Genomic DNA, 42,970 nt, shown 5'->3' with positions numbered 1-42,970 from the left:
TGCGGTGTGTCAAGCGATGCAAATGTCGACTGACACACCGCATTCGCGAGCAAGCCCGCTCCGACATTTGCGGTGTGTTGCCCCCCTTCTAGACCTGTCTTTACAACCCCTTCCATCGAAACAAATGGATATAAAAGTCCGTTTGTCATTTTCAGTGCTGTATCCTGCCCAGGCTTTTTCAAAGCGCGGATCTACCAGATCTATCAACAGACTTAGCGAGGAGCGCAACCATGCACGAGATTCCTAATCTCCCCTTCCCAAGCCTGCACGTACCTGAGCAGACGACCACGCAGCAAGCCGGAGCCCAACAGCCCGAGCCGAAAGAAGCCACTGGCAGCCGCCAGGCTGACAACGAAGACTGAAACACCCGCCGTACAGACCGTGTGGAAAGCGCTACCATGCGCTTTCCACACTGCCTGAAACGCGAGCCTGCACCATGACCGATGAACTCAGCGAAACCTTTGATGAAAAGCAGGCCAGCGTCCTGATCGGCACCGCCGAGAAAATGATCGGGATCTGGAATCGCCTCTCCCCCGAGAAACAAGCCGCCTTGCTCGCCCGCTTCGGCACCCAGGAAAATGCACTGGCCGCCCTGGTCACCACGCAACTGGTCGCGCCTGCCAAGCCTGAATGACGCCGCCCGGCAAATAGTTTTACTTTTTCACAAACTGTGACCGTCCACACCGCTATCATAAGCAGCCTATCTATCCTGCTTTACCGTGGACCTTTACCCATGCCTGAAAACCAGCGCCCCCTGGCGGTCACGCTGCAAGTCGTTTCCATCGTCCTTTTCACCTTCATCGGCTACCTGAACATCGGCATCCCCCTGGCCGTATTGCCCGGTTACGTCCACAGCGACCTGGGCTTCGGCGCGGTGGTCGCGGGGCTGGTGATCAGCGTGCAATACCTGGCCACCCTGCTCAGCCGCCCCTATGCCGGGAGGATCATCGACAACAAGGGCAGCAAACTGGCCGTGATGTATGGCCTGGCCGGTTGCGGCCTGAGCGGCGTGTTCATGTTGATCTCGGCCTGGACCCAGAGCCTGCCGACTTTGAGTCTGATCAGCCTGTTGATCGGTCGCCTGGTTCTCGGCAGCGCGGAAAGCCTGGTGGGCTCGGGCTCGATTGGCTGGGGCATCGGCCGGGTCGGCGCGGCGAACACGGCCAAGGTTATCTCCTGGAACGGTATCGCCAGCTATGGCGCACTGGCCGTCGGAGCCCCCTTGGGTGTGTTGATCGTCCATCAACTGGGTTTGTGGAGCATGGGCGTGAGCATTGTTTTGCTGGCCGTTCTCGGCCTGCTGCTGGCCTGGCCGAAAACCGCCGCGCCGATCGTTGCCGGCGAGCGTCTGCCGTTCATGCATGTACTGGGGCGAGTCTTGCCCCACGGCTGTGGCCTGGCCCTGGGCTCCATCGGCTTTGGCACCATCGCCACTTTCATCACCCTGTATTACGCCACGCAACACTGGGACAACGCGGTGCTGTGCCTGAGCCTGTTCGGCGCCAGCTTCATCGGTGCGCGTTTGCTGTTCGGCAACCTGATCAACCGCCTCGGCGGCTTTCGCGTGGCCATTGCCTGCCTGTCGGTGGAAACCCTGGGCTTGCTGTTGCTGTGGCTGGCACCCGATGCCCATTGGGCTCTGGCGGGCGCGGCGCTGAGCGGCTTCGGCTTTTCACTGGTGTTTCCGGCGCTCGGCGTGGAAGCGGTCAACCTGGTGCCCGCCTCAAGTCGTGGCGCGGCGGTCGGCGCCTATTCGCTGTTCATCGATTTGTCGCTGGGGATCACCGGGCCGCTGGCCGGGGCGATTGCGGCGGGCTTTGGTTTTGCTTCGATCTTCCTGTTCGCCGCCATTGCCTCGCTGAGTGGCTTGATCCTGAGTTTGTATTTGTACCGAATTGCGCCAAAACACCACTTTCAGTAATCGCACACTATTGGCCATTCAGCCGATGCTGAACGGCCAATATACAACTTAAGCTCTTAGGCCTTAACCATGCAAACGGACGATGGCAAAGCTATCGGGCTCCCTATTTCGACTGGAAATTAAGACAATCTTTCGATCCTCCTGAACCACAAGATCATGAATTATTTTCTCTTGGGGAAATAACACTTTCCCGTCACCACCAAATGCCGAATCCCAACCCATGTCCTGTTCAATACTGGCAATGAATGCCTGGCTGCTTGTTCCCCCACGCAAATAAGCATAACCCGCCACCACAACGGTTGACGCCGAATTATAAAGGGCTGCTTTCAACACATAAATATCACTGAATGCATTACCAATATCCGCCCCCCATCCCTGCCACCCAAAATGAGGATCTTCCTCACCATTCAGCCCGCGACGTTGAAGCTTGAGAAATAGATACTGCGGAATCGTATTACTCGAAGTACCCACCATATAAAAATGAGAACGATCGTCCCGCTTTAGAATTACGTCTTTAACCGAAGGCTCTCCATCATAATAACCATCGACTCCAAAATCAGAATCAACATTACCATCAGCATCATACCTGCAAACAAACCAACTCTTATCACCAACACCCTCTGAAGCCGCGACGAGACAACTATCGCCTTGCCGAACCAAATCCTCTCCTGTGACTGCAACACTCGGACCTCGATAAACTAATCGCCACCCGCCATCACCAAACCCCTCGTCCAGCATACCGCTACTTTTGACTTTGACCACAAACGCATTATCATAAAGGCCTCTGACGTCAAGCGTAGTTAGAAGCAACACGCCGCCATCGTCCAATAACTCCATAGACCCGTGGTAGTCGCGGCCTTTGTCAGTCAGAACTTGCTCCGCCTTCTTAGCATCTGAATTGGCAGGAGCAACATATTTCACCTCTCGACTCTACAGCGTGACACCTTTGTTGCCAAAACTCTCATCAAGCTCCCCATTCAAGTTAAATCGAGCCAGTCCGGTAGCACGATTAAAGCCTTCTTTGCGAGCAAAGAACCCCACTACATACTTACGATGTTCAGTATCAAATTTTACGCTGTAGGGCTGAGCCAAACCCCAGCCTGGGAAAAACTCTGACAGCTTGAAAACAGCAGCACCTGCAACACCGAAACTTTCATCAACACCGCCCCGCTCATCCAGCATGAACAAGTAAGTTTCTTGCAGTTTTTCAGAGGTTGCGCCGCAAACAATCCTGTGCGGATCAGTGAGAACAGTTACGGCCCGCGCCTGAAGACGCTGATTTCCTGCTCCATATAGATAGACCTCACTGCGAACACCAAAAGAATTATCGGGAGTGCCACGCCCGGTTTTTTGCTCACTGGGTTTAAATGAGTTATTCATCTATTTTTGCTCGATTAATAAAACAGAGCTCAGTAAATCCCTTGCAGTAATCCAGAACAACTGTCAGAAATGACAGTCAGTTATACCGATGAGCTATAAGAAATTAAAATTTTATATCTGCAGCTTTTTTTCATCTGCACATGTATTTCGAAATCCGGGGCATTCATTTAAGTGGGGGGGGCGAGATGAATAAAATACCCACTCCTGATGAAATCTGATGAAATGGAATAAATTCCAAGACTCCAGATCTTAAAAATCCACCTTGCCACGCCCGGCCTTGATGCTGCCGCGCTTGGTCTTGGATTCGAGGCGGCGCTTCTTTGAGCCGAGGGTCGGCTTGGTCGGACGGCGCTTCTTTTCCACTTTGGTGGCGCTGAAGATTAGCTCGACCAGACGCTCCAGCGCATCAGCACGGTTGGCTTCCTGCGTCCGATATTGCTGGGCCTTGATGATCAGCACGCCATCGCTGGTGATGCGGCTGTCGCGCAACGCCAGCAGCCGCTCCTTATAGAACTCGGGCAAGGACGACGCCGGAATGTCGAAGCGCAGGTGCACGGCACTGGAGACCTTGTTGACGTTCTGCCCACCGGCGCCTTGCGCGCGAATGGCCGTCAACTCGATCTCGGCATCCGGCAGCTGCACGTTGTTGGAAATCACCAGCATGGAAAAGCGTCCGTATTCAGAGCGTGCAGGATACCGCGAATGAGTGTCAGGAACGCAGCAGAACCAATGTGGGAGCGGGCTTGCTCGCGAAAGCGGTTTAACCGTCAGCATTCAGGTCGACTGACACTCAGCATTCGCGAGCAAGCCCGCTCCCACAAAGGGATTTGTGTGAAGCCTGAAAACAACAAACCCGGCACTTGGCCGGGTTTGTTGTTTCTGCGCGGAGTTACTCCACTGCGGCCTGCAAGGCACGCTGAGCACTACGCTTGTTCTTGATGCCGTAGCAGACCCACATGAACACGAGCCACACCGGAATCGCGTAGACCGATGTCTGGATCCCTGGAATCAACAGCATCACGCCAAGGATGAACACCACGAACACCAGGCAGATGTAGTTGCCGTACGGGTACCACAGGGCCTTGAACAGCGGCGTCTGCCTGGTCTTGTTCATGTGCTGGCGGAACTTGAAGTGTGAGTAGCTGATCATCGCCCAGTTGATCACCAGGGTGGCCACTACCAGCGACATCAGCAGCTCCAGCGCGTTTTGCGGGATCAGGTAGTTCAGCAGTACCGCGATCAGGGTCACGGCGGCCGAGGCCAGGATCGAACGCACTGGCACGCCGCGCTTGTCGATCTTCGCCAGGCCCTTCGGCGCATCGCCCTGCTCGGCCATGCCCAGCAGCATGCGGCTGTTGCAGTAGGTGCCGCTGTTGTACACCGACAACGCCGCGGTCAGGACCACGAAGTTGAGGATGTGCGCGGCGGTGTTGCTGCCCAGCATCGAGAACACTTGCACGAACGGGCTGCCGCTGTAGGAATCACCGGAGGCGTTCAAGGTGGTCAGCAGGCTGTCCCACGGCGTCAACGACAGCAGGATGACCAGGGCACCGATGTAGAAAATCAGAATCCGGTAGATCACCTGGTTGATGGCTTTCGGAATCACGGTTTTCGGTTTGTCGGCTTCGGCAGCGGTGAAACCGAGCATTTCCAGGCCACCGAAGGAAAACATGATGAAAGCCATGGCCATCACCAGACCGCTGACGCCGTTCGGGAAGAAGCCACCGTGGGACCACAGGTTGCTGACCGCTGCCTGCGGGCCGCCGTTGCCGCTGACCAGCAGGTAGCTGCCCAGGGCAATCATGCCGACGATCGCCACGACCTTGATGATCGCGAACCAGAACTCGGCCTCGCCAAAGACTTTGACGTTGGCCAGGTTGATCGCGTTGATCAGCACGAAGAAGGCCGCTGCGGAGACCCAGGTCGGGATGTCCGGCGCCCAGTAGTGGATGTACTTGCCGACCGCGGTCAGCTCCGACATGCCCACCAGAATGTACAGGATCCAGCAGTTCCAGCCCGACAGGAAGCCGGCAAAGCCGCCCCAGTACTTGTGCGCAAAATGGCTGAAGGAGCCTGCAACCGGATCTTCGACGATCATTTCGCCCAGTTGGCGCATGATCATGAAGGCGATGAAGCCGCAGATGGCGTAGCCGAGGATCATCGACGGGCCGGCGGATTTCAGTACCCCGGCCGAGCCGAGGAACAAGCCGGTACCGATCGCGCCGCCGAGGGCGATCAATTGAATGTGGCGATTTTTCAGGCCGCGTTTCAGCTCGCCTGATTGCGGGTGTTGTCCACTCATGAAAAGGGTCTCACGCAAGGTTTGATGATGTTCAGTAGACGTTGCTGCTCAAGAAAGGCGTTAAGCGGCACCGATCAAACCCCAGCGCAGGCACCAGGAGTTCAGCGTATTTACAACGGTCATGCGTCACCTGTTTGTTTTTATCTGTGACGAAATCGAACCCGACACGCTCGTGACGCGACGGAGTGAACAAGGCGGATAGCCTTGAGGTTTGCGCAGATGCGCAGGAGGTCACAGGTAAAACGCGGCGCATTGTACACCCGTAACCCCCTGCTGCCAGACCCGCTGGACAAGCGTGTCTATGGCCGGGATTGCCTGTGTCCGCCCCGAGAGGCTCGGGCGGCTGCAAAAAATGGGTCAGACCCTTGCGGATCATCGACGGGAAAGGCAGGAAAACCGCCCCTCGCAGAGAGATGGAGATGGAATACGGCGTTCATTGCGCCTCCTTTTTGTTATGCACCTGCACGACAGGCATGGCGCGCATGACACCCTGCATGGAGCGGTGAAACAAGCGGGCCAGAGCGCTGGAAGTGGGGAAAAATATAATGATGCGTAAGAGTTTTATTACGATATTGAAGAAGCGGCGATTTCACGGGGTTAATCCGTGAATTTCGTCAGGTTTTCTTTACGATGCGTAATTCTGGCTTTCCACCCCCGGACCTCCGGGCGTGACGGCTGACCTTCCTGGCGTACAAAAAAGGTGTGTGGCAACCGCCACACACCCAATTACTTTCAGTTCAACTGTATCGAGAAGGCCTCCTTATCCCGCCAAATGGAAGTCCGTCTGATCGACGGTCGCGCTGGCGACACCCACAAGGCGGATGGTGTCCGCCCCGATCCCCACCAGCGTATCGGCCCCGTCGGCCGTTATGCTCACGTTGGCCGCGAACGTCGCACTGGTGATCCCCAACCCCGCGATATCGAGCACGTCCTGCCCTGCAGCCGGATTGGCTCCGAATCCAAAGATCGCATCGGTGCCGAAACCCGCAGCAGCAAACACGAAGGTATCGTTGCCGGCGATACCGGTACTCAACAGGTCGTTACCACCACCACCGGTGAGCACGTCGTTACCCGCACCACCCACGATCGTGTTGTTGAGCGCGTTACCCGTGCCCGCGAAGTTGCCGCTGCCGCCGAAGAACAGACTCTCGACGGTGGCGCCCAGGGTGTAGCTCGAGAGCGAGGTCCAGACCGTATCGTTACCGGCACCGGCGAGTTCGGTCACCACGTCCCCAGCGGAGGTGACTTCGTAGGTATCGTTGCCAATACCGCCGGCCATCGTATCGTCACCGTTACCGCCAATGAGAATGTCGTTACCCGCAGCACCCACGAGCGTGTTGGCGAGCGCGTTACCGGTGGCCCTGAAATTGCCGCTACCGCCGAAATACAGATTGTCGAGGTTGGCACCCAGGGCGTAGTTCACGAGCGAGGTCCAGACCGTATCGTTACCGGCACCGGCGAGTTCGGTCACCACATCCCCAACGGAGGTGACTTCGTAGATGTCGTTGCCAAGACCGCCGGCCATCGTGTCATCACCGTTACCGCCGATGAGAATGTCGTTACCCGCACCGCCCACGATCGTGTTGGCCAGCGCGTTACCGGTGGCCCTGAAATTGCCGCTACCGCCGAAATACAGATTCTCGACGTTGGCACCCAGGGTGTAGGTCGCGAGCGAGGTCCAGATCGTGTCGCTGCCGCCACCGGCGAGTTCGGTCACTACGTCCCCAACGGAGGTAACTTCGTAGATATCGTTGCCAATACCGCCGGCCATCGTATCGTTACCGTTACCACCGATGAGAATGTCGTTACCCGCACCGCCCACGAGCGTGTTGGCGAGCGCGTTACCGGTGGCCCTGAAATTGCCGCTACCGCCGAAATACAGATTCTCGACGTTGGCACCCAGGGTGTAGCTCGCGAGCGAGGTCCAGACGGTATCGCTGCCGCCACCGGCGAGCTCGGTCACCACGTCCCCGACGGAGGTGACTTCGTAGATATCGTTGCCAGTACCGCCGGCCATCGTATCGTCACCGTTACCGCCGATGAGAATGTCATTGCCCGCGTCACCATTGAGGATGTCATTGCCGCCCAGGCCTTTCATGATGTCGTTGCCATTGCCTCCACTGGCCACGTCCGCGCCTGCCGTGCCGGTCCATAGGTCGACACCGGCGGTACCGACAAACAGATCACCGACCACTGTCGTTGCGGCAGAAGTGACTCGCTCAAGTGCGCCGAGGTCATCGGTGTAGCTCGCGACGACACGCAGTTGCTGACCGACCTGCGCGTGGTCGGGCGTGAAGGTCGTGCCCGTCGCACCGGCGATGTTGGCAAAGATCGCACCGCTCCCCACCTGCCATTGATGGGTAATCACCGAGGTCGTGGTCCCGTTGGCGTCGGTGAACGCATCCGTGGCGGTCAAGGCCGAGCCTTGCGTCGGGGTCGTATCGCTGATCAGTACCGTTCCGACCGGCAGGACATTGACGGTGCCGGTACCGGCCGGCGCGATTGGTGCGGTCGGTGCCGAGAACACCTCCTCCAGCACGCCATTGGCGTCCTTGTAGACCGCCCTGACGCGCAGCGCCAGCCCGGCTGCCACGACGAGCTCCGGTATGGCCGGCACGGCCCCAATGAGGGTCGCCGGTGGTGGGACCCTGAGTTCCGAGCCCACCGTGACGGTCGTGCCCTCCGCGCGCGCGACCTCTCCGGCGGCAAAGAAGGTGATGTCTTCGAAGACGCCCGAGCCCGGGCGCGCTTCGAACTGCCAGAAGAAACTGATGGGCCCGGTGATCGCGCCTCCGGTCGCAATATTGTCGGCATCCGTGATGTCGGCCGCCGATACCGTCAGCAACTGGCCGACGGCGGGCGTGGCATCGTCGATCCTCAGCGAACCGACTGGTGCCGAGTTCAAACCGCCGAGCACGACCGCTTGATCGGAGAACTGCAACCGCTCGATATTGCTCAGGGTGTCGGTCCCGTCCCTGCCAGCAATATTGTCGGTGACCGTCACGGTGCCGTTGACGTTTTCGACCACGGTGTAATCCGCCAGATTGCCGGAGAACAGCGCCGTGTCGAAGTCGGGACCGGTCGCCGTCAGGATTTCGCGGACGATCTGGAGCTGGCCGGGGTTATAGGTGCCGTTCAACATGAGCGGGACCAAGGGCGTCATGCTATCGAAGGTGGCGATTTCCGGCCCGGTGCCATCGATGTTCTGCCGCACGCTGATGCGCACGTTGAGCCACTTGTCGCCGTCAATGAGGTCATCGCCGCCACGGCCTTGGATGACGTCGCTGCCGTCGCCACCCAGGATGATGTTGCCCCCGTCGAACTTATCGTCGGCCGTGCCGGCGATGCCATCCGCGCCGTTGCCGGCACTGCCGACGAGGTCCCGCAGACCGCTGATGAGGTCGAAGTTGGTGAGCACGCTGCCCTTGGCGCCAGCGATGGCGAGCAAATCGGCAGTGGAGTCATCGCCGCTGAGGAAATCGGCGTGGGACGATCCCGACAACCCTTCCACCAGGTCCAACCGGGCAAGGATCGACGCAGTGGAACCGGGCACCGCCGGCTGATCGAAGAAGCGCAGCCTGGAGTTCAGGTCCATGGTCACGCCGACCGGATCGTCCTTGTAGGTCGCCCAGTCATAACCCGAGAACCCGATGAAACGGTCCGCCTCACTGGGGCTGCCGACCATGATGTCATCACCGCCCTCCCCGTCGAAGTTGTCCGGTCCGCCATCGCCCAGGAAGACGTCGTTGCCATTGATCGGATCGTTTCCGAATGGGTCGAAGTTATCGCCGGCAACGCCATCGGCGGATCCACCCTGGATCCAGTCATCGCCTTCGCCACCGCGCGCGAACTCGTTCGCCTTGCTGCCGAGGATGAAGTCGTTGCCCAGGCCGCCGCTGCTGTCGGCCGCGTCCTCGCCGGTGACGATGAAGTCCTGGCCGGCCTGGCCGAGGATCAGGTTGAGGCCGTTGCCGCCCTGGATGACGTCGTTGCCGTCCTCGCCGTGGATGACGTCGTCGCCGCCCATGTCCGTGATGATGTCGTCACCGGCACCGCCCAAGAGTTGGTCGTTGCCGTAGCCGCCATCGATCCGGTCGTTGCCGGCATCGCCATAGACCGTGTCGTCGTCCGAGTCGCCGGCAATGAGGATGTCGTTGCCGGGCGTGCCGCCCAGCACGACCGTATCGGCGCCGGTGTAGTGCAGGTAGTTGGTATCCAGACCCGGCGTGGCGGGATTGTCGCGGATCACCAGCGGCGTGAGGAAGTCAGTGCGCGGTGAGCCAATCGGGTGGACCGACGGACCAAACGGATCGGCATTGGCCGGCAGATCGTCGAGGGTGCCGACAATACCGTCGGGACCGGCAATCACACTCGGGTTGTACTGGTTCGCCTGGTTGACCTCCAGAGTGTAGGCCGGCGTCAGGAAAACCCTGGCCGAGAGGTGTGTTGCGTCGGTATTGGCCATCACCAGCGCGGCGAACGTGTTGTTCTCCAGTTCGGCGCCAAAGTCCATCGAGGCGGTGCGTTCCAGATAGTAGAAGCGGTCGCCGTCCTGGAGTTTCTCCATCTGGTTCTCGAAGACGAAGTTGAAGGTCGAGCCGAGCATGCCGCCAAAGGGCATTTTCTCCTCGGCCAGCCCGCCAACCCAGAAATCGACGTCGTCCAGGCCAGTGATGGTCACGTCGTCTGCGGTGTTCAGAATACCGTCGGCACCCGCGTTGCTGGCCCAGGCACCCGTGCTGTTCAGGAAGTCGACACGGTCGGCCGGTGCGGTCGCGCCGCCGAACACCAGGTCCGCAGCCGCGGCGCGCTTGTCCGCCAGCGTGGTGGCGCCGGTGATGGTCGCGTGCGTGCCGTAGGCGGCGATGAAGTTGACCAGCGATTCCGGATGCTTCATGTGCTGCACGAAATCCGCCCAACTGGTGTAGGGCTTGAGCTCTGCGTCACCGGTGGGCCCATAGAACTCCCGCCGTGCCGCGTTCAGGGACGGAATGCCGGTATCGCGGCCCCGCGCCAGGTTGATGGCGGGCAGATCGAGTGGCAGGCCCAGCAGGTTGTTGCGCAGGGCTTCAGTGACGAACTCGTCGATCTCGTTGCCCACTTGGCGGGTCACGCCGCGCACGATGGCACCAGCCGCCTCTTCCGGAGTGGCGCCGCTGCCCGCGAACTCGAGCGGGTTGAGGAAGGCCTGGATCAGCCCGATATCGCTTGAGGCGAAGTTCGGATCCAGCCGGTCGACCTGCTCCAGCAACATCGAGTGCCCGAAGCGATAGACGGTGTGCGCGAACTCGGCAACGATGCTCGGATCGATCGCGGTGTCGTACACCTGGCCCGGTGCGAAGAACGGATCGACCATCGGCTGGATAGTGCGCGCGAACTCCTCGAACACCAGGTGCTGGTACTGCATCTCGGTACCGAACTTTGCGGTCTGGAACAGGCGCTCGCCGTTCCAGTCGAGGGTCGAGGTGTCGGCGGGAACGGCAGTGACGGGCGTCAGCAGCCACTCGTTCAGGAACGACACATCGCCGCTTGCCGCTGTCGCCAGGACCACCGCCTTGGTGTGATCGACCAAGCGGTTGTGCTCATGGTGGAAGATGGAATGGACGGTGGTCAGGCCGATGTTCTCGTTGACCCGACCGTCGCCGGCAATGTAGTGCGCGTCCAGCAGTTCATTGTCATAGAAGCCCGGCGCAGGCGTACCACCAATGACATTGTCCGCATCGGGCAGGAGTGCCGCGCCGGTCTGGCCGTCCACCGGAACGGCGGTGTGCGCGATGTCGTTGAGGAAGGCATGACCGGTGCGCACGGCATCGACCAGGCTAATGGGCGCCAGCGGATTACCTTCGACGAGCACATCGTCGGCCGTACCGGCAATTCCATCCGCGCCCTTCATCACCACCTGTGGAAAACCGTTCGGACCCTTGATGAAATTGCCGTAGGCGTCGGTCGCCAGCAACGGCACGTTGTCGAAATCGGCATCGGTGAGGTTGATGCCCAGCAGCGCGCTCGCCTGCGCCTTGACCACCTTCCAGGTGGCCATGCCGCCAGTCAAACTGTCGTCACCGGTAAACAGGATGCCGTCGACACCGGCAGTCCGATTCTCGATCAACTTGCCGGTGGCCACCGGATCGCCCGCTGCGTTGAGCTCATAGGCACGCAGGAACACCTGGTGCGAAGGATGCGAGCTGTAGGTCTGGTTCTGGTCGACAAACGGCGAGGTGGTGTTGGTGTTCTCGTGGATGTCGTCGGCCGTGCCCAGGATGCCATCGGGGCCGGGTTGGTTGGTAGCGCGCGTCAGCACCATGAAATTGGTCGGGCTACCGGGCACGAACAGCGGGTCATCGGGCTGCAATGGAACGAACACGGTGCCTGAGCCGCCCTTGGTGACGAGGTCCAGGCCATGATCGAAGAACTGACCGAAGAAGGTCATCCATTGGTTGAAGGGCGCGGTCAGGCCCGCGTCGGGGCTCACGTTCGGGTCGAAGAAGGTCTGGAACGTCGTGCCGTCGGTACGGGTTCCGGTCACCACCTGCGCACCGGCCTTGAGGACATCGTCAGCGGTGCCGAGGACGCCATCGAGCCCAGGATCGAAGGTGGCCGCGACCGCCGCCGGGTTGTTGGCGGTCTGGTCGACAATCAGGTTGCTGATGGTGCGCGGCTGCGAGTCGATCACCAGGCCGCTGGTCTGGGTGTAGCTGGTGCCGGCTTCGGCCGGGCGGAAGTCCGGCGTGGTCAGGCGCGGGAATACGTTATCGGCGGCACCGAACTCGGGATGAAGCAGGTTGTTGTCCGTCCCTTCGACCGTGCGCAATCCGTACGGCACTCGTACGTTCGGCAGCAGAGAAACCAGGTTCTCACCGGCCGCGTGGTGTTCCGCAATCTTGATCTGGTCAAGGATGAATGCCAGGTCGGCTTGCGTGTAACGCACACCGTTGCTGGGGGCACTGGTCTGCGGGTCGATCAGCGAAGGCGCCGCTGCGGGGGCCGGCGCCGCAGCCACTACTGCCGTAGTCGGTGCAGAGAATACCTGCTCGGTCACGCCATTATCGTCCGCATAGATGGCTTTGACGCGAATTGCCAGGCCGGCAAGATCCGACGTCACCGTGAACGTGGGCGCGTCCGCTCTTGTAAACCCGATACCGATGCGGCCTGGGCCGAGGATGATGTCCTCGAAGACGCCAGAACCCGGTGTCGCTTCAAACTGCCATATGTAACTGATGGAGTTGTGGATCGCCCCACCCGCGTTGTCGTCATCGGTGATGCCTGCCGCCGACACCGTCAGCGTCTGGCCTACGGTCGGCGCGGTGTTGCTCACTGTCAGCGCCCCCACAGGCTCGGCGTTGATCCCCTGCACGAGGACCACTGCCTGATCGGAGAATTGCAGCCGCTCGATGTGGGTGAGACGGTCGGTTTCTTCCTTGCCGACATTGTCGGTCACGGTGACGATGTCGGTGCCGGCGATATCGAGGGGAACGGCGGGATCGACGACGATGCCGTTGACGGCGATCGTGTAGTTCGCCAGAGGGCCCAGGAAGTTGACGGTGTCGAACGCAGCCCCGCCTGCGGATGTACCGGGCAGGATTTCGCGCACGGCGACGAGCTGGCCGGGATTGTAGGTGCCGTTGAGCATGAGCGGGATCATCGGCGTCATGCTGTCGAAGCTGGCGATCTCCGGCCCGGTGCCATCGATGTTCTGACGCACGCTGATGCGCACGTTGAGCCAACTGTCGCCGTCGATGAGGTCGCTGCCGCCACGGCCTTCGATGATGTCGCTGCCATCGCCGCCGAGGATGATGTTGCCTGCGCCGAACTGATCGTCGGCCGTCCCCCCGATACCGTCGGCACCAAAACCGGCGCTGCCGACGAAGGCTCGCAGGCCGCTGACGAGATCGAAGTTGGTGAGGATGCTGCCCCTGGCCGTGATGTTGGCGATGATGGCCGCGTTTTGTTCATCGCCGCGCAGGAAGTCGGCGAAGGCCGACCCCGACAGGCCCTCCACTTCCGCGAACCGGTCATAGACCGCATCGGGCGATTGCCCCACCGCGCCCACGATATTGCCTGCGGCATCGGGCACCGGGTGATACGGACTGAAGAACGGGACGACCATGTCGACGGTCACGCCGTACTTGTCATTCTTGTAGGTGGTCCAGTCAAACCCGGACATACCATCCATCTTGTCCTGAGCATCGCTGGCGACGAAGGTGTCGTCGCCACCCTCGCCGATCATTTCATCGAATCCGCCGGTGCCGATGAAGATGTCGTTGCCGGGCACATCGTCGGTCAATGTCGGGCTCATGTTATCGCCGGGCGCACCGTCCTGGGTCCCGCCCTCAATCCAGTCGTCGCCTTCGTTGCCGGTTGGCGCGAGGTTGACCTTGGCGCCGAGGATGAAATCGTCACCCGCGCCGCCGAAGGTCATCGTGATGTCTTCAGTGGTGATGATGAAGTCTTTGCCCGCACCGCCGAGGACCAGATTGTTGCCGGCGAGGGTCGAGTTACCGGCCTGGATGACGTCGTTGCCGTCGTCGCCGTGGATGACGTCGTCGCCGCCGATGTCAGTGATGATGTCGTCACCGGCACCGCCGAAGAGGTTGTCGTTGCCGTAGCCACCGTCGAGCCGATCGTTGCCGGCGTCGCCATAGACCGTGTCGTCGTCCGAGTCGCCGGCAATGAGAATGTCGTCCCCGGGCGTGCCGCCGAGTACGACCGTATCGCTGCCGGTGTAGTGCAGGTAGTTGGTATCCAGACCTGGCGTGGCGGGGTTATCGCGGATCACCAGCGGCGTGAAATGGTCAATCCGCGGTGAGCCAATCGGGTGGTCCGACGGGCCAAAGGGGTCGGCGTTGGCTGGCAGATCGTCGGCCGTGCCGACGATGCCGTCCGGGCCGGCCACCACACTCGGGTTGAACTGGTGCGTCGGGTCGACCTCCAGAGTGAAGGCCGGCGTCTGGAATATATTAGCCGGCAGGTGTGTTGCATCGCTGTTGAGCATCACCAGATTGGCGAACGAGTTGTTCTCAAGCTCGGTGCCGAAGTTGAGTCCCGCGGTGCGGGCCAGATAGTAGAAGCGGTCGCCATTCTGCAGGTTTTCCAACTGGGTTTCGAAGACGAAGTTGAAAGACGAACCGAGCAGGCCGCCAAAGGGCATTTTCTCCTCGGCCAGGCCGCCGATCCAGAAGTCGACGCTGTCCAGGCCGGTGATGGTCACGTCGTCTGCGGTGTGCAAAATACCGTCCGCACCGGCATTGCTGCTCCAGACGCCGGTACTGTTGAGGAAGTCCAGGCGATCGGCCGGCGCCGTGGCGCCGCCGAGCACGAGATCCGTAGCCGCGGCGCGCTTGCCCGCCAGCGTCGTAGCGCCAGTGATGGTTGAATGCGTGCCGTAGGCGGCGATGAAATTGATCAGCGATTCCGGGTGTTTCATGTGCTGCACGAAATCGGCCCAGCTCGTGTAGGGGGTCAACTGGCTGTCGCCGGTCATGTGGTAGAATTCGCGCCGCGCCGCGTTCAGCGACGGGATGCCGGCGTCGCGGCCGCGCGCCAGGTTGAGCGCGGGGAGGTCGAGCGGCAGGCCGACCAGATTGTTGCGCAGAGCATCAGTGACAAACTCGTCGATCTCGTTGCCGACCTGCCGCGTGATGCCGCGCACGATCGCGCCAGCCGCCTCCTCAGGGGTGGGGCCGCTGGCAGCAAACGCGAGAGGGTTGAGGAAGGCCGCGATCAGGCCGGTCTGTTGATTGCCCGGGTCAACCGGATTGCCGTCGCCGACGACATTGAAGTTGGGGTCGAAGCGATCGACCGTCTCCAGCAGCATCGAGTGCCCGAAGCGAAAGACCGTGTGCGCGAACTCGGCGACGATCGCCGAGTTGATCGTGGTGTCGTTGCCCATGGGCGCCAGGAAGACGTCCACTTGCGGCTGGATGGTGCGCGCGAACTCCTCGAATACCAGGTGCTGGTACTGCATCTCGGTGCCGAACTTGGCCGCCTGGAACAACCGCTCGCCGTTCCAGTGCAGGGCCGCGACGTCGGCCGCCGTTACCGGCAATGCCGCCAGTTGGGCGTCAGGCATCAGCCACTGATTGAGAAAAGCGAGGTCGGCGGAGGCCAGCACTGTTGCCTTGGTCTGGTCGATCAGCCGGTTGTGCTCGCTGTGGAAGATGGAATGCACCGCGGTCAGGCCGATGTTCTCGTTGACCCGGCCATCGCCGGCGATGTAGTGCTTGTCGAGCAACTCGTTGTCGTAGGTTCCCGGGGCTTGCGGGCCGCCAATGACGGTGTCCTCGTCGGCCGTCAGGCCCCCGGTCGGATCGGCGCTGTGGGCGATGTCGATCAGGAACTGGTGGCCGGTACGCGCAGCGTTCGTCAGGCTGATTGGCGCGGCCCGATTACCCTCGACGAGCACGTCATCGGCCGTTCCGGCTATACCGTCCGCGCCCTTCATCACGACTTGGGGGAGGCCGTTGGGCCCCTTGATGAAGTTGCCGTAAGCATCGGTCGCCAGCAGCGGTACGTTGAACACGTCCGCATCGGTCAGGTTGATGCCGAGCAGATCACGGGCCTGGGCCTTGACGATTGCCCAGGTGGCCATGCCGCCGATTTCGACGTCATCAGCGGTACCGAAATGCCCATCGACGCCCAGGTCGCGATTGGTGATCAGCTTGCCGGTGGCCACCGGATCGCCCGCGGCATTGAGCTCATAGGCACGCAGGAATACCTGGTGCGAGGGATGCGAACTGTAGGTCTGGTTCTGGTCGACAAAGGGCGAAGTGGTGTTGCTCTGCTCGTGGATGTCATCGGCGGTGCCCAGGATGCCGTCGGGGCCAGGCAGATTGGTGGCACGCGTCAGCACCATGAAGTTGGTCGGGCTGCCCGGTACGAATAGCGGGTCATCCGGCTGCAGCGGAATGAAGACTGTGCCGCTGCCGCCCTTGGTGACGAGGTCCAGGCCATGGTCAAAGAACTGGCCAAAGAACGTCATCCACTGGTTGAACGGCACGGTCAGGCCCGCGTCCGGCGTGATATTAGGGATCTGGAAAACGGCAATGTCGTCGGCGGTGCCGAACAGCCCATCCAGGCCGGGGCTGGTGACGACCTGTGAGTCCGGATTGGCCGCTGCGGCCGCGACCGCCGCCGGATTGTTGGCGGTCTGGTCCACGATCAGGTTGCTGATGGTGCGCGGCTGCGAGTCAAAGACGAAACCGCTGGTCTGCAGGTAGGAAGTCGGCGTGGTTCCACCAGGATCGGTGGGGCCGAAGAAGCCGGCCGGCTGGACCTGCGCGGTATTGAACACCGGCGTCGTCATACGCGGGAAGAAGTTGTCGGCGGCACCGAACTGGGGATCAGCCAGGTTGTTGAAGATGCCGGTGACGGTGCGCAGGCCGAAGGGTACTTCTACGTTCTGCAGCAAGTCAGCCAGGCTCGCGCCTGCCGCATGCCGTTCGGCGATGAAAATCTGTTCGAGAATGAACTCGAGATCGGACTTGATGAAGCTGGCCATGGCTGTTTCCTCGATGCTTAACCAATCAGGAAACCACACGCATAAAACACCGCTGCAAACGCGTGGTTTAGTGCTGAACCCCATAAATAAAAATCGAAATTTGAACGACGGGACCTGGTATCACGGCCGCACTGAGCCCCTGCTGAATTGCAAGCAATCAGCAGAACTCGACTGAGGATCAATTCCCCATGACAACCGTACTTACAGGCAGGTATTGCGCCTCAAGGAGGCGACGGCCCATGAACCCAGGTTGAGTAGAAGGTGCAACTTACCAGCGGCCCCATCACGTATCGGGGCTCTATGCATCTGTACATGATGTTCTCTCAGGCATAGGGGGCTTTTCACAGATGCCACACATCCAGAGAACAGAGGCATTGGCCGGAATATGCTCGCCAAGATCGCCATATTCCGGGACTTCCTGAGGGGTGATGGCACGGTTCTGCGTCCATGCGGCTTCGTCAACAAGCCTTTTATCCATGAGAAAACTGGCATCGACTACGAATTGACTAGTATGTATTGGAGGCTGGCTCCGCGCGCTTGGTGGCGGAGTCTGGAAACCATTGGTAATAACCCCCGGCTGTAGTTGCCGGAAATAGCGATTATCCAGATGGTTCAAGAATCTTTTTAAACTATTCATCGCGCCTCCCGCCTTCAACCACAAACGTCAGCTTTACACTCCATTGAAAATGAGTATTGAGGTGCTACCCGGATGTGTACAGAGACAAAAGCCCAATCAAATTCTGAGACTTTGGTCGAGGAATCGGATCAGACCTTGGTCGGATCAGAGGCTGGCCAAACGTCCAGTGACGGAGCGCCGGGGAGACAGGGCTCCCGTGGGAAATTGCGCCATTCAAGCCGCTCAGCCCAGTTCGTAATCTGCGCCACAATCATTCTGGGCTTGACCATGACGTTCGTTGGAAACCTCGTAAGCCAGAGTATCGAAGATGCAACGATTCAAACGGCGGCAGAAACGGGCGCGCGTTATATGCAGAACTTTCTCGAACCTTTAGCCCAGGGACTGACCACTGCCAGAGCACTCCCCGATGAAACCATTCAGACCATTGATCACCTGTTGTCCAGCACCTCGTTGAGTACACATGTGGTCTCGGTGAAGATCTGGCTTCCAGACGGCACGATTGTCTACAGCACCGACAAATCCACGGTCCAGAAAACCTTTCTGACAGAGGAGATCTCACAGGCGCTGACAGGCAGGATCTATACAGAACTGGACAATGATTTTGAGGATGATAATGAGGATGCTTTTGAGCGAAGCCTGAATATTCCGCTTTATGAAATTTTTGCTCCACTGCGCGAAGCGGGTACTGGAAAGATTATTGCGGTTGGTGAGTTCTACGAAACCGCCGAAGCGTTACAGCGCGAAATCAATAATGTTCGCAAGAAAGTATGGGTAATTGTAGGTACAGCAACGACGGCCATGCTTTTGCTGTTATTTTTTATCGTTCGACGTGATGACAAAATAATAAAGCAGCATGAAACAGCACTTGAATGGCGAATGCATGAGCAAGCCAGGTTGCACTCGAACAATGCCGCCCTTCAGCACAAAGTCACTACAGCCAATCGCGAATTCTCCAGAATCAATGAACTCACTCTTCGACGGGTCGGGGCAGATCTTCATGATGGTCCTGCCCAACTGCTGTCACTTATTCTCCTTCGCCTTGCAGAACTTGAAGATTCGCAAAGTGCCTCGGATGGGGAAGTCCTCGAAATGATCAGGCGTGCCGGCGAAGATGCATTAAACGAAGTGCGGGAAATATCACTCGGCCTGGCACTTCCGGAAGTCAATGACCTGACCCTGCACGACGCGCTGATATTGCTTGCCGAGCGGCACGAAGAGCGAACCGAGACGCGAGTCGAACTGGAGCTTGATACTCTTGCGGACGATGTACCGATAGCGCATAAAATTTGTATTTACCGCTTCGCCCAGGAAGCGTTGAACAATGCCTATATTCACGCCGGGGGAAAAGGCCAAAAACTCAGCGCTTCTTACTGCGAAGGGCTACTGGAAGTACAAGTCGAGGATGCGGGAGTGGGTATTTCAACCGAGCAACCGAACGCGCCAGGTCGAGGTAGAACTCATCTGGGCCTTGTTGGCATGCGCTATCGCGTCGAATCCCTCGGCGGAATTTTCATCATTGAATCGGCGCCCCATGCCGGAACCAAAGCCAGGGCGCAGTTCAAAATCTAATCGCCCGACACCCTTTGTAGCAGCTGCCGAGCTTGCGAGGCTGCGTTCGGCTGCGAAGCAGTCGTAAAATCAGTCATTGCGGTACGTCAGGCAGGCTGCGTCAGCTGGACTCACGACTGCTTCGCAGCCGAACGCCGCCTCGCAAGCTCGGCAGCTGCTACAGATCGCATTAGCGCTTATGGCCCGTTATTTTGCTTACTGTTGCCATTCAAGTCGCGGCGTTGAAGAGCACCACATAAGCCAGGTATATGGTCACTCTCCCAATGCCGTCTCACTGCTGCGACTGCCTGCGTCCGGTTGCGAACGCGTAGCTTGTACATGACATTCGTCATGTAGTGCTTGATGGTCTTCTCGCAGAGCTCAAGCTTGATAGCAACCTCGCGGTTAGTCAGGCCCTTCGATACTTCCCGGATAACTTGTTCTTCGCGATGGGTCAGCTCGACCTTTTGCTTATCAGACGCGTGTTTTCCGAAATTGCTCAACAGCTTGCTGGCAAGCCTGGGTGTAATGAAGGTTTCACCATCGGCAACATTTCTGATGGCTTGTACAAGCTCACGACCGTTTATGCCTTTCAACACATATCCCTGCGCACCCGCTTCAAGGGCGGAATAGGCGTCCTCGATGGACTCGGATACCGTCAGCATCAAAATTTTAACTGCCGGCGAAGAAGTTGTGATCGCTCGCACGGCAGCAAAGCTATCGCCCGGCATATTTACATCCATCAGCAAAACATCCGGAGCAAAACGAGCGGCAATTTCCAGGGCATCATCGCCAGATGCCCCCTGCCCGACCACCTGAAAGTCAGCGACTTTCTTCAGTGCCATTGTGACCCCATCCCTTAACAGCGGGTGATCATCAACGATGCCTATCTTGATCATGGAACTCATAAGTACTCCTCATAAGAGGCGATGGAGCTGCATGTTGGTGTCGGGCGTTTCATTTTTCCCCTCGCGTCATGCCGAATCCGGCAGGCCCCGCCGTTCCCATAATGTCCGGGAGGACAGCGGTTGCGAGTACCAGGGGTGGTGCAACTAATGAGCCATTTCAATAAGGCGGAGAAAAAATTCAAATGAATTAACAGGCTGTTTTGAGTGTTTCAAGCCAAAGAAAGGGTGAGGGAGGGAACATTCCTCAAATCAGGTGGTAAACCCCCGGTTGGGTGGGTGTAATGCCCCATTTATGGAGATTGTGGCGAGCCTGCTTCACCGACAGCTTTTGGTAGGGACTGCAAAAAAAAAACGCCAACCCGAGGGTTGGCGTTTTTACTTGCAGTTAGCAGCTCGAAGCTTACCGCTGCCTCACTCCGGCTTGCGACGACCGAAGCCCGGACGCTGGCCGGAACCGGCCGGTGCGCCACGGCGCTTGCCCGACGGCGTGTCACCGTCGACCAGCTTGATCCCCGGACGCTTCGGCGCAGGCTTGGCCGGACGCTTGGTGTCGGCCGGGCGATCGGCTACCGGCGTACCACGACCTTCACCACGCTCGGTACGGCCATTGGCCGGACGTGGCGTGCGCGGACCGCGTTCGCCGTCCTGACGGGCGGCTGGCTTGCGCCCTGGACGCTCGCCTTCGATCTGCGGCTCGCGGCTTGCACGCGGCGCAACAGGAGCGGCAGGAGCCCCGGTGGCTGGACGCAGGGTACGCACGCGCTCGGTCTTGGCCATCGGACGCGACGACTTGCGCTGCATCCGGTCAAGCTTGTCTTTGCTCTTGGCGTTCATCTGCGGCATCGCGACCGGCGTCAGGCCGACCTCGGCACTCAGAATGTCGACTTCGTACTGGCTCATTTCGCGCCAGCGGCCCATCGGCAGGTCGGAGTTGAGGAACACCGGGCCGAAACGCACGCGCTTCAGACGGCTGACCACCAGGCCCTGGGATTCCCACAGGCGACGAACTTCGCGGTTACGACCTTCCATCACCACGCAGTGATACCAGTGGTTGAAACCTTCGCCGCCTGGTGCCTGCTTGATGTCGGTGAACTTGGCCGGACCATCTTCAAGTACAACGCCAGCCTTCAGGCGCTCGATCATCTCGTCATCGACTTCGCCACGCACACGTACCGCGTATTCACGGTCCATTTCGTAGGAAGGGTGCATCAGGCGGTTGGCCAGTTCACCGTCGGTGGTGAACATCAGCAGACCGGTGGTGTTGATGTCCAGGCGACCGATGTTGATCCAGCGCCCCTCTTTAGGGCGCGGCATCTTGTCGAACACGGTCGGACGGCCTTCCGGGTCGACACGGGTGCAGATCTCGCCGTCGGGCTTGTTGTACATGATCACGCGGCGCACCGACTCGGCGGCCTCTTCGCGCTTGATCACCTTGCCATCGATGGTGATGGCGTCGTGCATGTCGACGCGCTGGCCAAGGGTGGCGTCTTTGCCGTTGACCTTGATGCGGCCATGGCTGATCCAGGCTTCCACGTCACGGCGCGAGCCGACGCCGATACGGGCGAGGACTTTCTGCAGTTTTTCGCCTGCTGGGCCGATTGGCTGGTCGTCTTGCTGGTCTTTGATACTCATCTGGGCACCTCCCGGTGTGGTCTGAAAACTGGGTACTTGGGCGAAGGGATCGCCGAAGGGTCGCGAATCATACGCGCATGAGGACGTTTGCGCATCAGAGACTAGCTGATCAATACAAGGTTATTGGTTTTTGCGCCGAACGGTGACCCGCAGCTCTGCTATGAACACAATCCCCTGTGGGAGCGGGCTTGCCCGCGAAGAGGGCGTGTCAGTCGGCATATTTATTGGCTGACCCACCGCATTCGCGGGCAAGCCCGCTCCCACAGGGATCTTTGGAGGTCGCAGACATTGCGATCAGTCTTCGAACTGACGGCGTTCGGCTTCGATGGCTTGCGCCAGGGCCTGGGCTTCGGCCTCTTCGTCCGACAGTTCGGGCTCGGGTTTCGGCTGTTCGAGGGCGGCAACGGCGGCCAGGAGCTTTTCCCGGGCCTCGGCAACGCCGAGGATGTCGTCGTCCTGCTCCGGCTCGATTTCGGGCTCAGGCTCGCCCTCCGGTTCAGGCTCGGGCTGTGCCGCTTCGACTTCCGGTTCGATAACCGACTGTTGCGGATCGAACTCAGGCGACGCACCGTCACGCAGCAAATCGTCGAAGTCGGTCTTGATCCCCTCTTCCATGCTGTCCAGTTCCAGCAACAGCGTGTGGAAACTGGTCTCTTCTTTCGGCTCTTCCGGCTCGGCGCTGGCGTCGGCCAACTCTTGCAGCCCGGCGGGTACGGGGGCGTCGTCGAAATCGAGCACCGGATCCGGTTCCAGCTCGCGCAGTTCCGCCAACGGCGGCAGGTCGTCGAGGTTCTTCAGGTTGAAATGATCGAGGAACGCCTTGGTGGTGGCGAACATCGCCGGTTTGCCGGGCACGTCACGGTAGCCGACGATGCGGATCCACTCGCGTTCCATCAAGGTCTTGACGATATTGCTGTTGACCGCCACGCCCCGCACGTCTTCGATTTCGCCGCGGGTGATCGGCTGGCGATAGGCAATCAGCGCCATGGTTTCCAGCATGGCCCGGGAGTAACGCTGCGGGCGCTCTTCCCACAGACGCCCGACCCACGGCGCAAACTTCTCGCGAATCTGCAGGCGATACCCCGAGGCCACTTCCTTGAGTTCAAACGCCCGGCCATCGCAGGACTTGGCGAGAATCGTCAGGGCTTTCTTGAAGACCGCCGGTTCCGGGCGCTCGCCCTCCTCGAAGAGTTCGAACAGGCTTTCCAAAGATTGCGGCTTTCCCGAGGCCAACAGAAAGGCTTCAAGCAAGGGTGCCAGATCGCGGGGTTCAGTCAGGTTCATGTTTCGACTCGTTATTCGGCTCGGGCTCGCACGTGGATCGCGGCAAATGGCTCATTCTGCACCAGCTCGACCAGGGATTCCTTGACCAATTCAAGGATCGCCATGAAGGTCACCACCACTCCCAGGCGCCCTTCTTCTGCTGTGAACAGCTCGACAAACGGCACGAAACCGCCGCCCTTGAGGCGTTCCAGCACATCGCTCATGCGTTCGCGGGTCGACAGCGCCTCGCGGCTGACCTGATGGCTCTCGAACATGTCGCCACGGCGCAAGACCTCGGCCATGGACAGCAGCAACTCGGACAGACGTACGTCCGGCAACAACTTGCGTGCCCGGGCTTCCGGGGCGTCGAGTTTGGGCACCACTACGTCACGACCGACGCGGCTCAGGCCATCGATGCCTTCGGCGGCAGCCTTGAAGCGCTCGTATTCCTGCAGGCGGCGGATCAGTTCGGCGCGCGGGTCGTCCTCTTCGTCTTCGACGGTTTCGGCCCGTGGCAGCAGCATCCGCGACTTGATCTCGGCCAGCATCGCGGCCATCACCAGGTATTCGGCGGCCAGTTCCAGGCGTACCGACTGCATCAACTCGACGTAGCCCATGTATTGGCGAGTGATTTCCGCCACCGGAATGTCGAGGATGTTGATGTTCTGTTTGCGGATCAGGTACAGCAGCAAGTCGAGCGGACCTTCAAATGCCTCGAGGAAGACCTCGAGGGCATCCGGCGGGATGTACAGGTCCAGGGGCATTTCCATGACCGCCTGGCCGTAGACCATGGCGAAGGGCAGTTCCTGCTGGGCTCCGGCCTGACTGTCGACGGGTTCTACTGCAGACATCTAGGCCTCGACCATGAACGGCGCAGGGTCGCCGCAACCAACGCGAATGACTTCCGGCTCGCCGTCGGCGAGGCTGATCACGGTGGACGCCTTGATCCCGCCAAAGCCACCATCGATGATCAGGTCGACCTGGTGTTCGAGCAACTGACGCATTTCATGGGGGTCGCTCAATGGATCTTCATCGCCGGGCATGATCAGGGTCACGCTCATCAACGGTTCACCCAGTTCAGCCAGCAATGCCAGGGCAATCGGGTGGCTCGGCACGCGCAGGCCGATGGTGCGTTTCTTGGGGTGCAACAACAGCCGCGGCACCTCGCGGGTAGCGTTGAGAATGAAGGTATAGGGCCCCGGCAGATGGGCCTTGAGAATGCGGAACGTGCCGGTGTCGATCTTGGCGAACAGACCCAGTTGCGACAAGTCGCTACAGATCAGCGCAAAGTTGTGTTTCTCATCCAGTTGCCGCAGGCGCCGAACGCGCTCCACGGCCACCTTGTCGCCGATCTGGCAACCTATGGCGTAGGAAGAGTCTGTGGGATATATCACCACCCCGCCCTTGCGGATGATCTCGACCGCCTGTTTGATCAGGCGCGCTTGCGGGTTTTCCGGATGAATCTGGAAAAATTGACTCACATTCTCTACCTGTTCAGACGGCGGCAATAACTGGGTCATGTTTGAATCGACACCATAGCGGTGGCAGATCCTCCGGGAGTGGCCGGTATTCACCGATCTCCGACCAGCCTCCGGGGCCATGAAAATCACTGCCGGCGCTGACCAGCAGACCGAACTCGCGGGCCAGAATGGCCAGGCTGCCCACTTGCTCGGCAGGCTGGTAACCATTGACCACTTCGATGGCGTGGCCCCCTGCTTGAATATAGTCGGCAATCAGGCGACGTCGCTTGCTTCGAGTGAATTCGTAGTGCCAGGGGTGTGCCAGGCTGACCCAGGCCTTGGCCGCGCGCAAGGTTTCGACGGTTTCTTCCAGGGTCGGCCAGTGTTGCTTGACGTCACCCAGCTTGCCGGCGCCCAGCCATTTGCGGAACGCCTCGGCGCGATCCTTGACGAAACCTTCACGCACCATCCAGTCGGCGAAATGCGGGCGGGCCGGCGCGTTACCACTGTCGCCCAGCTCCTGCTGGATCTCCCGAGCGCCTTCAAGCGCCCCCGGCATGCCTTTCAACGCCAGTTTGCGGCTGATTTCCTCGGAGCGTAGCCATCGGCCATCATGCAATCTGGCGATGGCCTCGACCAACGGCGCTGCGTTCTCGTCAAAACCGTAGCCCAGGACATGAATGGTCGCGCCGCCCCAGGTGCAGGACAATTCGACACCGTTGACCAGTTGCATCCCCAGCGCGGTGGCCGCATGCCGGGCCTCGTCGAGGCCTTCAAGGGTGTCGTGATCGGTCAAGGCCAGGACTCGCACGCCTTTCTCGAACGCCCGCGCCACCAGAATCGCAGGCGCCAGGGCGCCATCGGAGGCCGTGCTATGGCAGTGCAAATCAACATTCACAGGGCTTTGTAACCTCAAATCAGCTGGCGCTATCGCGCGCCCATATGTTTGTTATTATGCCGCCACATCCTGCTTCTGGCTGCCACTGTGAAACAATTCATCGATTTCATCCCGCTCCTCCTGTTTTTCATCGTCTTCAAAACCGATCCACGGGTCGTCGACATCGCCGGCCATGAGGTCACTGTAGGCGGTATTTACAGCGCCACCGCGATGCTGATCGTCAGTTCCCTGGTGGTCTACGGCACGCTGTTCATCAAGCAGCGCAAGCTGGAGAAGAGCCAGTGGCTGACCCTGATCGCCTGCCTGGTCTTCGGCAGCCTGACCCTGGCCTTCCACAGCGAGACGTTCCTGAAGTGGAAAGCCCCGGTGGTCAACTGGCTGTTCGCCCTGGCGTTCATCGGCAGCCACTTCGTCGGTGACAGCCTGCTGATCAAGCGCATCATGGGCCACGCGCTGACCCTGCCGGAACCGGTCTGGACGCGCCTGAACATCGCCTGGATCGCCTTCTTCCTGTTTTGCGGTGCCGCCAACCTGTTCGTCGCGTTCACCTTCCAGGAGTACTGGGTCGACTTCAAGGTCTTCGGCAGCCTGGGCATGACTTTGCTGTTCCTGGTCGGTCAGGGCATCTACCTGTCCCGCCATCTGCACGACGCCGATACCACATCGCCTAAAACCGAGGACTGACATGCTTTACGCAATCATTGCCACAGACGTCGCCAACTCCCTGGAAGCCCGCCTGGCCGCACGGCCTGCACACCTGGAGCGCCTGCAAGTGCTCAAGGGCGAAGGTCGCATCGTATTGGCCGGCCCACACCCGGCGATCGACAGCAATGATCCGGGCGCGGCGGGTTTCAGCGGCAGCCTGATCGTTGCCGAATTCGACTCCCTGAGCGCCGCCCAGGCCTGGGCCGACGCCGATCCGTACATCGCCGCCGGCGTCTACGCCAACGTTCTGGTCAAGCCGTTCAAGCAAGTCCTGCCGTAACTTTCTTCTTTCAACTGCCCCCACGCGGTGAACCATATCGGTTCATCGCGTTCTCAATCGCTCATTATTCTCGTTTGCCGGCCGACAACTTCCCCAATACTCGTATTGGAACCAGGAGTCGCCATGCGCAAGGGTCCGTTGTGCCTGATGTTGGTCACGTTGTCGATCGTGGCGCCCGCCCACGGTGAAGAATCCGCCGAGGGTGGCAACTCGACGCCGCTTTCCCTGAGCGCCGGCAGCCAGATCACCGAGTTGCAGCAACGCTTGAAAGAAAGCGAACGGCAACGGGAAGAACTGAACAAGCAATTGCAAACTGCCGATGGCGAACGCGAAAGCCCGCTGCTGGCCCGGTTGCGCCAGGAGAACCAGCGATTGAAGCTGCAACTCAAGGAAGCCCAGGCCAGCAGTCCCCTGCCGCGCCTGCTGACCGACCAGCAACAATGGTTCGTCATCGGCGCCGGGGTAGCGCTATTGGCTCTGCTCTGCGGTATCTTCGCCAGTGGAGCAAGTCGAAAACGTCGACAATGGCTAAATTGAGTGAGTCATGAGCGAGCTGTTACTGATTGATGATGACCAGGAGCTGTGTGAGCTCCTGAGCAGTTGGCTGAGCCAGGAAGGGTTTCAGGTGCGTGCCTGTCACGACGGCCAGAGCGCACGCCGTGCGCTGGCCGAAACCGCCCCGGCGGCCGTGGTGCTGGATGTGATGTTGCCCGATGGCAGCGGCCTGGAACTGCTCAAGCAGTTGCGCAGCGATCACCCGGATTTGCCGGTGCTGATGCTCTCGGCCCGGGGCGAACCCCTGGACCGTATCCTTGGCCTGGAACTCGGCGCCGACGATTACCTGGCCAAACCCTGCGACCCACGGGAACTGACTGCCCGCCTGCGTGCCGTCCTGCGTCGCAGCCACCCGGCGGCGGTGTCCAGCCAGATCGAACTGGGCGACCTGTGTTTCAGCCCGGTGCGCGGCGTGGTCAGCATCGACGAACAGGAGTTCACCCTCACCGTCTCCGAAAGCCGCCTGCTGGAAGCCTTGCTCAAGCAACCCGGCGAGCCCCTGGACAAACAGGAACTGGCGCAGATCGCCCTCGGCCGCAAGCTGACCCTGTACGACCGCAGCCTGGACATGCACGTCAGCAACCTGCGCAAGAAAATCGGCCCGCACCCCGATGGCCGACCGCGCATCGTGGCCCTGCGCAGCCGCGGCTACTACTACAGCCTGTAGGTTTTGTCAGGTCGGCCGAAAATCATGTTTACCAAAGCTTTACTCTCCGCTGACCGCCGCTGACCTTGATCTGCGTAATCTGTGCTCATCCGGAACGTACCGGGAACGAGACAAGGAGATACACCATGCGCAAGACTCTTATCGCTCTGATGTTCGCTACTGCCCTGCCGACCGTGGCCATGGCCATGCCCGAAGGCGCAGGCCCAATGGATGGGTCGATGGACGGTTCGCGCCACGGCGGTCAGATGCACGGCAAAGGCCCGTACAGTGAACTGGACCTGAGCCGCGAACAGCGCGAGCAGATCCGCAAGATCATGGGCGAGCAGATGCACGAACGTAAGCAACTGGTCGACAAGTACCTGGAGAAACTCTCGCCAGCGGACCAGAAAGCCATGAAAGACGAGATGGCTGCCAAGCACCAGAAAGCCGAAGCCGATGTGCGTGCGGTGCTGAAACCGGATCAACAGAAGAAATTCGACGAGATCCAGAAAAAACAGGCCGAACGTCGCGCCGAGTGGGCCGAGTTCAAGGCCTGGAAAGCGCAACAACCGCAAAAGGCGCAATAATGCGCTAACCCCGGACCCGACGGCCCATCACCGTTGGGTCTGATGTTTTTGATCTAATGTGGGAGCGGGCTTGCTCGCGAAGGCGGTTTGCCAGTTAAAGCATTTGTCGACTGGCACACCGCCTTCGCGAGCAAGCCCGCTCCCACACTGATCTGTGCTTGTTCGAGGATTTCCCGTGCGTTCATTGTTCTGGCGTATCCTGGCCAGCTTCTGGCTGGCCATCGCTCTGGTTGCAGGGCTTTCCATCCTGCTGGGGCACATGCTCAACCAGGACGCCTGGATTCTCAGCCGCCACCCGGGCCTCAACACGCTGGCCGAAGAGTGGACGCAAACCTACGAAAGCCAGGGCGAAGACGCCGCCCAGGATATTCTCCAACAACGCAAACGCCAGTATCACATCGACGTTCAGGTGCTTAACGAAAGCGGCGATCCGGTGGTGCGCGGCACCTTCCCCAGACGTGCGGCGGCCTTTGAGGCGCGCCAGAACAACGATGACCGGCGCCTGCCATGGCGGCGTCTGACCGATGAGTTCACCAGTGAAAAAACCGGTGACACCTTCCTGTTCATCTACCGCATTGCGCACCCGGAACTGAACGCCTGGCACCGCGAGAGTCTGCTCTGGCCCCTCAGTGCGCTGGGTATCGCCCTGGTGGTGCTGACCCTGTTCAGCCTGCTGGTGACCTTTTCCATCACCCGCCCGCTCAGCCGTCTGCGTGGCGCAGTGCATGACCTTGGCCAAACCACCTATCAACAAAACAGCCTGGTCAAACTGGCCAACCGTCGCGATGAGTTCGGCGTGCTGGCCAATGACTTCAACCGCATGGGCGCGCGCCTGCAAAGCCTGATTGGCAGTCAGCGGCAACTGCTGCGCGATGTCTCCCACGAACTGCGCTCGCCTCTGGCCCGTCTGCGTATCGCGCTGGCGCTCGCCGAAAGGGCCGGCCCACAGGAACGGGAACAGCTATGGCCGCGCCTGACCCGCGAGTGCGACCGACTGGAAGCGCTGATCAGCGAAATCCTGGTATTGGCGCGGGTCGACTCCGATAACGCCAGTGCCGAAGAGGTGGACCTGAACGCCTTGCTCAATACCCTGCAAAAGGATGCGCAACTCGGTTCACCCGAGCAACTGGTCCATCTCGAAGCCGAGTCGCAGCTGAATCTGAAGGGCTGGCCGACCATGATCGAACGGGCCGTGGACAACTTGCTGCGCAATGCCCAGCGTTTCAATCCGGTGGGTGGCCTGCCGATCGAAATGCAGGCGTTGCGTCAGGGAGAGCGGATCGTCGTGACCGTGCGCGATCACGGCCCCGGGGTCAGTGCCGAATATTTGAACCAGCTCGGTGAGCCGTTCTATCGGGCGCCAGGGCAGACAGCGGCCGGACACGGCTTGGGCCTGGCCATCGCCCGTCGTGCGGCGGAGCGACATGGCGGCAGCCTGGTGCTGGCCAATCACCCAGAGGGCGGGTTCATTGCCAGTCTGGAATTGCCGTTGGTGCCGGGGGCTGTCGTACAACCTTGAAACCTGTGGGAGCGGGCTTGCTCGCGAAGAGGGAGTGTCAGTCGACATCAAAATTGACTGATCCACCGCTTTCGCGAGCAAGCCCGCTCCCACATTTTTGCCCGGGGGGTGTTCAGGCCTTGCCTGGCCAGGCGCTGACGAATTCGCTCAGATCGACTTTCTCGGCCACTCGCGGTTCTTTCTGTGGTGTGCCCAGATACAGGAAGGCAATCACCTCTTCCCCCTCCGCCAGGCCCAACCCCTTGGCCACATGGGGCGAGTACGCCAGGTCACCGGTACGCCACACCGCACCGATGCCCTGGGCATAGGCTGCGAGCAAAATCCCGTGGGCCGCACAGCCCGCCGCCAGCAACTGCTCGGACTTAGGATACTTGACGTGATCCTGCAACCGCGCAATCACTACCACCACCAGCGGTGCCCGCAGCGGATTATTGCGCGCCTTGTCGATGGCCGCTTCGCTGACTTCGCCGTCCGAAAGTTTCGCCGCTTCGGCCAGCAACTCGCCCATCTGCTCACGCGCCGCGCCTTCCACCGTCAGGAAACGCCAAGGCTGCAAGTGCCCGTGATCCGGGGCGCGCATGGCGGCGCCAAACAGCACCTCACGCTGCTCGGCAGTGGGTGCCGGGTCAATCAGTCGTGGAACGGAAACACGGTTGAGCAAAGCGTCGAGAGCCTGCATCGGCCACCTCCTGAAAAATTTGTGCGGCTATTCTAGCGGTAACTGCCGCAGCAGTGCCGGTTTACATGCCCTGCCCCGCAGGTAGAATGGCGCCCTTTCCACTATCAGCCGAGCGGACCTCATGGCGTTGCCGACCTTACGGATCATTGGTTTCATCATCGGCATCTTCCTGATCACGCTGGCGATCTCCATGGTCGTGCCCATGGCCACGCTGGTCATTTTCGAGCGCACCAGCGATCTGCCGTCGTTCCTCTGGGCCAGCATGATCACCTTTGTCGCCGGTTTGGCGCTGGTGATTCCGGGGCGCCCCGAACACATTCACCTGCGCCCCCGGGACATGTACCTGCTGACCGTCAGCAGTTGGCTGGTGGTGTGCATCTTCGCCGCGCTGCCGTTCCTGCTGACCCAGCACATCAGCTACACCGATTCATTCTTCGAAAGCATGTCCGGCATCACCGCCACTGGCGCAACCGTACTCAGCGGCCTGGACACCATGTCCCCCGGCATCCTGATGTGGCGCTCGTTGCTGCACTGGCTCGGCGGCATCGGGTTCATCGGCATGGCGGTGGCGATCCTGCCGCTGTTGCGCATCGGTGGCATGCGGCTGTTCCAGACCGAATCGTCGGACCGCTCGGAAAAAGTCATGCCCCGCTCGCACATGGTGGCGCGGCTGATCGTGGCAGCCTACGTCGGCATTACCATTGTCGGCAGCCTGGCGTTCTGGTGGGCCGGGATGAGCCTGTTCGACGCCATCAACCATGCGATGTCGGCGATTTCCACCGGCGGTTTCTCCACCTCCGACCAGTCTTTGGCCAAGTGGCCGCAACCGGCGGTGCATTGGGTCGCGATAGTCATCATGATTCTCGGTGCCCTGCCGTTCACCCTGTATGTCACCACGTTGCGTGGTAACCGTCGGGCGCTGATCAAGGACGAACAGGTTCAAGGCCTGCTCGGCATGCTGCTGGTGACCTGGCTGGTGCTCGGCACCTGGTATTGGTGGACGACCCAGCTGCATTGGCTGGAGGCATTGCGGCATGTGGCGCTGAACGTGACATCGGTAGTGACGACGACCGGTTTCGCACTGGGGGACTACAGCCTCTGGGGCAATTTCTCGCTGATGCTGTTCTTCTACCTGGGGTTTATCGGCGGTTGCTCCGGCTCGACCGCGGGCGGAATCAAGATTTTCCGCTTCCAGGTAGCCTATATCCTGCTCAAGGCCAACCTTAACCAGTTGATCCACCCGCGCGCGGTGATCAAGCAGAAGTACAACGGTCACCGCCTCGACGAAGAAATCGTGCGGTCGATCCTGACCTTTTCGTTCTTCTTTGCAATCACCATCTGCGTGATTGCGCTGCTGTTGTCGCTGCTCGGCGTGGACTGGATGACCGCCCTCACCGGCGCGGCCAGTACCGTGTCCGGTGTCGGCCCGGGGCTCGGCGAAACCATCGGCCCGGCGGGTAACTTCGCCACCCTGCCGGATGCCGCCAAGTGGATTCTCTCCTTCGGCATGCTGCTGGGCCGGTTGGAGATCATTACGGTGTTTGTGCTGTGCATTCCGGCATTTTGGCGTCATTGACCGCTTCAGATGTTTGCATCAGCCGCATCCGGTACTCGCCGGGTGTGGCATCGAACCAGCGGCGGAAAGCACGGAAGAAATTGCTCGGATCGGCAAACCCCAGCAAGTAGGCAATTTCCAGCAAGGTCATGGTCGGTTGCGCCAGGTACTGCTCGGCCAGCTCGCGCCGGGTATCGTCCAGCAGCGCCTGAAAACTCGTGCCTTCTTCCTGCAAACGCCGCTGCAAGGTGCGCTGGGACAGATGCAGCGTCTGCGCCACGGTGTCGCGCTTGGGCTCGCCTTGGGGCAAGAGGCGGCACAACACCTGCCGCGCCTGGTGGGTCACGCGGCTTTCGGAAAAGCGCGCCAGGTATTCACCGGCAAAGCGGTCATGCAACAACGCCATGGCCTCGTTGGCCGTCGGCAGTGGGGCTTCCAGATCGGCGCGTTCGAAAATCAGCGCATCGTAAGGCGCGTTGAACACCAGTGGTGCATGGAAGGCTTGTTTATAGGGTTCCAGGTTGGCCGGCTCGGCGCCTTGCAGCAACACTTTGCGTGGTTGCAACGTACGCCCGGTCAACCAGCCGCACAGCGCCAGGGCACAGGCCAGCGAAGCTTCGGCGCTTTGCCGGGTCGGCGGCAGGTGATCGCCATGCACCGTCAGAATCAGCGCGTAACCTTCTTCCAGTAGCTGGAAGCTCAGGTCGGCACTTTCGGCGATGATCCGCTGAAAACGCACCAGACGCTGAAAGCCTTCGGCCAAGGTCTGGCTGGACATCAAGGCGTAGCCCGCCACATGAAATTGCGCCGGTCGCACCACCTTGCCCATGTTCAGGCCGATGGCCGGGTTGCCGGACAGCTCGACCGCGCGCTGCCACAGCCGTGTCATGGAATCTTGCGGGAAGCGTGCATCCGGATCATCCAGTGCCGCGTAGTCGAGCCCCAGCTGTTTGAACAGAACCCGGCAATCCAGGCCGTCCATCTCCAGCGCTTTGACAATCCCCATCGCCCAGCTTGCAGAAGTCGTTCGTTCGCTCATGGCGTTTTCTTACATGGTGGCCGAATGCTACGGCTATTGACCGAAGGATACTAAAGTGGCGCCTATTGTCACTGGCTGATGCCATTGATCACTCTAGACTCAAATAAGCTACCCGCAGAACAACTTGCAGCAAGAACAATAACCACAGAGATCGCTGTCGTGGAAAACGTCAAACGATTCAACAGCTTCGCTGAGTTCTATCCTTACTACCTCAGTGAGCACAGCAACAGTACCTGCCGCCGTTTACACTTTATCGGCACGACCCTGGTTATCTTGATTCTGACGCTGACCATTGGTCGCGGAGCCTGGATGCTGTTGTGGGCCCTGCCGCTGGCAGGCTACAGCTTTGCCTGGGTCGGGCATTTCTTCTTCGAGAAAAACCGCCCGGCAACGTTCCAACACCCCTTCTATAGCCTGCTCGGCGATTTTGTCATGTACCGGGACATGGTTCTGGGGCGCGTTCCGTTCTAGCTGACTTGCGTCACAAGAGAGTTGCCGATGAATGCCAATGCCCGCTTCACCCACATGAAGGATGGCACACAGGAAGACTGGGCGATCATCGCCGCGGACTTCAGTGCCTACGCGCGACAATTGCCGACAAGGATTGTGGCGCACCTGAAGCTGCTGGAGGGTGATTTTGGCGGGTTCCCGGTGGATCGCCTGACCCACTCCCTGCAAACCGCCACCCGCGCCTGGCGCGATGGCCGCGACGAAGAGTACGTGGTCTGCGCCCTGCTCCATGACATCGGCGACACACTGGGTTCCTACAACCACCCGGACATCGCGGCGGCGATCCTCAAGCCGTTCGTCAGCGCCGAGAACTTGTGGATGGTGGAAAAGCACGGGATTTTCCAAGGCTACTACTTCTTCCACCACCTGGGCATGGATCGGCACTTGCGCGAGCAATTCAAGGACCATCCGCAGTACCAGGCGACCGTCGAATTCTGCGCCAGGTACGATGCGGCGGCGTTTGACCCGGCGTACGACACGCTGGCGTTGAGCTTTTTCGAGCCGATGATGGAGCGCTTGTTTGCGCACCCCAGGAACTCGATCTACAAAGCGGCGATGCAAGAGCATTCCCCAGCCTGACAGATCCGGCGGGACCGCTTCGCGGTCCATTCGCGGGCAAGCCCGCTCCCACAGTAGGCGAAGGTGAACGCAGCACCTGTGACCGCCAGATAACCCTGTGGGAGCGGGCTTGCCCGCGAAGAGGCCTGCCCAGACACTGCACAACTAACAGATCAAGCCAGCTCTGCAACCTTGGCCGCCTTCAACTGCGCCTCGCGTGCCTGGGCATCCGCCAGGCGATACAGCTCGATCGAACCATCCCAATGCTCGATCAGCGCCGTGCACGACTCCACCCAGTCGCCGCAATTGAGGTAGTCCACCTCGCCGACCTTGCGAATCTCGGCATGGTGAATGTGCCCGCACACCACACCGTGCAGTTCGCGCTTGACGCATTCATGGGCGATGGCTTCCTCGAAGTCGCTGATGAAGCTGACCGCGGTTTTCACCTTGTGCTTGAGGTAGGCCGACAGCGACCAGTAGCCGTAGCCATATCGCGCGCGCCAATGATTGAGCCAGCGGTTGAGGGTCAGGGTGAATTCGTAGGCCGAGTCACCGAGAAACGCCAGCCAGCGATGGTAACGGGTGATCACATCGAACTGGTCGCCATGGATCACCAGCAGATGCCGGCCGTCGGCGGTGACGTGCACGGCTTCGTCGACCAACTGGATATTGCCCAGGATCAGCTTCGAATAGCGGCGCAGGAATTCATCGTGGTTGCCGGTGACATAGATCACCTCGGTGCCGCGCTTGCTCATGGTCAGCAGGCGGCGGATGACGTTGGTGTGCGCTTGCGGCCAGTACATGCCGCCGCGCAGTTTCCAGCCGTCGATGATGTCGCCGACCAGGTAGATCTTGTCTGCGTGGTAGCTCTTGAGAAACTGCGACAGATGTTCAGCCTGACAATCCCGGGTGCCCAAATGCACATCGGAAATCCATAAAGTCCGTACGCGTTGCTTACGGGTGGGTTTGGCGAGCTCGGCGCTGGTCATGGGCAACCCTCTGGCAAGTTTTGCCAAGTCTGCCCCGAGCCGGTTAATGGTCCATGACAGCGCCAAGTCAGTCCTGTGACAGCGCTTGTTGGCCCGCTCGGTGTAGACTGACGCCCTGAACCGGGAGACCCGCGATGAGACCGATCCTCACGCTCCGCCAATACAGCCACGACCTGATCGTCCACAGCCATGAACACGCGCAATTGGTGTTCGGGCTTTCGGGCGCCCTGGATTTCGAGGTCGACGGCCGTGGCAGCCAGGTGGTCCAGCAGAGTTTCGTGGTGGTGCCCTCCGGCGCGCATCACGCGTGTGGCAGCGCCAATGGCAGTCGCTGCCTGGTGCTGGATGTGCCCAGCGAACAATGGGTTTCGCAGTCGTTGGGCGATCACGCCGAGTCCAGCCGACGCTTGCTCGACAACGCCGGCCGCCTGCCCCTGGACGCGGGACAAAGCCAATTGGTCAGTTGGCTGGCGAACAGTCCGGTCGAGGATCCGCTGATCGCACAACAAGGTGCGGTTCTGTTGCTGGCAAGTCTCAACAATGCCAGGCCCGAGGCCGTCGGCGGTCGGCGCCTGCCCTATGCGGCGCTGAACGCGCACATCGATCAGTACGCGGCCTACCCGCTGCAAGTGGCCGACCTGGCCCGGGTCGCCGGCCTTTCCAGTGCCCGTTTGCATGCACGGTTCGTGGCCGAATGCGGGCAGACGCCGATGGACTACATCCGCAGCCGACGCATGCACATCGCGGTGGGCTTGCTGCGTAGCTCGGCGCTGCCCATCGGTGAGGTTGCCAGCCGCGTCGGCTACAGCTCCCAAAGTGCCTTCGCGGCGGCGGTGCTGCGCGAGTTCGGGGCATCGCCCGGAAAACTGCGACGCGAGGCTGGCGACAAATAACGCGAGTTTGCCGACAGACTTGAAGGACCATTACGCGCTTCAATGAGGCCTCTGTTCGTTCGTCGTTAAGGATTGCAATGACTCCCCGTACCGCCCTTGGCGCCTTGCATATCGGCGCATTGATGTTCGGCCTGACCGGCGTGTTCGGCAAACTGGCTGCCGCGTCACCGGCGATCATTGTGTTCGGCCGTGCAGCCTTTGCCGTGCTCGCGCTGGCATTTTTTGCACGGTTCGCCAGCCAGACGCGCTGGCAGAAACTCGAGGCCGTGGACTGGCGTCGGCTGCTGCTTGGCGGCTTGTTGCTGGCCGGGCACTGGGTGAGTTTCTTCATTGCGGTGAAAGTCGCAGGCGTGGCGATTGCGACGCTCGGCTTCGCCAGTTTCCCGGCCTTTACCGTGATCCTCGAAGGGTTGATCTTCCGCGAGCGCATTCGCGCCAATGAGGTTGTGCTGGTGCTGCTGGTGAGTGTCGGCCTGGTGCTGGTCACGCCTGATTTTGACCTGGCCAGCGGCGCCACCACCGGCTTGCTGTGGGCCGTAGGTTCCGGCTTGTTGTTCGCCCTGCTGTCGCTGACCAACCGTGCCAGCTCCGGGCGCGTCCCGCCCGTGCAGGCGGCGCTGTGTCAGAACGCGGTGGTTGCCCTGTGCCTGTTGCCGGTGGCGGCGCCTCAATTGAGCGAAGTACGCGCCATCGACTGGCTGTGGATCGGCCTGCTCGGTGTGTTCTGTACCGGTGTCGCCCACAGCCTGTTCGTCGCCAGCCTGGCGGTGATCAAGGCTCGCACCGCCGCCGTGGTGTTCGCCCTGGAGCCGGTCTATGGCATCACCGTCGCCTGGCTGCTGTTCAACGAAAACCCGACCTTGCACATGTTGCTGGGAGGGGCGTTGATCATTGTGGCAATCGTGGTGTCCAGCAGGCTCTCAAGCAGTTCGAGCAAGAAAGCCGTTACCGCCGAGGCTGCCTCTCACTGAGTGCGGTCGTTGTGCCCCAGGTCGCGGTCCGGGTCGATCTGATCGCGGACCCGCTGCTTGAGCACTTTGGCGTCAGGGAAGCCTCCGTCCGCCTTGCGCTCCCAGATCTGCACGGCGTCACAGAAAATATGAAAGACCCCGCCGGTGCCCGGCACCAGGGAGACTTTGCCCAGGTCGTCACCAAAAGTGCTGAGCAGTTCCTGGGCCAGCCAGGCCGCACGCAACAGCCACTGGCATTGCGTGCAATAGGTGATGACGATTTCCGGTTTGCTGACGGTCATGATGGAACGTGACTCCAGAGTTTGACGACGCCGCTATGATAGCCCGACCGGAGGCTGTCGAGACGGCGGAGTGAGTTGCGCCTCCAATTCGAAACCCGGCTCGATCAAGGCCAGAGCAGCCGGCTGCGGGTTCTCGCCTGGATTGATCACATCCCAACTCGACGCCATGGACAGCTCCTCCAGATTGAGCCGGTACTCATCGTCAGTGGCGGACTCCCCGGACATCGCCAGACCCGGAACCACCGCCACGGCAGTAGCGACCGGGATGGAATGACGGCTATCGACCCGCTCAAGCTCATCGTTGGCCGGTACCGCAACCGGTTGCCTGACGGAGGGCCATGTCACAGGCTCGGCAAAGAGCTCATCCAGCGGTTCATGCTGCTGCGACGGCAGAGCCTCTGACGCTGTGGCCTGATGCGGCTGGTCTCGACGGCGAACAAACCAGCCGAGCGCCAGCAATGCCATAAGCACCGACACACCGGCAATCGGCAACCAGCCAATCCCGGGGTTTTCAGCAATGGCGGGGGCTGGCGCCACTGCGTCAGAAACAATGGGTTGCGCCTTTACCTTCTTGAGCTCCGCCAGTTGGGTTTGCAGCTCGGCCAACTGCTTTTTCTGGTCGGCGATCAGCTCATCCTGGACTTGAAGCTTCGCGGTAAGCTCATCGACAGTGGTTTGCAACGGGTGGTTTTGCAGGGCGCTGGCGGCCAGTTGTTCGACAGCGGGATCAACCATGGCGACATCCGTTTCTGCTGTCGCCCTGGCCACCGGTGATGGCGCCACGACCGGTTGAACACGGGGAAATGCGGACGCCGGGGAGCTGGAAACCGCTTCATCGGTGGCGGGAACAATCCCTGGCGCACCCGGCGGATCGATCAGAACCGTGTACTCGCGCAATAACCGACCGTTGGGCTGATTGAGCTGCACGAGGAAATTCAGGAAGGGTTCACTGACCGGTTTGCTGGAGGTCACCTGGATCACGCGGCGATTACCGCGCAACACCGGGGTGAACTTCAGGTCATTGAGGAAAAATGCCCGGTCGACCCCGGCACGGCTGAACTCGTCCGCCGTTGCCAGGCTCACCGACAGCTGGTTTTCCTCCACGCCAGCGGCATCCACCAGGGCGATATCGGCACGCAGCGGTTGATTCAGCGCCGAATGCAGGGTGATTTCACCCAGGCCCAGCGCAGGCGCCCATGCCGAGTAAGTGACAGAGGCCCCGGCCAGCAACCACTGAGAAACACCGCGTAAAACCAATCGCCAACACTTGAGCATGAGCATCCTTGAGATCTACAGAAACTACACGTACGCGTTCGTACATCCGTTACGAACACGATATGGCCGAGTAGTTCTTATAGTTTGCCCAATGCGCTATCTCAAAAACCTGGTGTTCGGTTATGCCTCAGGATTTTTCAAGGTTGCCCAGGATGTGCCCGTGAACCCGCATGCACACCTTCAAATCCGCCTCATCGACGCCTTCGAACAGTTCGTGACGCAGTTGCGTAGCAATGGTTTCAATTTGTTCGATCAGGGGACGCGCCGGGGCGCAGAGCACGATTTTCTTCGCCCGACGGTCTTCCAGCACGGCCTGGCGTTGCACCAGACCCTGGCTTTCCAGGCTGTCGAGCAAACGGGCCAGGGTCGGGCCTTCGACGCCGACGCTTTGCGCCAGCTCCCGCTGGGTCGGTGCTTCTTCGAAACGGGCCAGGTGCAGCAGCACCAGCCAGCGCGCCTGGGACAAGCCCATGCCCGCCAGTCGGCGGTCCAGTTCGGCACGCCAGCCACGGGACATCTGGGCCAATTGCATGCCAAAGCGGTGTTGATCGGTTAACGGCATAAAACACTCATGATCAGACTGAAATAAATAAAAACTAATTATTAGTCAGCTAAGCATGAGCCTCGATTTGAGGCAAGGCTTGATCTGTAGTGAATCGTTACATCAGCACTACGGATGTCTCAAATCTCGAACTCCGACTGCAAGGCCGCGCGAACGCAGTACAACACCCCTTCCGGCACCCTGCCCGCGAACAGTGCGGCGATCTCGGAAACCGGTGGCAGTTCGCCCTCGCCGTCGAGGAAGGCGTCCTGCACTTCACCCATCAGGTCTTCAGGCAGATCCAGCGCCTGCTCCAGCGACAACTGCTGCTTGCCGATCGCTTCGGCCAGCATGGTGTAGACGTTCTTTTCCGAGCACTGCAACTGACCGGCGATCTGCACCGGCGTCATCCCGGCTCGTGCCAGAGTGATCAGCTCGTGACGCACGTCGGCCACCGCTTTCGGCGCCTCGACCTGGCCGCCGAGCACTTCGAGGAAGGCCTCGCCGTAGCGCTCCAGCTTGCGCGCACCGACGCCGCTGACCGTGGCCATTTCCGCCAGCGAGGTCGGCTGGCTACGCAGCATCTCCAGCAAGGTCGAGTCGGGGAAGATGACATACGGCGGTACGCCATGTTCTTCGGCGAGCTTGCGACGCAGGGCGCGCAGGGCTTCCCATTGTTCGCGCTCCTCGCCACGGACCAGTTGGCTCGCCTGGCTCTTGCTGCTTTTCGCCACGGTTTGCGCCTTGAGATCGCGGCGCAGCTCCAGGGTCACTTCACCCTTGAGCAGCGGACGGCAACTGTCGCTCAGGCGCAAGCCGCCATAGCCTTCGAGGTCGATGTCCGCCAGACCACGGGCCACCAGTTGGCGGAACAACGAACGCCATTCACCCTCCGCCATCGCCTTGCCAACGCCATACACCGAAAGATGTTGATGGCCGAAGCTGCGGACCTTTTCGTTGTCCTTGCCCAACAAGACATCAACCAGGTGCCCGACGCCATAGCGCTGACCGGTGCGGTAGATCGCCGACAGCGCCTGACGCGCCGGCTCGGTGGCGTCCCAGGTCTGCACGCCGTCGACGCAGTTGTCGCAATGACCGCAGGGTTCGGGCATGTCTTCGTCGAAGTAGGCCAGCAGCGTTTGCCGACGGCAGCGGGTTTCTTCACAGAGCGATAGCATGGCGTCGAGCTTGTGCTGCTCCAGGCGTTTGTGACGCTCGTCGCCTTCGGAGTTCTGCAGCATCTGCTTGAGCATCACCACGTCTTGCAGGCCGTAGGCCATCCAGGCATCCGCCGGCAAGCCGTCACGGCCGCCACGACCGGTTTCCTGGTAATAGGCCTCAAGGGATTTCGGCAAATCGAGGTGCGCGACAAAACGCACGTTGGGCTTGTCGATGCCCATGCCGAACGCCACCGTCGCGACCATGATCAGGCCTTCCTCGTTGAGGAAGCGTTTCTGATGGTAAGCCCGCAGATCGTTGGGCAGGCCGGCGTGGTACGGCAGCGCCGGGAAGCCTTGCTCACTGAGGAACGCGGCGACTTCTTCGACTTTCTTGCGCGACAGGCAATACACGATGCCGGCATCGCTACGACGCTCGGCGAGGAACGCCAGCAACTGCTTGCGCGGCTGTTCCTTGGGCACGATGCGATAAAAAATGTTCGGCCGGTCGAAGCTCGACAGGAAGCGCTCGGCGTCTTGCAGGTGCAGACGGGTGACGATTTCTTCCCGGGTGCGCTTGTCGGCCGTGGCGGTCAGGGCAATGCGCGGCACGTCGGGGAACATTTGCGCCAACTGGCCCAGCTGCAGGTATTCCGGGCGGAAATCGTGCCCCCATTGGGATACGCAGTGTGCTTCGTCGATGGCGAACAGGGCGATGTCCAGCCCCTGCAGGAAGGACAGCATGCGTGGCTGGACCAGACGCTCCGGTGCCAGGTAGAGCATTTTCACTTCACCGCGGCGGATGCGGGCGGCGAGGTCGCGCTGCTGCTCGGCGCTGAGGGTGGAGTTCAATGCCGCGGCCGCAACGCCCAGTTCTTCGAGAGTGGCGACCTGATCGTCCATCAGTGCGATCAGCGGGGAGACCACCACGGCCAGGCCTTCGCGCAACAGCGCCGGGACCTGGAAGCACAGGGACTTGCCGCCGCCGGTAGGCATCAGCACCAGGGCATCGCCGCCACTGGCCACGCGCTCAATGATTGCACCCTGGCGGCCACGGAAACTGTCGTAGCCGAAGATGTCCTTGAGGACGCGTTGAGCCTGTTCGAGCATAGAAACTCCAAAAATCACCGAAACATCCCTGCAAGGCTGGTTCAGAACCCGCGACGCTGCACCGACAAATCGTAAGTGCGCATTGCATGACGCTTCACATTTCAGCCGTGAAGCCAGCAGGGCATCACAAAACGCGCGAGTATACCCGAGCCCCGGCAGGCATTGGGCACCGCTGATAAGACTCACACAATCGGACTGTGGGAGCGGGCTTGCCCGCGAAGAGGGAGTGTCAGTCGACATTAGTGCAGCTGGCACACCGCCTTCGCGAGCAAGCCCGCTCCCACAAAGGTGCAAATATGCCGTGCGGCTGGCTCAAGCGCTCAAGAAGGCCTAGAATTCCCGCATCGAACATTCCCCAAGGTAGTCCTTTAATGTCCTTCGCTGAGCAACTAACCCGCCTGCAAGTCTTCCTCGACGCCGATGAACTGCATGACGAGGCGCTGGACTACGTGGCCGCCCACGGCTACCTCACCGCGCTGTCGATCTGTTCCGAAGTCGTTCCTGATCGTGAGTGGATCGATGCCCTCTTCGCCGAGGAGCCGCATTACAGCGGCGAAGCCCAGCGCGAAGAAATCGAAGCCACCCTGATCGGCCTCAAGGCCCACATCGCTCGCCAGCTGGCCTCCGATGAAGAGTTCGAGCTGCCATGCGACCTCGACCTGGGCGACGACCCGGATGATTCCGAACTGCGCGGCTGGTGCATCGGCTTCATGGAAGGCGTATTCCTGCGCGAAGCGGCCTGGTTCGAAAGCGCCGAAGAAGAAGTCAGCGAAATGCTGCTGCCGATCATGGTCGGTTCGGGCCTGTTCGACGAGCAACCGGAGTTCGAAGACATCGCCAAGGATGCCAACCTGATGGACGACATGATCGTGCAGATCCCGGAAGCCCTGACCGCGTTGTACCTGCTGTGCAACGCGCCAGACGAAAAACCGGCGATTCTCAAGCCTCGCCACCACTAAGATCCGGCCTATGGACAACCCCATAGGCAACCGCCCCCTGATGTTGCGCTACGTGCTGCTGGCCATCGGCTGGCTGAGCGTGGCGCTGGGGGTTATCGGGATTTTCCTGCCGGTATTGCCCACCACCCCGTTCCTGCTACTGGCGGCCGCCTGCTTCGCCCGCAGTTCGCCGCGTTTTTATCAATGGCTGGTCGAGCATCCACGGCTTGGCCCCTGGATTCGCGATTACCTCGATGGCAACGGCATCCCGCTCAAGAGCAAGGTCTACGCCATCGGCCTGATGTGGGCGAGCATCCTGCTCTCTTGCTACCTGGTAGCACAGCCTTGGGCACGGGGCTTCATGCTGACCAGTGCGGTACTGGTGACGGTTTACATACTGCGACAGAAGACCCTGCAAAAAAGCTCCTGAAACAGCACCCTCGCGCCCGGTCCACACGCCCTCCCCCCTGGCGGCAACTCTCGCTACCACTCATCGGAAACCCCTCCCGACCTGTCAGATCTGACAGTAGGCAGCCCCGCCCCTTCAAGCCTTAAATCACTCCGTCCCCCTTCCTTCGACCGGAGTCCCTTCCATGGCCTCGTCCCGTTCCCCCGACAACCACATCAACCTTTTGCGCGAGCTGGGCATTCCCGGCCGTACCAAGGACCCGATCTCCACCAGTCCCGATGTCTGGGGCCTGAACATCGCGGCGGTGCTGGACAATTTCCCGCGCCA

General features: G+C 60.5%; 36 protein-coding genes. 17 read left to right on the top strand and 19 right to left on the bottom strand.

What is annotated here, in order from left to right:
• Positions 1–230: 230 nt before the first annotated feature.
• The 3 genes from AC07W4_RS25540 (at position 231) to AC07W4_RS25530 (ending at position 1,921) form a co-directional block, all read left to right on the top strand.
• Positions 231–362 (top strand): hypothetical protein, encoded by a 132-nt coding sequence (locus AC07W4_RS25540; RefSeq protein WP_495034431.1) that lies wholly within the window; start codon positions 231–233, stop codon positions 360–362.
• Positions 363–436: 74 nt separating this feature from the next.
• A complete protein-coding gene (locus tag AC07W4_RS25535; protein ID WP_008051163.1) occupies positions 437–634 on the top strand; it encodes a hypothetical protein in 198 nt (65 codons plus the stop codon).
• Between the two features lie 99 nt (positions 635–733).
• Positions 734–1,921: an MFS transporter gene (locus tag AC07W4_RS25530; RefSeq protein WP_495034430.1), complete on the top strand. Its 1,188-nt coding sequence runs from the start codon at positions 734–736 to the stop codon at positions 1,919–1,921.
• A gap of 63 nt (positions 1,922–1,984) precedes the next feature.
• Here AC07W4_RS25530 and AC07W4_RS25525 read toward each other — a convergent pair whose 3' ends face one another.
• The 6 genes from AC07W4_RS25525 to AC07W4_RS25500 form a co-directional block, all read right to left on the bottom strand.
• The gene (locus tag AC07W4_RS25525) at positions 1,985–2,842 is read right to left on the bottom strand and encodes a hypothetical protein (protein ID WP_495034429.1); all 858 of its coding nucleotides are present in this window, start codon (positions 2,840–2,842) and stop codon (positions 1,985–1,987) included.
• A gap of 9 nt (positions 2,843–2,851) precedes the next feature.
• On the bottom strand, positions 2,852–3,301 hold the full coding sequence (locus tag AC07W4_RS25520; protein ID WP_495034428.1) for a hypothetical protein: 450 nt from the start codon (positions 3,299–3,301) through the stop codon (positions 2,852–2,854).
• A gap of 249 nt (positions 3,302–3,550) precedes the next feature.
• Complete coding sequence (arfB, locus tag AC07W4_RS25515; protein ID WP_495034427.1) at positions 3,551–3,964, bottom strand: alternative ribosome rescue aminoacyl-tRNA hydrolase ArfB; 414 nt, start codon at positions 3,962–3,964, stop codon at positions 3,551–3,553.
• A 226-nt stretch (positions 3,965–4,190) separates the two neighbouring features.
• Positions 4,191–5,603: an amino acid permease gene (locus AC07W4_RS25510; protein ID WP_495034426.1), complete on the bottom strand. Its 1,413-nt coding sequence runs from the start codon at positions 5,601–5,603 to the stop codon at positions 4,191–4,193.
• A gap of 760 nt (positions 5,604–6,363) precedes the next feature.
• Positions 6,364–17,100: a peroxidase family protein gene (locus AC07W4_RS25505; protein WP_495034425.1), complete on the bottom strand. Its 10,737-nt coding sequence runs from the start codon at positions 17,098–17,100 to the stop codon at positions 6,364–6,366.
• 298 nt (positions 17,101–17,398) lie between these two features.
• The gene (locus AC07W4_RS25500; protein WP_495034424.1) at positions 17,399–17,737 is read right to left on the bottom strand and encodes a hypothetical protein; all 339 of its coding nucleotides are present in this window, start codon (positions 17,735–17,737) and stop codon (positions 17,399–17,401) included.
• 72 nt (positions 17,738–17,809) lie between these two features.
• Between AC07W4_RS25500 and AC07W4_RS25495 the strand changes: the two genes are divergently transcribed.
• Positions 17,810–19,306 (top strand): sensor histidine kinase, encoded by a 1,497-nt coding sequence (locus tag AC07W4_RS25495; protein WP_495034423.1) that lies wholly within the window; start codon positions 17,810–17,812, stop codon positions 19,304–19,306.
• Between the two features lie 176 nt (positions 19,307–19,482).
• Here AC07W4_RS25495 and AC07W4_RS25490 read toward each other — a convergent pair whose 3' ends face one another.
• From AC07W4_RS25490 to AC07W4_RS25465, 6 genes are all read right to left on the bottom strand, one after another.
• Complete coding sequence (locus AC07W4_RS25490) at positions 19,483–20,193, bottom strand: response regulator (RefSeq protein ID WP_495034422.1); 711 nt, start codon at positions 20,191–20,193, stop codon at positions 19,483–19,485.
• A 411-nt stretch (positions 20,194–20,604) separates the two neighbouring features.
• Positions 20,605–21,825 carry a 23S rRNA pseudouridine(2605) synthase RluB gene (gene rluB / locus AC07W4_RS25485; RefSeq protein WP_008051173.1) on the bottom strand — a complete coding sequence of 407 codons (1,221 nt, stop codon included), beginning with the start codon at positions 21,823–21,825 and terminating at the stop codon, positions 20,605–20,607.
• A gap of 294 nt (positions 21,826–22,119) precedes the next feature.
• Complete coding sequence (gene scpB / locus AC07W4_RS25480) at positions 22,120–23,109, bottom strand: SMC-Scp complex subunit ScpB (protein WP_495034421.1); 990 nt, start codon at positions 23,107–23,109, stop codon at positions 22,120–22,122.
• Positions 23,110–23,120: 11 nt separating this feature from the next.
• Positions 23,121–23,939: a segregation and condensation protein A gene (locus AC07W4_RS25475; protein WP_056721489.1), complete on the bottom strand. Its 819-nt coding sequence runs from the start codon at positions 23,937–23,939 to the stop codon at positions 23,121–23,123.
• Positions 23,940–24,569, bottom strand: a complete 630-nt coding sequence (locus AC07W4_RS25470; RefSeq protein WP_032829738.1) for an L-threonylcarbamoyladenylate synthase — start codon at positions 24,567–24,569, stop codon at positions 23,940–23,942. It abuts the gene before it with no gap.
• A gap of 13 nt (positions 24,570–24,582) precedes the next feature.
• Positions 24,583–25,446 carry a PHP domain-containing protein gene (locus tag AC07W4_RS25465; protein WP_495034420.1) on the bottom strand — a complete coding sequence of 288 codons (864 nt, stop codon included), beginning with the start codon at positions 25,444–25,446 and terminating at the stop codon, positions 24,583–24,585.
• Between the two features lie 87 nt (positions 25,447–25,533).
• Between AC07W4_RS25465 and AC07W4_RS25460 the strand changes: the two genes are divergently transcribed.
• From AC07W4_RS25460 to AC07W4_RS25435, 6 genes are all read left to right on the top strand, one after another.
• Complete coding sequence (locus tag AC07W4_RS25460; protein WP_495034419.1) at positions 25,534–26,130, top strand: septation protein A; 597 nt, start codon at positions 25,534–25,536, stop codon at positions 26,128–26,130.
• 1 nt (position 26,131) lies between these two features.
• Positions 26,132–26,431, top strand: a complete 300-nt coding sequence (locus AC07W4_RS25455; RefSeq protein ID WP_056721480.1) for a YciI family protein — start codon at positions 26,132–26,134, stop codon at positions 26,429–26,431.
• Between the two features lie 123 nt (positions 26,432–26,554).
• On the top strand, positions 26,555–26,968 hold the full coding sequence (locus AC07W4_RS25450) for an SH3 domain-containing protein (RefSeq protein ID WP_495034418.1): 414 nt from the start codon (positions 26,555–26,557) through the stop codon (positions 26,966–26,968).
• A gap of 7 nt (positions 26,969–26,975) precedes the next feature.
• Positions 26,976–27,653: a response regulator transcription factor gene (locus AC07W4_RS25445; protein ID WP_056721476.1), complete on the top strand. Its 678-nt coding sequence runs from the start codon at positions 26,976–26,978 to the stop codon at positions 27,651–27,653.
• Positions 27,654–27,778: 125 nt separating this feature from the next.
• Complete coding sequence (locus tag AC07W4_RS25440; RefSeq protein WP_495034417.1) at positions 27,779–28,219, top strand: Spy/CpxP family protein refolding chaperone; 441 nt, start codon at positions 27,779–27,781, stop codon at positions 28,217–28,219.
• A gap of 175 nt (positions 28,220–28,394) precedes the next feature.
• The gene (locus tag AC07W4_RS25435) at positions 28,395–29,738 is read left to right on the top strand and encodes a sensor histidine kinase (RefSeq protein ID WP_495034416.1); all 1,344 of its coding nucleotides are present in this window, start codon (positions 28,395–28,397) and stop codon (positions 29,736–29,738) included.
• 112 nt (positions 29,739–29,850) lie between these two features.
• On the opposite strand, the gene AC07W4_RS25430 is transcribed toward AC07W4_RS25435, so the two are convergent.
• On the bottom strand, positions 29,851–30,417 hold the full coding sequence (locus AC07W4_RS25430) for an NAD(P)H nitroreductase (protein WP_495034415.1): 567 nt from the start codon (positions 30,415–30,417) through the stop codon (positions 29,851–29,853).
• A gap of 121 nt (positions 30,418–30,538) precedes the next feature.
• On the opposite strand from AC07W4_RS25430, the gene AC07W4_RS25425 reads away from it, so the two are divergent.
• Positions 30,539–31,993 (top strand): TrkH family potassium uptake protein, encoded by a 1,455-nt coding sequence (locus tag AC07W4_RS25425; RefSeq protein ID WP_495034414.1) that lies wholly within the window; start codon positions 30,539–30,541, stop codon positions 31,991–31,993.
• Here AC07W4_RS25425 and AC07W4_RS25420 read toward each other — a convergent pair.
• The gene (locus AC07W4_RS25420; RefSeq protein WP_495034413.1) at positions 31,950–33,011 is read right to left on the bottom strand and encodes an AraC family transcriptional regulator; all 1,062 of its coding nucleotides are present in this window, start codon (positions 33,009–33,011) and stop codon (positions 31,950–31,952) included. The genes AC07W4_RS25425 and AC07W4_RS25420 overlap by 44 nt on opposite strands.
• 159 nt (positions 33,012–33,170) lie before the next feature.
• On the opposite strand from AC07W4_RS25420, the gene AC07W4_RS25415 reads away from it, so the two are divergent.
• Together AC07W4_RS25415 and AC07W4_RS25410 are read left to right on the top strand one after the other, a co-directional pair.
• Complete coding sequence (locus AC07W4_RS25415; protein WP_008051185.1) at positions 33,171–33,482, top strand: Mpo1-like protein; 312 nt, start codon at positions 33,171–33,173, stop codon at positions 33,480–33,482.
• Positions 33,483–33,509: 27 nt separating this feature from the next.
• Positions 33,510–34,100: an HD domain-containing protein gene (locus AC07W4_RS25410; RefSeq protein WP_495034412.1), complete on the top strand. Its 591-nt coding sequence runs from the start codon at positions 33,510–33,512 to the stop codon at positions 34,098–34,100.
• 152 nt (positions 34,101–34,252) lie between these two features.
• Here the strand turns inward: AC07W4_RS25410 and AC07W4_RS25405 are convergent, their stop codons facing one another.
• A complete protein-coding gene (locus AC07W4_RS25405) occupies positions 34,253–35,068 on the bottom strand; it encodes a UDP-2,3-diacylglucosamine diphosphatase (RefSeq protein ID WP_495034411.1) in 816 nt (271 codons plus the stop codon).
• Between the two features lie 134 nt (positions 35,069–35,202).
• Between AC07W4_RS25405 and AC07W4_RS25400 the strand changes: the two genes are divergently transcribed.
• Together AC07W4_RS25400 and AC07W4_RS25395 are read left to right on the top strand one after the other, a co-directional pair.
• Complete coding sequence (locus AC07W4_RS25400; RefSeq protein ID WP_495034410.1) at positions 35,203–35,961, top strand: helix-turn-helix transcriptional regulator; 759 nt, start codon at positions 35,203–35,205, stop codon at positions 35,959–35,961.
• 77 nt (positions 35,962–36,038) lie between these two features.
• A complete protein-coding gene (locus tag AC07W4_RS25395) occupies positions 36,039–36,932 on the top strand; it encodes a DMT family transporter (protein WP_495034409.1) in 894 nt (297 codons plus the stop codon).
• On the opposite strand, the gene AC07W4_RS25390 is transcribed toward AC07W4_RS25395, so the two are convergent.
• The 4 genes from AC07W4_RS25390 to recQ all read right to left on the bottom strand — a co-directional run bounded on the left by AC07W4_RS25390 (position 36,926) and on the right by recQ (position 41,296).
• Positions 36,926–37,213 (bottom strand): Rdx family protein, encoded by a 288-nt coding sequence (locus AC07W4_RS25390; protein WP_008051196.1) that lies wholly within the window; start codon positions 37,211–37,213, stop codon positions 36,926–36,928. The genes AC07W4_RS25395 and AC07W4_RS25390 overlap by 7 nt on opposite strands.
• 33 nt (positions 37,214–37,246) lie before the next feature.
• Entirely contained in the window at positions 37,247–38,488 is a 1,242-nt protein-coding gene (locus tag AC07W4_RS25385) for a type IV pilus assembly protein FimV (RefSeq protein ID WP_495034408.1), read from the bottom strand.
• Between the two features lie 127 nt (positions 38,489–38,615).
• On the bottom strand, positions 38,616–39,050 hold the full coding sequence (locus AC07W4_RS25380) for a MarR family transcriptional regulator (RefSeq protein ID WP_007984163.1): 435 nt from the start codon (positions 39,048–39,050) through the stop codon (positions 38,616–38,618).
• 119 nt (positions 39,051–39,169) lie between these two features.
• Positions 39,170–41,296, bottom strand: coding sequence for a DNA helicase RecQ (gene recQ, locus AC07W4_RS25375; protein ID WP_495034407.1), 2,127 nt, complete (start codon positions 41,294–41,296; stop codon positions 39,170–39,172).
• A 371-nt stretch (positions 41,297–41,667) separates the two neighbouring features.
• On the opposite strand from recQ, the gene AC07W4_RS25370 reads away from it, so the two are divergent.
• Complete coding sequence (locus AC07W4_RS25370) at positions 41,668–42,255, top strand: UPF0149 family protein (protein ID WP_008051200.1); 588 nt, start codon at positions 41,668–41,670, stop codon at positions 42,253–42,255.
• Between the two features lie 10 nt (positions 42,256–42,265).
• Positions 42,266–42,664, top strand: a complete 399-nt coding sequence (locus AC07W4_RS25365) for a YbaN family protein (protein WP_495034406.1) — start codon at positions 42,266–42,268, stop codon at positions 42,662–42,664.
• The last annotated feature ends 306 nt before the right edge of the window (positions 42,665–42,970 follow it).

The organism is Pseudomonas sp. GW821-FHT02A08, from assembly GCF_059422045.1.
Note: the sequence above shows the minus strand (reverse complement) of the source record. Positions and strands in the feature narration are given on the sequence as shown.

Bases quoted from the DNA above. Each gene is read 5' to 3' on its own strand.
- recQ (WP_495034407.1), bottom strand. From the start codon at position 41,296: ATGCTCGAACAGGCTCAACGCGTCCTCAAGGACATCTTCGGCTACGAC.
- AC07W4_RS25420 (WP_495034413.1), bottom strand. From the start codon at position 33,011: ATGAGCGAACGAACGACTTCTGCAAGCTGGGCGATGGGGATTGTCAAA.
- rluB (WP_008051173.1), bottom strand. From the start codon at position 21,825: ATGAGTATCAAAGACCAGCAAGACGACCAGCCAATCGGCCCAGCAGGC.
- AC07W4_RS25405 (WP_495034411.1), bottom strand. From the start codon at position 35,068: ATGACCAGCGCCGAGCTCGCCAAACCCACCCGTAAGCAACGCGTACGG.
- AC07W4_RS25450 (WP_495034418.1), top strand. From the start codon at position 26,555: ATGCGCAAGGGTCCGTTGTGCCTGATGTTGGTCACGTTGTCGATCGTG.
- arfB (WP_495034427.1), bottom strand. From the start codon at position 3,964: ATGCTGGTGATTTCCAACAACGTGCAGCTGCCGGATGCCGAGATCGAG.
- AC07W4_RS25380 (WP_007984163.1), bottom strand. From the start codon at position 39,050: ATGCCGTTAACCGATCAACACCGCTTTGGCATGCAATTGGCCCAGATG.
- AC07W4_RS25455 (WP_056721480.1), top strand. From the start codon at position 26,132: ATGCTTTACGCAATCATTGCCACAGACGTCGCCAACTCCCTGGAAGCC.
- AC07W4_RS25370 (WP_008051200.1), top strand. From the start codon at position 41,668: ATGTCCTTCGCTGAGCAACTAACCCGCCTGCAAGTCTTCCTCGACGCC.
- AC07W4_RS25490 (WP_495034422.1), bottom strand. From the start codon at position 20,193: ATGAGTTCCATGATCAAGATAGGCATCGTTGATGATCACCCGCTGTTA.
- AC07W4_RS25530 (WP_495034430.1), top strand. From the start codon at position 734: ATGCCTGAAAACCAGCGCCCCCTGGCGGTCACGCTGCAAGTCGTTTCC.
- AC07W4_RS25395 (WP_495034409.1), top strand. From the start codon at position 36,039: ATGACTCCCCGTACCGCCCTTGGCGCCTTGCATATCGGCGCATTGATG.
- AC07W4_RS25390 (WP_008051196.1), bottom strand. From the start codon at position 37,213: ATGACCGTCAGCAAACCGGAAATCGTCATCACCTATTGCACGCAATGC.
- AC07W4_RS25495 (WP_495034423.1), top strand. From the start codon at position 17,810: ATGTGTACAGAGACAAAAGCCCAATCAAATTCTGAGACTTTGGTCGAG.
- AC07W4_RS25540 (WP_495034431.1), top strand. From the start codon at position 231: ATGCACGAGATTCCTAATCTCCCCTTCCCAAGCCTGCACGTACCTGAG.
- AC07W4_RS25510 (WP_495034426.1), bottom strand. From the start codon at position 5,603: ATGAGTGGACAACACCCGCAATCAGGCGAGCTGAAACGCGGCCTGAAA.
- AC07W4_RS25410 (WP_495034412.1), top strand. From the start codon at position 33,510: ATGAATGCCAATGCCCGCTTCACCCACATGAAGGATGGCACACAGGAA.
- AC07W4_RS25475 (WP_056721489.1), bottom strand. From the start codon at position 23,939: ATGTCTGCAGTAGAACCCGTCGACAGTCAGGCCGGAGCCCAGCAGGAA.
- AC07W4_RS25505 (WP_495034425.1), bottom strand. From the start codon at position 17,100: ATGGCCAGCTTCATCAAGTCCGATCTCGAGTTCATTCTCGAACAGATT.
- AC07W4_RS25520 (WP_495034428.1), bottom strand. From the start codon at position 3,301: ATGAATAACTCATTTAAACCCAGTGAGCAAAAAACCGGGCGTGGCACT.
- AC07W4_RS25365 (WP_495034406.1), top strand. From the start codon at position 42,266: ATGGACAACCCCATAGGCAACCGCCCCCTGATGTTGCGCTACGTGCTG.
- AC07W4_RS25400 (WP_495034410.1), top strand. From the start codon at position 35,203: ATGAGACCGATCCTCACGCTCCGCCAATACAGCCACGACCTGATCGTC.
- AC07W4_RS25385 (WP_495034408.1), bottom strand. From the start codon at position 38,488: ATGCTCAAGTGTTGGCGATTGGTTTTACGCGGTGTTTCTCAGTGGTTG.
- scpB (WP_495034421.1), bottom strand. From the start codon at position 23,109: ATGAACCTGACTGAACCCCGCGATCTGGCACCCTTGCTTGAAGCCTTT.
- AC07W4_RS25430 (WP_495034415.1), bottom strand. From the start codon at position 30,417: ATGCAGGCTCTCGACGCTTTGCTCAACCGTGTTTCCGTTCCACGACTG.
- AC07W4_RS25425 (WP_495034414.1), top strand. From the start codon at position 30,539: ATGGCGTTGCCGACCTTACGGATCATTGGTTTCATCATCGGCATCTTC.
- AC07W4_RS25445 (WP_056721476.1), top strand. From the start codon at position 26,976: ATGAGCGAGCTGTTACTGATTGATGATGACCAGGAGCTGTGTGAGCTC.
- AC07W4_RS25535 (WP_008051163.1), top strand. From the start codon at position 437: ATGACCGATGAACTCAGCGAAACCTTTGATGAAAAGCAGGCCAGCGTC.
- AC07W4_RS25440 (WP_495034417.1), top strand. From the start codon at position 27,779: ATGCGCAAGACTCTTATCGCTCTGATGTTCGCTACTGCCCTGCCGACC.
- AC07W4_RS25500 (WP_495034424.1), bottom strand. From the start codon at position 17,737: ATGAATAGTTTAAAAAGATTCTTGAACCATCTGGATAATCGCTATTTC.